Raw genomic sequence first — 56,228 nt, forward strand, 5'->3', positions numbered from 1 at the left:
CTGGCCCATGCTGGCCGCCATCTTCTCGCCGATCACACGTGCGAGCACATCGGTGGCACCACCCGCGGGGAAGGGCACCACCAGCCGGATCGGCTTGGAGGGATAGGTCTGGGCGTGCACGGCTGCAAGGCCGAAGAGGGCGGCAGCGGATGCCGCCACGCGCAGGCACGTCCTGCGGCTGGGCAGAAATGCGTTCATGGTTGTCTCCTGAATTCGTATGGATCTGTGACGGCTACTGGAGCACGACCTGCGTCTTGAACGGCAGGCGGTCCAATGACTGCGCGAGTTGCGTTTGCAGTTGCGAGGCCTTGGCGCCTGCCGCTGCTGAATCGACGATCACCTTCAGCGCGCTTTCGCCTTCCGGCTCGACGCGCGGTCGCGCCGAATCGCCGATGCCCAATGCCTTGCAGGCTTCATCGACGATGGTCTCCGCCACCTTGCGTGCGGCCATCGCGCGCAACTGGGGCTTGTAGATCTTGCCGACGTTGGTCATCGGCATGTGCTCGATCACGATCACCGACTTCGGCTTGGCGGGCGCTTCGTCGACACGCTCGCCGGTGAAGGCGAGCAGTTCCGCTTCGGTCACCGACGCGCCGGGCACCAGCGTCGCGAAGGCCACCGGCAGTTCGCCCGCATAGGCATCGGGCGCGCCTACCGCAGCACAGAGCTGCACCGCAGGGTGGGCGCCGAGCGCATCCTCGATGACCTTCGGATCGATGTTGTGGCCGCTGCGGATGATGAGGTCCTTGGAGCGGCCCGAGAGATTGAGCCGTCCTTCGCCGTCGATCCAGCCCAGGTCGCCGGTCGCGAGCCAGCCGTCGGCAGTGAACGCCTTCGCGGTGTCGGCCGGATCGACGAAGCCCGAGAACACGTTGGGCGACTTGAACAGCACCATGCCCTGTTGGCCGACCGGCAGTTCGCGATCGCTCGCGTTGCCGTTCTGGTCGAGCGCGACGATGCGCATCTGCGAATAGGGCAGGCGGAAGCCGACGCAGCCGGCCGGCCCGTTCACGCCGGGCGGTGTGATCGTGGAAATGCCGGCCATCTCGGTCATGCCGAGGCTCTCGTGCACATGCAGGCCGAAGAGCCGCTCGAAGCGCGCCGCCAGCTCGGGCGGCAACACAGCAGCGCCAGTGCGGCAGTAGCTGATCGACGAGATGTCTGCGCCGTCGAGCGGCACGTTGGCAAGCGCGGCGAGCACCGTGGGCACTGCCGAGAGCGACGTCGCCCGGTACTTCTCGACCAGCCGCCAGTAGTTCGCCATCACCTCCTTGTTGCGCAGAAGCGATGGCGTCGGAATGATCATCTCGACACCCGCCGACAGCAGCGCGAGCGATGCCGGCAGCACGCCCGCGACATGGAACAGCGGGTAGCCGTTGATCGAGGTGGCCTTCGAGTTCTGTCCGGTGAGCTTGATGCTGGCCCACGCGGTGAACACCTGCGCGCCGTGACTGTGCTTTGCGAGCTTGGGTGCGCCGGTGGTGCCGCCAGTGTGGAAGTACGCAGCGATGTCGCTCGCCTGGATGTCGCGCCCGCTCACCAGATGGTCGCCGGGTTCCTTCGACCGTTCCTCGAGAAAGTCGAGCACGCCGTCGGGCAGCGGCCCGGCAGTGCCCTGCGCTTCATCGTGCGGCGCAACGCGGAGCACCGTCGTGAGCGAGGGCACCTCGCCGCGCAGGCGCATGGCCTTCGACCACATGCCCGATTCGGCATCGTTGCCGTAGGCGATCAGCACCTTCGCGCGTGCGGCCTTCATCAGCGAGACGAGCTTCTCGTCGGTAAGCAGCGGATTGAGCGGTTGCGCGATGCCGGCGGCGGCCCCACCCCAGAGCGCGAGATGGTTCTCCAGGCAACCCGGCAGCAGGATCGCGATCGCATCGTCGGGGCCGACGCCGAGCCGGTGAAGCAGATTCGCCGTCTGGTGGATTCCGGCGAGCAGCTGTGCGTACGACCAGCGGATCGGCTCGTCGTCCGGATTGCCGGTGCGCAGGAAAGTCAGCGCGGTCTTGTCGCCGAAGGCGGCTGCCGAGTTGCGGAAGATCTCGTAGGTGCTGCGCACCGTGAGCGCTTCGGCGAGCGGCGTTTCTTCGAGCTTGCGGATGTCGTCGAGACCGCGGATCGGAAACGACGCGCTGAAAGGCGCGGCGATGGGCGGGGGCGTCGTGCTCATGAGCAAACCCTCAGGCGCGGCCGAGCGCGATGTAGCGCTGCAGGTGATGGTCCTCGTCGCCGAGCTGGTGGTCGATCATCACCAGCCGCTTGGCGAAGTGCGCGAGCGGCAGTTCCCAGGTCATGCCGATGCCACCGTGCATCTGGATGCTTTCCTGCGCGACCAGCGTGCCAATGCGGCCGATACTGAACTTCGCGGCCGACAGCGCGCGTTCGCGCGTGACGCGGTCCGCATCCATCGCTGCGGCTGCATTGATAACGGCGGAGCGTGCCTGCTCGATCTCCAGCAGCAGATCGGCCATGCGATGCTGCAACGCCTGGAAGCTGCCGATGAAAACGCCGAACTGCTTGCGCGTGCGCAGGTACTCCAGCGTGGCGTCCTTGGCCGACCCCATTGCGCCGAGTGCTTCTGCGCAGAGCGCAAGCACGCCGCGTCCGATGGCACGTTCGAGCGTGTCGAAGGCCTTGCCTTCTGCGCCGAGCAGTGCATCGCCGCCAACCTTGGCGTTGTCGAAGGTCAGTTCCGCCACGCGGCCGCCGTCGATCGCGGGGCAGCCGCGCACCTTGAGGCCCGGCGTGTTCGCGGGCACGAGAAAGAGCGAGATACCCGCTTCGTCGTCCATGCCGCCCGAGGTGCGTGCGGAGACCACGAAGAGGCTCGCCTGCTCGCCCTGCTGCACGACAGCCTTCACGCCATCGAGCACCCAGCCGTCGCCACTGCGCTCGGCGCGTGTCTGAACGCGCGACAACTCGTAGTGCGATTCCGGCTCGTCGTGAGCGAACGCGGCCACTGTGCCGCCGATGATCTCGGCCAGCTTCGCCTTCTGCGCGTCGTTGCCCGAAACGGAGATCGCCTCGCCGGCCATGACGGCACCCAGCAGCGGCTCGACCACGAGCCTGCGTCCCAGTTCCTCGAAGACCACGGCAACGTCGAAGCCCGCGCCGCCAAAGCCGCCATCGGCTTCGCTGAACAGCGCGCCGATCACGCCCAGATCCGCGAACTGCTTCCAGATCTCCTTGCTGAAGCCTTCCTTCGATTGCGCGATGCGATTGCGCGCCTCGAAGCCGTATTGCTCCGCGATGAAGCGGTTCAGGCTGTCGGCGAGCATGCGCCGATCTTCGGTGTGTTCGAAGTTCATGACCGTTCCTCTCTCAGAGCCCGAGGATCATCTTGGAGATGATGTTCTTCTGGATTTCGTTGGAGCCGCCGAAGATCGACAGCTTGCGATTGTTGAAGTAGCGCGCTGCGGCAGCCGGTGCGGGACTGAATGCCTCGCCGGTGAAGCCTTCCGCGAGCGCTTCCGCGACGAAGGGCCGCGCCTGCACACCCATCGCGCGCCGCGCGAGCGACGAGATCTCCTGCCGGATCTCGGTGCCGCGGATCTTGAGCATCGAGCTTTCCGCGCCCGGCACGCCGCCACCGGCCACCGCCGCGATCACGCGCAGGTTGGTGGTCTTCATGTTCTCGAGGTCGATCTCGACCTTCGCCATGCGCGCCGCGAAGGCCGGGTCTTCGGCAAGCGGGCGTCCGTTCTTTTTCTGCTTGGCGGCGATGACCTTGAGTTGCTCCATCGCAGCGACCGAGAAGCCCACGCCCGCGATGTTCGTGCGCTCGTAGGTCAGCAGGTACTTGGCGCAGGTCCAGCCTTTGTCTTCCTCGCCGACGAGGTTCTCGGCGGGCACGCGCACGTCGGAGAAGAACACTTCGTTGACTTCATGCTCGCCATCGAGCGTGATGATCGGACGCACTTCCACACCGGGCGACTTCATGTCGATCAGGAGGAAGCTGATGCCTTCCTGCTTCTTGGCGTCCTTGTTGGTGCGCACCAGGCAGAAGATCATGTCCGCATGCTGGCCCAGCGTGGTCCAGGTCTTCTGCCCGTTGACGATGTAGTGATCGCCCTTGGCATCACGACCACGCACCGCGGAAGTCTTGACCGATGCGAGGTCGGAGCCTGCGCCCGGCTCCGAATAGCCCTGGCACCACCAGTCGCTGCCGTCGAGGATGCGCGGCAGCCAGTGCTGCTTCTGCGCCTCGTTGCCGTACTTGATGAGCACCGGGCCGAGCATGTTCACGCCGAAGGGCACGATGCGCGGCGCATGGGCGAGGGCGCATTCGTTCTCGAAGATGAATTTCTCGACTGCCGTCCATCCCGGTCCGCCGTACTGCTTCGGCCAGTGATTGGCGAGCCAGCCGCGTTCGTTCAGGATGGCGTGCCACTCCTGCATGTCGGCCTTGGTCAGGTGCTTGCCGGTCGCGACCTTGTCGGACAGGCGCTGCGGCAGCTTCGCGGCCAGGAAGGCGCGCACCTCGTCGCGGAAGGCCTCTTCCGCGGGCGTGAAATTGAGGTCCATGTGATCCCCTCGGTTGGGTCTGCAAATATTGGTGAACACCGCGGAACCGGCTCTGCCGGGCCGCTGGTGTTGCCCCCTGCAAGGGGGTTGGCGGAGCGACACGAAGTGCGCGCAGCCTGGGGGTGTCAATAGATTTCGAAGAGACCGGCGGCGCCCATGCCGCCTGCGATGCACATCGTCACCACCGCGTACTTCGCGCCGCGGCGCTTGCCTTCGATCAGCACGTGGCCCGCGAGGCGCGCGCCGGTCATGCCGAACGGGTGGCCGATGGAGATCGCGCCGCCGTCGACGTTGAGTCGTTCCGACGGAATGCCCAGCTTTTCCTGGCAGTAGATCGACTGCGAAGCGAAGGCTTCGTTGAGTTCCCACAGATCGATGTCGTCGACCTTCAGGCCGTGGCGCGCGAGCAGCTTCGGCACCGCGAACACCGGGCCGATGCCCATTTCGTCAGGCTCGCAGCCGGCGACCGCGAGACCGCGGAACGCGCCCAGCGGCTTGAGGTTGGCGCGCTCGGCTTCTTTGGCCTCCATCAGCACGCAGGCCGATGCGCCGTCGGAAAGCTGCGAGGCATTGCCGGCGGTGATGAACTTGTCGTCGCCCATCACCGGCTTCAGCTTGGCGAGCGCTTCGTAGGTGGTGCCGCGGCGATTGCAGTTGTCCTCGGTCGCGGTGACTTCTCGGTAGCTGACTTCCTTGGTCTCCTTGTCGGTCACGGCCATCGTCGTCGCGCAGTGAACGATCTCGTCCTTGTAGCGGCCGGCGAGCTGCGCTTCCTCGGTCTTGCGCTGGCTCTCGGCGGAGAAGCGGTCCTGCGCTTCGCGGCTGATGTTGTAGCGCTGGGCGACGATGTCGGCGGTCTCGATCATCGCCATGTACAGCGCGGGCTTGTGTTCGAGGATCCACGGGTCCATGCCGCTGTCGCCGCTATCGGTGGCGCTGCGGGTGCGGATCTGCGAGATGCTTTCCACGCCGCCCGCGATCATGGCCGGCACGCCTTCGGCCACGATGCGGCCCGCCGCCATCGCGATCGCCTGCAGGCCCGAGGCGCAGAAGCGGTTCACCGTGGTGCCGGCGATCGAGATCGGCAGGCCGGCGCGGATGATCGACTGGCGCGCGATGTTGCGGCCGGTGGTGCCTTCGGGGTAGCCGCAGCCGAGGATCGCGTCCTCGATCAGTGCGGGGTCGATGCCCGAACGCTCCACCGCGGCCTTGACCGCGAAGGCGGCCAGCGTGGGGCCGGGCGTGATGTTGAATTCGCCGCGATGCGACTTGGTCAGCGGGGTGCGGGCGGTGGAAACGATGACGGCTTCACGCATGGGATGTCTCCTGGGGGTTCTGGGATGGCTCGGTGTTACTCGGATTGATTGAGGCTTGCGAAATCGGCGCCGCGTTCGACCAGCTCGACGAGCAGCGGCGAGGGCTTCCAGAACACGGAGTCCTGCTTCTCGAATTCGCGGATGTCGGCCAGCACCTTGGCGAGGCCCACGGTGTCGGCGTACTTCATCGGGCCGCCGCGATGGCGCGGGAAGCCGTAGCCATAGAGGAAGGTCACGTCCACGTCGAGCGGACGCAGAGCGATGCCCTGGTGCACGACGTTCGCGCCCTCGTTGATCATCGCGGCCATGTAGCGGCGCATGATTTCCTCGTCGGTGAAGCTGCGCGGCTTGATGCCTGCGCGCTCACGCTCGGCATCGATGATCGCGAGCACTTCGGGGTCGGGCTGGCCGACGCGTGCGCCTTCGGGGTAGAGGTAGTAGCCGCGCTGTGTCTTCTGGCCGAACCAGCCGCGCTCGCAGATGCGATCGGCCACCTGCACGTAGCGCGCCTTCGGATCGCGCGTCGCGGCCTTGCGCTTGCGCGTGGCCCAGCCGATGTCGCCGCCCGCGAGGTCGGAAACCTGGAACGGCCCCATCGGGTAGCCGAAGTCGCGCACCGCCTGGTCGATCTGGTAGGGCGAGGCGCCGTCTTCCATGATGTGATCGGCCGCCTGGCGATAGACCGCGAGGATGCGGTTGCCGATGAAGCCGTCGCAGACGCCCGCACGCACCGGCACCTTCTTGAGCTTCTTGGCGAGTTCGAAGCCCGTCGCGACCACATCGGCGCTGACCTTGGCGGGCACCACGATCTCCAGCAGCTTCATGATGTTGGCCGGCGAGAAGAAGTGCAGGCCGACCACGTCCTGCGGACGCGAGATGCTGGCCGCGATCTCGTCGATGTCGAGGTATGAGGTGTTGGTGGCAATCACGGCACCGGGCTTGCACACGCGGTCGAGTTCGGCGAAGACGGCCTTCTTGACGCCCATCTCCTCGAACACCGCTTCGACCACGATGTCGACCTTGGCCAACGCGTCGTACGACGTGGAGCCGTTGAAGCGCGCCATCACGGCGGCCTTGGCCTCGGGCGTCATGCGGCCCTTCTGGATCAGGCCGTCGTAGACCTTCTCGACATTGGCGCGGCCGCGCGCCAACTGCGTGTCGTCGCGCTCGATCATGGTGACCGGGATGCCCGCGTCGAGCATCGACACTGCGATGCCCGCGCCCATGGTGCCGCCGCCGACGATGCCGGCCGAATCGAGCGGACGCGGCTTGGCAGCCTTGGTTTCCGGTGCCTTCAGCACTTCGCGCTCGGCGAAGAAGGCGTGGATCAGCCCCGCGCGCTGCGGGCTCTCGATGCATTGCATGAAGAGCTTGCGTTCGAGCGCCATGCCTTCGTCGAAGGGCAGCGTCAGCGCGGCCTCGACCGCTTCGACGATCTTCATCGGCGAGAACAGGCCGCGGCTCTTCTTCGCGGTGTCGGCGCGGGCGGCTTCGAGCGCGGCGCGGCTGGCTTCCTTGTCCGCCAGCGCCTGTGCGTCACGCGTGCGGCGCACGGGTGCTTTGGCGGCGATGAGTTCCTTGGCATAGGCGACGCCTTCGGCGAGCGCATCGGCGCCTTCGCCGAGCCGGTCGATCAGGCCGAGCGACAGGGCTTCCTTGGCGCCTGCATGGCGGCCGCTCAGCATCAGTTCGATCGCGGGCTTGACGCCGATCAGGCGCGGCGTGCGCTGCGTGCCGCCCGAGCCGGGGATCAGGCCCAGCGCCACTTCGGGCAGCCCCAGCTTGGCCGAGGGCACCGCAAGGCGGTAGTGCGCCGAGAGAGCGATCTCCAGACCGCCGCCGAGCGCCGCACCGTGGATCGCGGCCACCACCGGCTTGTTGCAATCTTCGATGCGCTTGCAGACTTCGGGCAGCGACGGCGGCTGCGGCGTCTTGCCGAATTCGCGGATGTCGGCGCCGGCGATGAAGTTGCGGCCTGCGCCCACGATCACCACGGCGGCGGCGTTGCCATCGGCCTCGGCGGCTTCGATCGCGGCGACAAGGCCGCGGCGGACATCGACGCCGAGAGCGTTGACCGGCGGGTTGTCGATGGTGACGACGAACACATCGCCATCGCGGCGGAAGGTGACGGGGGATGGTGCAGAGGAAGCCATGCAGTGAGTCTCCGAAGGCGCGAACCGTGAGCGGTCCTTGAGGGTGAATCCCGGATTCTTGGCTCCACGACGGCCTTTGACAATTGCATTGGCGATTGACAGACTGTCAAAGCATTTTTGACAAAATCGGGCTTGCATGGATCTGCAATCGCTCACTCTCCTCGTCGAAATCCTGGACGCCGGCAACCTCAGCGAGGCCGCGCGGCGGCTCAAGATGACCCGCGCGAACGTGAGCTACCACCTCAACCAGCTCGAACGATCGGTCGGCGCGCAGCTCGTGCGCCGCACCACGCGGCGCGCGGAGCCGACCGAGATCGGGCTGCGGCTCTATCAGCACGGGCTCGCCATCCAGAGCGAACTTGCCGCGGCGCGCGAGTCGGTCACCACACTGGGGCAGAGCCTGCTCGGCCGGGTGCGCCTGAGCGTGCCGAGCGGTTACGGCCAGATCGTGATGTCTGAATGGCTGATCGACTTCAAGCGGCAGTACCCGGGCATCGTGCTCGACGTGCTGTTCGAGAACCGCATCGAGGATCTGCTGCGCGATGAAGTCGACATCGCGATCCGCGTGATTCCGGAACCGCCGCAGAACCTCGTCGCGCGCGACCTTGGCCCGGTGCGCTATGTGGCTTGTGCTTCGCGCGAATACGCGGCGCAGCACGGGCTGCCGATGCAGCTCGACCAGCTTCAGTCCGCGCCGGTGGTCACTGCGGCGGTGATCGGGCGGCAGCTGCGCGTCGCGGCCTACCAGGGAGAGGAACGGCGCGAAGTGGTGCTGGAGCCCACGCTGATCTCGGAGAACTTCCTCTTCCTGCGGCAGGCCATTCTCGCGGGGCTCGGCATCGGCCTCGTGCCCGACTACCTGATGAACGACGACGTGCGGCGCGGCGATGTGCTGACCACGCTCGACGACTGGCGGCTCAGCATCTTCGGCACGCAGATGTACATGCTCTACATGCCCAACCGGCAGCACACGCGCGCCACCCGAACCTTCATCGATTTCATACTGGCACGAGTCCGAGGTCTCTCTCCAGTAGCATCGGAGGCATGAGCTTCGAAAACCTGACGATGAGGAGCCCTGGGTCGGATGCGTACGTGCTCGGCACGCCGATCGAGGTGATGGACGGTGCCGCCAGCGTGGGAATCGTACGAACGGTCGTGCTTGCATCCACCGGCGACGAGATCCTGCTGGGTGATTTCGAGGCGGCCAACCAGGCGGATTTCCTGGCGAGGCGCATCGCGAAGCTCGTCATCGCCGAAGTGGTCAATTTCGTCGCAACGACCTACGAGGCGATCAGCGCCATCGAGATCATGCTGGGCCGCGACATCGACGGCTTCGAAGGGCGGCAGGCGTATCTGGCGCAGGCGCGCGCCGACCTGCTGCAAAGCATCGGTGTGCGGAACGTCCAGGTCGCGCCGAAGCCGCTCCGCGGGAGCGAGGCGCACTTCGCGGTCAGCGGCATGTGGGCATACGACCGGCCCAGCCTCGAAGCGCTCGAGACCGTGCTCCACGCGGAACGCGCGGCCTATGCGCAGTTCAAGGCGGCGCAGGTTGCGACCCCGCCCGCACCGCGTCGCCGCTCCGTCCTGAGCCGCGTCTTCGCGTCGAACGACTGAACATTTGTTTCCGGGCGCCAGGGCGGCGCGATGGGACAATCCGGCCCCATGAACAGCCCCGCCGACACCCTCACCATCACCCGCCCCGACGACTGGCATCTGCATGTGCGCGATGGCGCCGCGCTCGAAGCCGTGGTTCCGCATTCCGCCCGCCAGTTCGGCCGCGCGCTGATCATGCCGAACCTGCGTCCGCCGGTGACCACCGCCGAACAGGCCGTCGCGTATCGCGACCGCATCCGCGCCGCAGTGCCCGCCGGCACCGATTTCGAGCCGGTGATGTCGCTCTATCTCACCGACAACCTGCCGCCGGACGAAATCCAGCGCGCCGCCGATGCCGGCGTGCGTGCACTCAAGCTCTACCCCGCCGGCGCGACGACCAACAGCGATGCCGGCGTGACCGACATCCGCAAGACCTACCCGACGCTCGAAGCCATGCAGAAGCACGGCCTGCTGCTGCTGGTGCACGGCGAGGTGACTGATCCGGCGATCGACCTGTTCGACCGCGAGGCGGTGTTCGTCGACCGCGTGATGATCCCGTTGCGCCGCGACTTCCCCGAGCTCAAGGTGGTGTTCGAGCACCTCACCACGAAGGAGGGTGCGCACTACGTGCGTGATGCGAACCGCTTCACGGCTGCGACCATCACCGCGCACCATCTGCTCTACAACCGCAACGCGATCTTCACCGGCGGCATCCGGCCGCACTACTACTGCCTGCCGGTGCTCAAGCGCGAGACGCATCGTGTGGCGCTGGTCGAAGCGGCCACGAGCGGCAGCGATCGTTTCTTCCTTGGAACCGACAGCGCTCCGCATCCGGCCCATCTCAAGGAACACGCGCTCGGCTGCGCAGGCTGCTACACCGGCCTGACCGCGCTGGAGCTCTATGCGGAGGCTTTCGACAACGCCGGCGCGCTCGACAAGCTCGAAGGCTTCGCGAGCTTCCATGGCGCCGACTTCTACGGCCTGCCGCGCAACAAGGGCACCGTGACCCTTCGCCGCGAAACCTGGACCGTGCCCGAGACCGTGCCTTACGGCGACGCCACGCTGAAGCCGCTGCGCGGCGGCGAAGCCATCGGCTGGAGGATGGTGTGAACGCATCGCCGCGCGTGACGCTGCTGATCGATGCCGACAACGTCTCCGCCGATGTGATCGAGCAGGCCGTGCAGCGCACGATGACCGAGTACGGCAACATCCACGTGCGGCGGGCCTACTGCAACACGGAAACCGCGCTGAAGCAGCAGGCGCTGTTCAAGCGACTGCAGGTGCGGCCGATGGTCAACATCTCCGCTGGCAAGAACAGCACCGACATCGCGATGGCGGTGGATGCGATGGACCTGGTGATCGCCGAGCGGCCGGACGTCGTGGTGCTGGTGTCGTCGGATTCGGACTTCGCACCGCTGGTGATCCGCCTGCGCGAGAAGGGCTGCCGCGTGTGCGGCATCGGCCAGCATGGCAAGACGGGCGAAGATACCGTGGCGATCTACGACAGCTTCGTCGATCTGCTGCATCACCAGCCACCGAAGGCCGCGCCGGCCAAGAAGCGCACGACACGGCGTGCCAAGGCAGCAGCACCGCCACCTGCGCCGAGCGCGCCGGAGCTTCCCGACGATGTGATCCGCATCCTCGATGCGGTGGCTGAATTGACCACGGGGAACAAGGTCGAACTCAACCTGGCCGCCGAGCGCCTGCGTGCCGCCAAGCTCCTCAGCAAGAGCGCGAGCTCGCCCAAGCTGTTCAAGAAGCATCCCGAGCTGTTCCTGCTGACACCCGAGAAGACGCCCAACAAGGTGCAGTACGTCGGCCCCATGCGGTCGTGAGCGCATCCGGCGACATCTGGGGCTTTGATACGGACGCGCCGTGGATGGCGCCGTACGCCACGCGTGCGTCCAGGGTCGCGGCGAAGATTGCGCAGGGGGAGCGGGTCTGCGAGGCGCTGTCGGGTGAGTCGACATCCATCGCGCTGGCTTCGGGTCCGTTGCGCTTCGTGCCCGGCGACAGCGCGGCGCCGGGTGAAGCCTACGAGGCCTTCATCCATCGAACCGCATGCGTTCCGACGCGCGACAACCTGCATGACTTCTTCAACGGGTTGGTCTGGTTGCATTGCCCCCTGAGCAAACGCCGGCTGAACGAATTGCAGGCGGCCGAGATCGCCCGCGACGGCATTTGCGCCACGCGCGGGCCGCTGCGCGATGCGCTCACACTCTTCGACGAGAACGGCGCGGTGCTCGATGCGCCGGGGCCCTTGTGGCACGCCCTGCTCGCCCGCGACTGGCAAGCTCTCTTCGTGACGCATCGATCGCTCTGGCGAGAGGCGCGGCTACTTGTGTTCGGCCATGCGTTGCTCGAAAAGCTGACCGCCCCGCGCAAGGCCGCCACCGCCCATGTCCTCATCTCCGCGGGGGAAATGAATCCGTCCGCTTGGGACGATGCGACCATTGCGGCCTCGCTCCATCCCGCGCACCTGGCGACCAAGCCTTTCACCCCACTGCCAGTGCTCGGTGTCCCAGGATGGTGCGTTCAAAACGAGAACTTTTCCTTCTATGATGATTCGGAAGTCTTTCGCCCACGCAGGGACGCAGAACGAAGTCCAAACCCCTAGTCCCTGCCGCGTCGGCGCAGCTTGAAGCGGGCCGGTCCGGCCCCCATCTGTGCCACGTTTGCCTCACGGAGAAATCAACTTGAAACGCATCCTTCTGTTTGTGCTGACCAACGTCATGGTCGTGGCGGTGCTCGGCATCGTCGCGAGCCTGCTTGGCGTCAATCGCTTCCTCACCGCCAATGGGCTGAACCTGGGCGCGCTGCTCGGCTTCGCGCTGGTGATGGGCTTCGGCGGCGCGATCATCTCGCTCCTGATCAGCAAGCCGATGGCCAAGTGGTCGGCGGGTGTTCGCATCATCAACGAGCCGCAGTCGCCCGATGAAGCCTGGATCGTGCAGACGGTCAAGAAGTTTGCCGACAAGGCCGGCATCGGCATGCCCGAAGTCGGCATCTTCGAAGGCGAGCCCAATGCCTTCGCCACCGGGGCGTTCAAGAACTCGTCGCTGGTCGCAGTCTCGACCGGCCTGCTGCAGAACATGACGCGCGAAGAAGTCGAAGCCGTGATCGGCCACGAAATCGCGCACGTCGCCAACGGCGACATGGTCACGATGACGCTGATCCAGGGCGTGATGAACACCTTCGTCGTGTTCCTGTCGCGGGTAATCGGGTATGCGGTCGACAGCTTCCTGCGTCGTGGCGACGACCGCAATTCCGGCCCCGGCATCGGCTACTTCGTGACGACGATCGTCCTCGACATCGTGCTGGGTTTTGCCGCCGCCATCGTCGTGGCGTGGTTCTCGCGCCAGCGTGAGTTCCGTGCCGACGCAGGCTCGGCGCAGCTCATGGGCCGCAAGCAGCCGATGGTGAACGCGCTGGCCCGCCTGGGCGGGCTGCCTCCGGGCGAACTGCCGAAGTCTGTCGAAGCGATGGGCATCACCGGGAAGCTGGGCAGCCTGTTCGCCACCCACCCGCCGATCGAACAGCGCATTGCCGCGCTCCAGAATGCGCACGGCTGATTGCTGCTGATCCGCGCCAAAGAAAAAAGCCGCCTCCGGGCGGCTTTTTTTCGTTCAGGCGGCTTGCGTGGCGATGGTGCGCGCCATCGCTTCGGCCACTCTCAGGCCATCCACGCCAGCCGACAGAATCCCGCCGGCGTAGCCTGCGCCTTCGCCGGCTGGATAGAGCCCGCGCACGTTGAGGCTCTGGAAGTCCTCGCCGCGCCCGATCCGGATGGGTGACGAGGTGCGCGTCTCCACGCCGGTCAGCACGGCGTCGTGCAGGTCGAAGTCCTTGATCTTGCGGCCGAAGGCCGGGAAGGCTTCACGCATCGCTTCGATGGCGTATGCAGGCAGCGCGGCATGCAGGTCGCCGAGCGTCACCCCGGGCTTGTACGAAGGCTCGACGCTTCCGAGCTGTGTGGATGGCTTGCCCGCGACGAAGTCACCCACCAGTTGCCCCGGCGCACGGTAATTGCTGCCGCCAAGGACGTACGCGTTGGACTCGAGCGACCGCTGCAAATCGATGCCCGCCAGCGGCGAGCCGGTGCGGCCATCCTCCCAGCCCGGGTAGTCGCTCGGCTCGATGCCGACCACGATGCCCGCATTGGCATTGCGTTCGTTGCGCGAGTACTGGCTCATGCCGTTGGTCACGACACGGTTCGGCTCGCTCGTCGCCGCGACGACCGTACCGCCGGGGCACATGCAGAAGCTGTACACCGAGCGCCCGTTGCTCGCGTGATGGACCAGCTTGTAGTCCGCCGCGCCGAGCAGCGGATGCCCGGCGTGACGGCCCCAGCGGGCGCGGTCGATCAACCCTTGCGGATGCTCCACGCGGAAGCCGATCGAGAAAGGCTTGGCCTCGATCTGCACGCCGCGCTCGTGCAGCATCGTGAAGGTATCGCGTGAGCTGTGTCCGAGCGCCATCACCACGTGGTCGGCGCGCAGCTCGCTGCTCTGGCCGGTGCGCTGGTCGAGCACCGTCAGGCCGCGCAGGTGCTTTCCGTCCGGGCCATCCTCGATCAGCACGTCGGTCACGCGTTGCTCGAAGCGGATCTCGCCGCCGAGCTCGATGATCTGTTCGCGGATGCTTTCCACCACCTTCACCAGCTTGAAGGTGCCGATGTGTGGATGCGCGACGTAGAGGATTTCCTCCGGCGCGCCGGCCTTGACGAACTCCTCCATCACCTTGCGGCCGAGGAAGCGCGGGTCCTTGATCTGGCTATAGAGCTTGCCGTCGGAAAAGGTACCGGCGCCGCCTTCGCCGAACTGCACGTTCGATTCGGGGTTCAGCACGCTCTTGCGCCAGAGGCCCCAGGTGTCCTTGGTGCGTTCGCGCACGGTCTTGCCACGTTCCAGCACGATGGGCTTGAAGCCCATCTGCGCGAGGGCCAGCGCGGCGAAGATGCCGCAGGGGCCGAAGCCGACCACGACCGGCCGCAAGGCGAGCCCGGCGGGCGCCTGCGCAGGTGCGCGCCATTCCATGTCGGGCGTTCGCGTGACGCGAGGGTTCTCGGCGAACTTGACGAGCAGCTGGGCTTCAAGCGCCGGGTCCGCGAGGGTCACATCGACGATGTAGACCTGCAGCAGCTGCACCTTGCGTGCATCGAAGCTGCGCTTGTAGACCTTGATCGCGCTCACCGCGCCGGGCGGTGTGCCCAGCAGGGTGTTGACGGCGTGGGGGAGGGCCGCGTCGTCATGGTCGAGCGGCAGTTTGATTTCAGAGATTCGCAGCATGTGGGGGCTTGTGGTTATCAAGCAGGACGCGAATCATAAGGCTCGCCCAGCTGGCGCGGGCCCGGCTCCTACGCTGGCAGGAAGCCGTCGACAGACAGGTACCGCTCGCCCGTGTCGTAGTTGAAGCCCAGCACCACGGCATCCGAAGGCAGCGACGGCAGCTTCTGCGCAATGGCAGTCAGCGTGGCGCCGGACGAAATACCCACGAGGATCCCTTCCTCCCGCGCGCAGCGGCGCGCCATTTCGCGTGCCGGTTCCGCATCGACCTGGATCACGCCGTCGAGCAGCGAGGTGTCGAGGTTCTTCGGAATGAAGCCCGCGCCGATGCCCTGGATCGGATGCGGCGAAGGCTGGCCGCCGGAGATCACCGGCGACGCCACCGGCTCGACCGCGAACACCTTGAGCTTCGGCCACTTCTGCTTGAGGATCCGCGCGCAGCCGGTGATGTGGCCGCCGGTGCCGACCCCCGTGATCAGCACGTCGATTCCCTGGGGAAAGTCCGCCGCGATCTCCTCGGCCGTGGTGCGTTCGTGCACCGCGACGTTGGCAGGATTGTTGAACTGCTGCGGCATCCATGCGCCGGGTGTGCTCGCGACGATTTCCTCGGCACGGGCGATGGAGCCCTTCATGCCCTTTTCGCGTGGCGTGAGATCGAAAGTCGCGCCGTAGGCCAGCATGAGCCGGCGGCGCTCAATCGACATGCTGTCGGGCATCACGAGGACCAGCTTGTAGCCCTTGACCGCCGCGACCATCGCGAGGCCGATGCCGGTGTTGCCCGAAGTCGGCTCGACGATCGTGCCGCCGGGTTTGAGCGCGCCCGATCGTTCGGCATCCTCGACCATCGAGAGCGCAATCCGGTCCTTGATCGAGCCGCCGGGATTGGCGCGCTCGGACTTGATCCAGACCTGCTGGGTCGCATTGCCGAACAGGCGCTGGATGCGGATGTGCGGCGTGTTGCCGATGGTCTGCAGGATGTTTTCGGCCTTCATGAGTGGTGCGCCCTCAAAGTTGCGGTGAAAGAAAGGGAGCGCCATTGTGGCGATAATCCCCGCGTGAAGCACGCCGGACCGCCGCTGGTGCAAGTCTCGAAAGAGCGCACTGGAGGAACGTCCGGACTGCACAGGACAGCGCAGGAGCTAACGGCTCTCCACCGCGAGGTGAGGATCAGAGCAACAGAGACGAGTCGGCCGGGGGCAACTCCGGTCGGGTGAAACGGGCAATCTCTGCGCGCAGCAACACCAAGTAGGCCAGCGTCGATGTGGTTCCGCAGAGCTGGCGGGTAGGTGGCATCGAGCCGTTTGGCGACAAACGGCCCAGAGTAATGGCGGTCACGCTGGGGTTCGAGAGGACTTCAGTGCACAGAATCCGGCTTACAGGCGTGCTTCACACATTTATTGCTCGCCCCCAGGCTTGCTCACTTCGTGTAGCCGCCAACCCCCTACCGGGGGCAACACCGGCGGCCCGGCGAAGCCGGTTCCGCGGTGTTTCACGAAGAGGCCTTGCTTTGCGGCCTTTGGACTCTTTAGAACTTCTCGTGTGGCAGCAAATAGCGCCACTGATTCGCTAGCAATCCCGCGAGAGGAACTCTTCCGATGCGGATGCGCTTCATCGACTGAATGCGCAGCCCGGCCTGGGTGCACAGGTTGGCGATCTGGCCGGGGCGCGGCCCCTTGATCGCGAAGCGCAGGCCGGTGTGGCCTTCGCCACGCTGCCCGACGCTCACGCGCGCGGGTGACCGGTCGAAGTGCACGAGGGTCTCGGGGCCGACGGCGCCTTCCACATCCACCATGATTTCGTGCTCGAGGATCGCGGCGTCCTCTTGCAGCCGGCGCTCGATGCGCCATTCCTGCGTGAACACAATCAGCCCGCTCGCTCCGGTCTCCAAGGGGGTCATGCAGCGTTGTCCGGCGACATGGCGCGGCAGGAAGCGCAGGCCGGCGCGCTCGGGGTCGTGATGGTTCGCAGGCACCAACAGGCGATGCGCGTTGTCGGTCGGCATGCCGGCCGGCTTGTGCAGCAGCAGGGTGACTGGCACCACCGGCTGGGGGCGCGCGCCGGTTTCGATCTCGACGCGCTGGTTCGGCAGCACGCGCATCTGGGGCAGCAGCGCCGCTTCGCCGTCGACGCGGACGGCGCCGTTCTCGATCAGCAGCTCGGCCTCGCGGCGGGAGCAGCCGGCAAGTGCTGCCACTCGCTTGGCGAGGCGGATGCCTTCATCCGAATCTGTCACTGCACGAACCTCATGCCTGCGAGGTCTGGCGGATGCGTTCGACGTGCGCCGCCAGCGATCGCGCCGCGACCGGCCACATGCGCTCCGGAACGTCGTCGTAGGCGAGCGGCAGCCAGTCTTCCGGCGTGCCTTCCGGCAGCTTGCGCATCGCGGCGGCGATCTTGGCTTCGCGCTTGAGGCGATGTGCCTTCAGGTAGGCGAGCGCGGCACGTGCGCGGCCGAGCACGTAGCCGTGCGCCGGCAGGATGAAGTCGATGCCGCCCTGTTCGCAAACCGCATCGAGCTTGTCGAGGGAGTCGAGGTAGGCGTTCATGTTGCCGTCCGGCGGATCGATGACGGTGGTGCTGCCGTTGAGCACGTGGTCGCCGGAGAAGAGCAGGCCGTCTTCTTCCAGCACCAGGCAGAGGTGATTGGCCGCGTGGCCTGGCGTGTGGATTGCGCGCAGGGTGTGCGTGTGCGTTCCCGAGGCGAACACGACCCGTTCGCCGTCGGCGAGTTCCCGGTCAGGCGCAAATTTCGCGGACGAACGCGCGGTGGGCGCGGAAGCCAGTCCGAGGATCGGCGGCGGTGTCTTGCAAAGCTTTTGCAGCGGCGCGGCGCCTGGCGAATGATCGGCGTGCGAATGCGTGCAGACGATCACGCGGATGTCGCCACCCGTCGCGTGCCAGAGCCGGTCGATGTGCCCGGCGTCGTTCGGGCCCGGATCGATCACGACGTAGCCGGTGGATGCATCGCCCACGATGTAGGTGTTGGTGCCCGGCCCCGTCATGGCGCTCGGGTTGGGCGCGGTGAGGCGTTGAACGTTCTTCAGGAGCGGCACGGGTTTCTCGCTCTGCCAGTCGAGCGTGTGCACGAGCTGGCCGTCGGGGTTGACCAGCTCGAGTTCGCCAAAAGCCGACTCGTGCTCCATGAAGCGCGCTTCCTCCCCGCGAAGGAAGCCGGCGCGCGGGCAGCTCGTCCACAGCGGCCCCTCGCCACCGTCGCGATTCGCACAGGCGCCGAGGACCGCATCCACCGTCGGGTACGCGGCGAGCCGCTCGAGCGTTCGCAGCGTCGGGAAGATCATGAAGAAGGTTCCGGCCTTGTGGCGTGCGAGCGCATCGGCGGGGCGCACCCAGCACGGCTCGAACTGCTCGGCTTCGTCGGCAGTGGGTGTCTGGCCGTCGGGCATGCGTGCCACCAGGAAGGGCACGTCGAAGCGCTTCGGCAGGTCGCGATCGGTGATCCAGTGGGCAAGCGTGAAGACCTGATCAGTGGACAGCAGCAGGCCGCGTTGCGCGCACTGTTCCGCGAAGGCCACCGTTGTCGCGGCGGTGCTTCGGTCCATGCTGGCGAATTCCTCGGCAGTCACCGGCCGGCCGTCCGGGTGATGGGCCAGCAGCACGCCCAGTTCCTCGAAGCTCTCGCGGATCGCGGCGATGGCCTGCGTGAGTTGCGCGTCGCTCTGCGTGACGCGGCGCGCGGCAATGGCGCGTGCGGTCGTGTCGCCTTCATCGATGCGGCCGCCCGGGAAGACGTAGGCACCCGGTGCGAAGCTGGCGTTGGCCGATCGACGGGTCATCAGCACCTCGACGCCTTCGGGCGTGTCGCGCAGTAGGAGCACGGTCGCAGCGGGATAGGGGCGCGCCGGTTCGCGCTGCGGATGGAGCAATTGGGTGGGTCGTACCATGATCCCGGGATTATCGGGAGAAGCCCGCCGCCGCGCCCTGGGCGGCTTCCGGTGGGCATAAGCTCCGATCGGATCGGACATGAGCGACACGCCACAATGCGCGGCTGTTGCTCCGATCGAAAGACCGCCCATGACCGCACCCTCTTCCGGCCGCACCCGTCGCTTCCTCGCGATCGCCGCGCTTGCGCTTTCCTCGGCGGCGCCCGCCGCCTTTGCGCAGGCTGACTGGCCGCATCAGCCGATCATGCTGATCATGGGCTTCCCGGCCGGGTCGGGTGTCGACGTGGTGGCGCGCACGATCCAGGAGCCGCTGCAGCGCAAGCTCGGCCAGCCGGTGGTGATCGACTACCGCGCCGGCGCGGCCGGCAACATCGCGAGCGAATACGTCGCGCACGCCAAGCCGGACGGCTACACGCTCTCCTTCGGCACTGCGGCCACGCACGGCAGCAACGCGGCGCTCTACAAGAAGCTCCCCTTCGACGTGGAAGCCGACTTCGTGCCGGTCGCGCCGGTGCTCGATGTGTCGAACGTCCTCACGATCAACCCCGACGTGATCAACGTGAAGACGCTCAAGGAGTTCGTCGACGTGGTGAAGGCGAATCCCGGCAAGTACAACTACGCCTCCACTGGCAACGGCGCCGGCACGCACATGGCCTTTGCCGAATTCAATTCGCGGCTCGGGCTCGACATGGTGCACGTGCCGTACAAGGGCGGCCCGGAGGCGATCACCTCGGTCGTGCGTGGCGAGACCTGCTGCATCATGAATCAGGTCCAGACGGTGCTGCCGCAGTACAAGGCCGGCAAGGTGCGCCTCCTGGGCGTGACGACCGCGACGCCGGTGGCGGCGGTCAAGGAAGTGCCGACCATCGCGTCGAGCGGCATCCCGGGCACCAAGGGCTTCGACAGCTCGATCTGGTTCGGCGTGTTCGCGCCCAAGGGCACTGATCCGCGCATCGTCGAGAAGCTCAACGCCGCGATCCAGTCGGTGATGGAACAGCCGGACATCCGCGAGAAATTCGAGAGCCAGGGCAACACGATCCGCATAGAGTCGCCCGCGCAGTTCAAGCAGACGGTCCATGCCAACCGCGTCAAATGGGCTGAAGTCGCGAAGACCGCAAATATCAGCATTGATTGAGCTCGCCCCCAGGCTCGGGGTGGGGGTCAGCTCTTCTTTCGCTTGTAGTCCTCGATCTTTTCCTTCAACTCGGTGTACTGCTCACAGGGCAGCCAGCAGAGCTTGTCCAGCGCCTTGAGGTGCGCCTCCGCGTCCGCGAGCCGGCCGACCTGCAGGTAGGCCTCGCCCATGTATTCGTGGGCGTCTCGATGCTTCGGGTTGATCTGCAGGGCACGCTCGTAGTGCTTGAAGGAGTTGTCCATGTCGCCGGTGTGCCGGTAGGCGAAGCCGAGGAGGTTCCAGGCATCGGCGTTGTTCGGATCGGCCTGGATCACGAGGTTGAGGCGACTGATGGCATCCTTCCATTGCTCGGCCTTGATGGCGGCTTCGCCCGCGGTGTAGTTGGGATCGGCGGGCTTGGTTTCCACGCTGCCACCCCCGCCACCTCCACCCCCACCACCGCCGCCGGCGGGCCATGCGGGAAGGCACAGAGCGGCGACGCACACCGCGGCTGCCAAAGCTGTCTTGCGCATGTGGATGCTCCCAGGGGGATTCGTCCCGGCTGAATTCAAATCCCGCGCCCCGGGGGTGTCAACACAGGCGGCATAGATATCTCATCCGCAGGGTGTTTGACGTGCGCGCAGTGCTGCGGCGCGATGTGACAGCAGCCCTGCCGCTCCCTAGAATGAAACGATGAGGTCCGCCAGAGCATGGTTGACGGGACTGGTCCTCTTCGCCTTCGCGGCAGGAGCGGCCAATGCCCAAGCCGTGCCCGCTACGCCGGCGGCCCCGAAGCCCGGAATGGTGGTGCTGATGGAAGTCGAAGGCGCCATCGGCCCCGCGTCCGTCGACTACGTCCGGCGCGGACTCAAGCAGGCGGACAAAGAGAACGCGCGACTCGCGGTCATCCAGATCGACACGCCCGGCGGGCTCGACGCCTCGATGCGCAGCATCATCAAGGACATCCTCGCCTCGCCGGTGCCTGTGGCGACCTTCGTTGCCCCGAACGGCGCGCGCGCCGCGAGCGCCGGCACCTACATCCTCTACGCGAGCCACATCGCGGCCATGTCGCCCGCCTCCAATCTGGGTGCGGCGACACCGGTCGCAATCGGCATGCCGAATCCGGCCGGACCGGCCACCAAGCCGGAGCCCTCGGCCTCCGGCAAGGGCGAGCCGGAAGGCGACGCGATGACGGCCAAGCGCCTCGCCGACGCATCGGCCTACATCCGCAGCCTCGCGCAATTGCGCGAACGCAATGCAGAGTGGGGGGAAAAGGCGGTGCGCGAATCGGTGAGCCTGTCGGCGCAGGAAGCGAAGGAGAAGAACGTCATCGACTTCATTGCGCGTGACGTGGCCGACTTGCTCCAGCAGGCCAACGGACGCGAAGTGCGCACCATCAACGGCAAGGTGAAGCTCGCCACGCAGCGCGCCGAACTGCTGGTCGTCGACGCGGACTGGCGCACCCGGCTGCTGTCGGTGATCACGGAGCCCAGCCTCGCGCTGATCCTGTTGATGATCGGCGTGTACGGGCTGCTGTTCGAGTTCTCGAACCCCGGCTTCGTGCTGCCCGGCGTGGCGGGCGCGATCAGCCTCATGCTCGCGCTCTTCGGGCTGCAGATGCTGCCGGTCAACTATGCGGGGCTGGGGCTCATCTTCCTTGGCGTGGCTTTCCTCATTGCGGAGGCCTTCCTGCCGACCTTCGGCGTGCTCGGCGTCGGCGGGATCGTGGCCTTCTGCATCGGTGCGGTGCTGCTGATCGACAACGAGGCACCGGGCTTCGGCGTGCCGCTGTGGCTGATCGGGCTGCTGGCCGTGGGCTCCGCGGCTTTCATCCTCATCGTTGGTGGCATCGCGGCGAAGTCGCGACGACGGCCGCTGGCGGTCGGTGTCTCGACACTGGTTGGCGCGACCGGCGAGCTGGTCGAATTCGCCGATGGCGAAGGCTGGGCGCAGATCCAGGGCGACTACTGGAAGGTGCGCGGCTCCGAAGCCCTGCGGCCCGGACGCCGCATCCGCGTCACCCAGGTCCAGGGCCTGGCCCTGCACGTGACCGACGAGGAGGGCCAGCAAAGCCCTGCAGGGGCCTGAAGCGAGGCAGCCACCATGTTCATCAACTTCAGCCTCGTGCTCGTTGCTTTCTTCGTCGTGCTGCTGGCGATGCTGGCCGCTGCTTCGCTGCGCATCCTTCGCGAGTACGAGCGCGGGGTGGTCTTCCAGCTCGGCCGCTTCTGGAAGGTCAAGGGCCCGGGGCTCGTGATTCTTGTCCCCGGTATCCAGCAGATGGTGCGCGTGGGTCTGCGCGTGATGGTGCTCGACATCCCGAGCCAGGATCTCATCACGCGCGACAACGTCTCGGTGAAGGTCAACGCGGTGCTCTACTTCCGCGTGATCGATCCCGAGAAGGCGATCATCCAGGTCGAGAAATACTTCGAAGCCACCAGCCAGCTGGCGCAGACCACGCTGCGCGCGGTACTCGGCAAGCATGATCTCGACGGCCTGCTCGCGGAGCGCGAGCGGCTCAACCTCGACATCCAGAAGACGCTGGAGGCGCAGACCTTCCAGTGGGGCATCAAGGTCACCAATGTCGAGATCAAGCACGTGGACCTGAACGACAGCATGGTCCGCGCGATCGCCCGGCAGGCGGAGGCCGAGCGCGAGCGGCGCGCGAAGGTGATCCATGCCGAAGGCGAGCTGCAGGCTTCCGCCAAGCTCGCGGAGGCGGCCGAGGTCCTCGGTCGGCATCCGCAGGCGCTGCAGTTGCGCTATCTCGAGACGCTCACGGTGATCGCGGCTGACAAGAACTCGACCATCGTGTTCCCGCTGCCGGTGGATCTCATCGGACCGTGGATGCAGGCCATGCAGCGAAAACAGGACGCACCGAAGGCCTGACCGCGACTCAGCGCGCGAACTGGTCCAGTCCCTGCACCAGCCGCTTCGCGAGGCGGGGCTGCCTGAGCTGGTCGAGCCACCACTGGAGCGCGCGGCCTTCCTGGCCTTCCTGCTCGCCCCGCCACGCAACATAGAGCGTGTTGGGCTCGCGGGGATTGGAAGTCTTCTTTTCCACCAGCTCGCCGCGCGCGATCAGGGAGGCGGCGCGCTGCCGCGGCAGCCAGCCGACGCCGAGCCCTTCGCGCTGCGCCAGCATCTTCGCGTGCATCGTCGGGACCGCCAGCGTGGCCTGGCCGCCCTGGACGCCATACGCGCTGCCGGCGGTGCCGCGCGAGGTGTCGGCGACCACGACCGCACGATGGCTCGCGATCAAGTCGCGCCCGAGCGGTTCCTTGGCCTTGGCGAGCGGATGGCGCGGCGACACCGCGAAGACCCACTCCATGACGCCGAGTTCGAACCAGCGCACCCCCTGGTGCGAAAGCGGCTCATTGGTCGCGCCGACGACGAGGTCGGCCCGGCCGTCGCGCAGGGCTTCCCAGGTGCCGCGCAGCACTTCATGCGTCACGCGCAGCGGCACGCCGGAATCGAGCGCATCGAAGGCGGCGATGACCGGCAACAGCGTCTCGATCTCGATGACCTCGTCGGTCACGATCCAGAGCCGGTCTTCCCAGCCGCTGGCGACTTGCCGCACGCGCTGCGAAAGCCGCGAGACGTCGAGGGCGAGCCGCGCGGCTTCCTGCGCGAGGAGCTGCCCCGCCGGCGTGAGCTGAAGGCGGTAGCGCCGGCGGTCGAAGAGCAGGGCGTCGAATTTCTCCTCGAGCTGGCGGGCCGCATGCGACACCGTCGACGGCGCCTTGCCGAGCCGCGCGGCGGCGCGCGAAAGACTCCCGCTCTCGCGGATCGCTTCCAGCAGCGCGAGTTCATCGTTGGACAACATGTTCGGACCCCCTCCGGCGAGTTGGCGCAATGATGGCATGTCAGCCGAAAACGTTCGATCTTTTCGAACATGTCCGTCGCGAAGCCGGTACGTCAAAAGTGGCCCGAAAACCGACCATTCATCCACGGTGATTGCACCGCAACCCAATGGAATGAATGGAGAAACATCATGGAACGCTTTCAAGACAAGACAGTCCTCGTCACCGGCGGCACCAGCGGCATCGGCCTCGCTGCAGCCAAGGCCTTCATCGCGGAAGGCGCGCGCGTCGTCATTACTGGACGCGACGCGGCCTCGCTCGACAAGGCGCAAGCCGAACTCGGCCCGCGCGCCATCGCCGTGCGCAACGACGCCGCAGTACCTCGCGCCGCGAAGGAACTCGCGGCCGCGATCTCGGGCCGCGGGCTGAAGCTCGACGCGGCATTCCTCAATGCCGGCATCGCGAAGTTCGCGGGCCTGTCGGACGTGACCGAAGCGATCTGGGACGAAACCTTCGACATCAACGTCAAGGGCGTGTTCTTCCAGGTCCAGGCCCTGACGCCGCTGCTCGCGCAGGGTGCATCGATCGTGATCAACGGATCGATCAACGCCCACATCGGCATGCCCAACAGCGCGGTGTATGCGGCTAGCAAGGCAGCGGTCGTCTCGCTGGCAAAGACGCTGTCGGCCGAACTGCTGCCGCGCGGTGCGCGGGTCAATGTCGTGAGCCCCGGCCCGATCCGCACGCCGCTGCACGCCAAGCTCGGGTTCGACGCGAGCGTGCTGGAGTCGGTCGTCGCGCAGATCCAGGCGCAGGTTCCGCTCGGCCGTTTCGGCACCGCGGAAGAGCTTGCATCGACCGTGCTGCACCTCGCTGCTCCGGAGTCGGCCTTCATCGTCGGCACTGAAGTCATCGTCGACGGCGGCATGAGCCAGCTCTGATCGCTCGCAGGCAAGGCGGCCCATGGCAAGATGGGCCGTCTTTCTTGCGGGGGTGAATCGGATGCTCGTCAACTGCGTGGTCTACGAAAACGGCAACAAGCTCGCCGACATTCCGGTCTCGAGCATCAGCGAATACCTCACGCTGCCGGGCTGCTTCGTATGGGTGGCGCTGCATGACGCGACGCCTGAAGAGTTGGCCGAGGTGCAGCAGGAATTCGCACTGCATCCGCTCGCGGTCGAGGACGCGCAACACGGCCACCAGCGGCCGAAGGTGGAGGAGTACGGCGACTCGCTCTTCGTCGTGATGCACCTGCTGGAGTCCGGGGGCGACGGGCAAACGGCTCTCGGCGTCGGAGAGGTCGACGTCTTCGTCGGCGCCAACTACGTGGTGTCCGTGCGCAACCGCAGCGAGCACGGCTTCACCGAAGTCCGCGCCCGTTGCGAGCGCGAGCCGGAACTGCTGAAGAACGGCCCGGGCTTTGTTCTGTATGCGCTGATGGATGCGGTGGTCGACCGCTACTTCCCAGTCATCGATGCGTTCGAGGTCGAACTGGAGACGATCGAGGAGCGCATCTTCACCAAGGGCGAGGCGCGCGAGAACGTCCAGCGGCTCTACGAACTGAAGCAGCGGCTCACCCTGCTCAAGCATGCGGTGGCGCCGCTGCTGGAGGGCGCGGGCAAGCTCTACGGCGGCCGGGTTCCGCAGATCTGCATGGGTTCGCAGGCCTACTTCCGCGACGTGGTGGATCACCTCGGGCGCATCAACGCGTCCACCGACACGATCCGCGACACCATCGGCACCGCGATCAGCGTGAACCTCTCGATGGTGACCATCGAAGACAACGAGGTCACCAAGCGCCTCGCCGCCTGGGCTGCGATCTTCGCGGTGTGCACTTCGTTCGCCGGCATCTGGGGCATGAACTTCAAGAACATGCCGGAGCTGGAATGGCGCTACGGCTACGTCGTCGCGCTGCTGCTCATCGTGTCGATCTGCGGCTATCTCTTCTACCGGTTCAGGCGCGCCGGCTGGGTCTGAGCCGGCACGCTCAGCGCGGCGGGGCGCCCGACGGCGGGGGCGGCGGCATGAAGACCAACCGTCCGTCCGGAGCACGTTGGCAGGTGCCCTTGAGCGGTTCGCCGTTCCGGCCGGTGAGCTGGACGGCCGCGCCCTCCTGCTGACCTTCGCAGGCGCGCATGAATTCAGGCGGCGGCGGACGATGGCCGTGGAAATGCGGCGGTGGGGGCGGCGGAGGCGGTGGTGGTGGCGGCATCACGCAGCCCTGCAGTGCCGCGGCGAGGGCGAGCAGGCCCCATCCATAGGTACGAGTCACGAGTGTTTTCCTTCCTTCCTTTTGCGGCTTTGGATGCTCGCCCGCAACTTCGGAGGAATCTTGGAGCTGACGGAGGCGCTGCTCAGGCGTCAGGAGGTTCGAACGCGAAGCCGACGCCGTACACCGAGCGGATCCAGTCGTGCTCCGAGCCGGTCGCGGCCAGCTTGCGCCGCAGGTTCTTGATGTGACTGTCGACCGCGCGCTCGGTCACCTCGGCGGCATCGTCATAGGCGAGGTCCAGCAGTTGGGAGCGCGAGAAGATCCGCCCGGGTTGCCGCGAGAGCGCCTGCAGCAGCCGGAACTCGAGTCGCGTGAGCGTGAGCGGCACGCCATCCAGCGTTGCGCGCCAGAGCGTGTCGTCCAGCTCCAGGCGGCGTTCGGAGGGTGGTGGCGGCGCCTCCTGCTCGGCGGTGCGGCGGAGCACGGCGCGCACGCGCGCGACGACTTCGCGCGGCGAGAAAGGCTTGCACACGTAGTCGTCCGCGCCGAGTTCGAGTCCGACCAGCCGGTCGACCTCCTCGATGCGCGCGGTGAGCATGATGACTGGACGCGCGTTGTGCTTGCGCACCTCGCGCAGCACCGCCATGCCGTCCAGGCGCGGGAGCATCACGTCGAGCAGCGTGAGCGCGGGCGGGTCGGTCAGCATGCGCTGGAGCGCCGTCTCGCCATCGGCGACGCGCTCCGGCTCGTAGCCGGCGTGCCGCAGATAGTCCACCAGCACCGAGGCGATGTCGTCTTCGTCTTCGACCACGAGGATGCGCGTCGTCATGCCGCATTCTCCAGCGGCAGCGTGACCGTGAGGCGCAATCCGCCGAGTGGCGAAGGCGCGGCATCGATGGATCCGCCGTGCGCTTCGAAGGTGGCGCGGCAGATCGCGAGCCCGAGGCCGGAGCCGCCGAGCGCACGGCTGCGCGACGCCTCGCCCCGGAAGAGCCGCTCGAAGAGGCGCGGCATTTCCTCCGGCGGAACGCCGGGCGGGCTGTCGTCGAAACGCAGGACGAGCCGGTCCCTGCCTTCATCGCTCTCGACATGCGCATCGATGCGCATCCGGCCCCCGGTGTCGGTGTAGGAGAGTGTGTTCTCCAGGAGATTCATGAAGGCCTGGTGCAGCCGGCGTGCATCGCCGCGTGCCGCTGGCGGGTGCCTGCCACTGATGGCGTCGAGCGCGGTGGCATCGAGCGAAATCATGCGCTGGGTGAAGCGCTCGCGCGCGAGCGCGAGGGCCTCCTTGAGGATGGCCAGCGGATACACCGTGACGAAGAGCGGCGAAGCCTCACTTCGCTCGCGCATGCTGCTGCGCAGATCGTCCACGAGTTGGCCCAGCCGCATGACCTGCCGGTGCAGGCGCAGGGCCGTCTTCTGGTCGAAGGTACGAACGCCGTCCTGCAATGCCTCGATCTCGGCGCGCATCGCGGCCAGCGGTGTGCGCAGTTCGTGGGCAACGTCGGCGAGCCATTCGCGGCGAGATGCCTCGATGCTGTCGAGCCGCTCGGCCATGTCGTTGAAGGTGCGGCCGAGCAGCGCGAGCTCGTCGCTTCCGCGTATGGGCACACGCGTATCGAGACGGCCCTGCGCGATGCGCTGCGCGCCCTGGGTCAGGGCGTCGATCGGAGCGAACCAGCGGCGCGCGAGCAGCCACGCGAGCAGCAGTGCCAGCGCGAGGCCGGCGACACCAGTCCAGATGACGAAGCCGGACTGGCGCGCGACGAAGGCGCGGTCCGCGTCGGTTTCGAGCCCTTCCAGCGGTGCCAGCACCAGGGTGCCGATCAGGCGGTCGCCGTCGCGCAGGGGCAGGCGCGCGGCGGTCGACGGGTCGACCTTCGCGCCGACCACCCAGGTGCCGTTGGCGTCGAGCAGGCCCAGTCGGCGGTAGACCGAATCGGGGTTGCGCAGCAGGGCGCCCAGCATGCCTGGCGGCGGGGGCCAGGACGGGTGGGGCGGCGGAAGCAACTCGGGTGGCCCTTCCCGATGGCGTGGGGGTGGCTCGCCGCCCGACGGGCCGATCTCCCACGACGGCGGGCGGAAGTCCTGCGGTGGCCAAGGCGGAATGCGGCGCGGTGGTTCGCCGGGCGCCCCGGCGATCGCGGAATCGCGCTCCACCGCGCCGAAGGCGCGCATCGGCAGACGCAGCCACGCAGCCTCGTTGCTGCGAAGGTCATCCCAGTTGCCCTGCGTGGCGTGGTGTTTGCGGAGCAGTTCCGCAAACCAGTCCATGCGGCGGATCTCGATCTCGGCCACATAGGCGCCCAGGCCGCGCTGCAGCCCGAGCCACGAGAAGGCGGTGAAGATTGCGAGCAATGCCGCGAGCAGCAACACCAGCGTGAGAAAGATCTTCCGGAAAAGGGTGAGGCGAGGCATGGCGGCGGATGCGGGGGCGCGCCGCATTGTGCGGCAAGCGTTGCGGGCGGATGGGGCTCAGGCCGCGAAGAGGCAGCGCTTCATTTCGCGGGACACTTCTTTTCGGTCGCGGCAGTGGTGAGCGGAACACGCGCTGCACCGGTGGCCATGATGGGCGCCAGGGTCGAGGGGCTGGACGGCGCCGAACCGTTGCCGCAGGTGAAGCCGGTGGCAACGAACAGGCCCAGCGCGCCGATCGCGCCCGCGGCGTGGCCCAGGCCGGGACGGCGGAACGGCGACAGGACCACGTTCGCGGCTCTGGCGAACGCAGGGCGGGAAGCGTAGACCGCGGCGTTCAATGAACGCTCCCGATCGCGTCCTGCAGCGGAAGGCGCAAGGTGATGCCCAGGCTGCCAAGCGGCGATGGCGCCGCGTAGATGCGACCCCGGTGCTCGGACACGATCTGCGTGCACAGCGCGACGCTTGCGGCCGTGTCGCCGTCGCCGCGCTTTGCAGCAGTTGCCGTACCCGCCGCATCGAAGCAACGCGCGAGGCGCGGTTCGCCGGCACCGGGCGCCGCATCCATGAAATTGACCACGGCATGCGTGCCCTCGACGCGGCCAAGCACGTGCAAGGTGCTGCCGGCCTGCATGGCGCGGCACGCGAGATCGACGATGTGTGCGAAGACCTCCTGCATGCCCGAGCGGTCGAGCAACACCGGCAGCGGGTCGGACGGCAGCATCATCTCGAGCGCCATGCCAGCGGAGTGGAGACGGGCGCGCAGCGAATCCGTCATCTGGCCGAGCAGCTGACGGATGTCGGCGTAGTGAGACGGCCGGCTCGCGATGCGGTTCCGCAGTGCGAGTGATGGCGCCGGGCCGAGTTCGTTGTCTCGTCGGGGAAGGATCCGCCAGAATGCGTAGAGCAGGATGGCGACGAAGACGACGAGGGTGATCTGGGCTGCTTTCATGCAGTGCGACTGTTGTTGCGTTGCGTCGGATTAACGCTTGCCGACGGCTTTTTCGCAACAACGCCCCGACCGGATCACCGGCCTTCAAGATGTCTCCTCAATCCAGGTTCATGGAAAGGCAAAGACGATGTTCGAAGAGAAATTCATGCAGCGCGCGATCGCGCTGTCGGCACAGGCGTTGGACACGCCGGGCACGGAGCCCTTTGGTGCAGTGATCGTCCGCGACGGTGTCGTGGTGGGCGAGGGCTTCAACCATTCCGTCGCGCACTTCGATCCGACGTCGCACGGCGAGGTCGAGGCGATCCGCGATGCGTGCCGCAATCTGAAGACCGTGGATCTCGGCGGAAGCGAACTCTACACCTCATGCGAGCCTTGTGCATTGTGTGTGGCCGCGATGCGGATCGCAGGCATCCGCAAGCTCTACTACGCGGCGTCGCTTGCGCAGTCGGGCGAGGCTTTCGAGGGCGTGCCGGTGGAAGCGCGGCACCCCATCGATGTCGATGAGCTGCGCGCGGAAGCCGGCGCAACCCTCGAAGCGCGGACCATGCCTTCCGAGCAGAAGATGGACCGCGAAGCGGTGGCCGTGCTCGAAGCCTGGGCCGCCAGAAAGAAGGCCGGTTAAGCCTGTCGCGCCATGACTTGCGGCTCGCGCTCTGCCAGCAGCACACGGTAGATGAGCGCACCGATAACGGCGCCTGCGAGCGGCGCGACCCAGAACAGCCAGAGCTGTTCCATCGCCCACTGCGGCGCGAACAGGGCGGGGCCCGTGCTACGGGCGGGGTTGACCGAGGTGTTCGTCACGGGAATCGAGATGAGGTGGATCAGCGTGAGGCACAGGCCGATCGCGAGGCCCGCCATGCCGCTGGTCGCGCGGCTTGCCGTCGCACCCAGGATCACGAGCAGGAACACTGCCGTCATCACGACTTCAGTGATCAGTGCAGCGGTCATGCTGTATTGGCCCGGGGAGTTCTCGCCGAACCCGTTGGCCGCGAAGCCGCCGAGATCGGCGCCCGGCTTGCCGGTGGCGACGAGATAGAGGATCGCGGCGGCCACGCAGGCGCCTGCCACTTGCGAGATCACGTAGCCGGGAAGTCGGCCGATCGGCATGCGACCTGCCGCAACCAGACCGAGCGAAACGGCCGGGTTGAAGTGCCCGCCCGAGATCGGCCCGAACGCATACGCGCCGGTGACGACCGTCAGACCGAAAGCGAGCGAAACGCCGAGGAGGCCGATGCCAAGCTCGGGGAAAGCCGCTGCGAGCACTGCACTGCCGCAGCCGCCCAAGGTGAGCCAGAAGGTGCCGAGAAATTCGGCGGACCAGACTTTGAGATTGCTGTTCATTTGGTTTGTGTTCCCTGAAAAAAGTCGGGCACTATAAGGAGCGCACGCGCCGCTTCGACGCAACGGCACCGGGATTTGATGCAAACCTCACGTGTCGCTCTCACGGTGAGAAGATTCACCGCTCGATGAAGGAAATCCCAATGAAGATTGCAGTGATGGGCGCCGGTGCGGTCGGTTGCTACTACGGCGGAATGCTGGCGCGGGCCGGGCACGAGGTGACGCTGATCGGCAGGCCGCAGCATGTCGAGGCGATCCGTCGCGACGGCCTTCTGCTCGATACGCTCGGCTTCAAGGAGCATGTGCGGCTCGATGCCAGTACCGAACCGAGCGCTGTGAGGGATGCGGACCTGGTCCTCTTCTGCGTGAAGTCCACCGACACCGAAAGCACGGCGGACGCGATGAAGCCGCATCTGAAGGCCGATGCGCTGGTGCTCACCCTGCAGAACGGCGTCGACAACGCAGAGCGCCTGCAGGTGCGGCTGTCGCAGGTGGTCGCGCCTACCGTGGTGTACGTGGCCACCGAGATGGCTGGCCCGGGCCATCTCAAACATCACGGCCGCGGCGAGCTGGTCATTGCGCCGACCGCGGCGAGCGATGACATCGCGAAGACCTTCGCGCAGGCCGGCATTCCGACGCAGGTGTCCGACAACGTGATCGGTGCGCTGTGGATCAAGCTCATCCTGAACTGTGCCTACAACGCGCTCTCGGCCATTGCGCAGTTGCCCTACGGCCGAGTCGTGCCGGGCGAGGGCGTGGAGGGCGTGATGCGTGACGTGGTGCAGGAATGCGTTGCGGTCGCGCAGGCCGGCGGCGTCAGGCTGCCGGGCGATGCGTGGCAGGTGGTTGCCGGCCTGGTCAAGACGATGCCGACGCAGTACTCGTCCACTGCGCAGGATGTCGCGCGCGGCAAGCGCAGCGAGATCGACCATCTCAACGGCTACGTGATGCGCAAGGGCGAGGCGCTCGGTGTGCCGACCCCGGTCAACCGCACGCTGTTCGCGCTCGTGAAGCTGATCGAGGCGCGGCAGGCCGCGGCCGCCTGAGTCGCGCGAATCAGTCGCCGGAAGACGGCGGCACGTACCAGCGGGTGGCGATGAGTTCCGGCTCGTCGTGCGCCTGCAAGCGGTCCCAGTGGCGATCCGCGTCTTCGACGAAGAGATCGCGCGCGATGCCCTGCGCCAACCGCGTGGCACCGATCGCGAGGCCCGGAATGTCACCCGCCAGCGCGCCGTGGCTCATCGTCGCGCCCCAGTTGAAAAGTCGCATGCGCGCCAGTGCCGCGGCCTGCGGGTGCGCCGGATCGGCGCCGCGCAGCTCGAAGCCCGCGCCGAGATACGGAAAGCGCGCGGGCTCGGGGTGGTGTTCGGCTTCGGTTGCGGAAACGTGATTGGCCCAGGTGTCGATCTGCGACGTATAGGCCGCGATCTCGGGCCGGTCGAGCAGATCGACGTCGAAGCCGGTTCCGAAGATCACCGCGTCGAAGCGCTCCATGCCGCCGTTGGGCAGCGTGACGGTCACGCCGTCCTCGTCGGGCGCGACATCGACCCAGGGCGTTCCGATCCGCAACTCGAAGGCATCGTGTGCGTCGCAGCGGCGCACGGTCTCCCACGGTGGAGGAACCTGCTCGTCGAAGATGTAGGTGTAGACGCGCCACTTGCGCGGATCGTCGAGGCCTTCGAAGCCGCGTAGGAAACCGTGGTTCGACGCAGCCTTGCTCTTGTTGACCTGCGGCAGGTGCGCGCGGCGCGCAAACAACGTGACGTTGGCGGCGCCTGCTTCGAGTGCGCAGGCCGCGTTGTCGAAGGCCGAGGCGCCTGCGCCGAGCACGCCGATGCGGCACCCTTCCCAGCTCGGGAAGTCGATCGCGTCGGCGGAATGGAAGACCCGCCCGGCCGCCAGCGGATCGCCGCGCCGCAGCGACGGAAAGTCGGGCCATCGTGGCGCGCCGCTGCCGTCTCGGCCCAGTGCGAGCACGAGCTGGCGTGCGCGCACGGTTTCGCGCGTGCCGTCGGCGTGCTCGAGCTCGACGTGGAGCAGCAGCCCGTCGTCCGACTGCGAGACCGAACTCAGCGATACGCCGTTCTCGACCGCCAGCCCGACCGTGTCGCGCACCCATAGCAGGTAGTCGCGCCATGTCAGCGAGGGCACGCCGAGCTCGGTGCCGCCGATGTGCTTGGGGCTGCGCAGCGTCAGCATGCGTGCATAGGTGCCCCAGGGGCCTTCCTCGCCGCGTGCGGCGCGGTCGACCACGCGGATGTTCGTGACGCCTTCGCGGCGCAGCGCGTAGGCGGCGGTCTGGCCGCACATGCCCGCGCCGGCGACCAGCACGTCGAGCACTGGCGATTCGGCGGTCGACGATTCGGCCGGTAGCACCCACGCGGGCGGCGGCACGTTGATGCGTTCGAGATCGGCGCGCGCCTGCGCGGTCAGGCGATCGAGCGCCTCGGTATGGCGCGGGCTGGCGATGAATTGCAGCGGCACCGCGGGAAGCGCCTGCCCTGCAGGCGGCGTTGGAACGGGGTCTTGAGAAGCCATCGCGTGAAGATAATCCAGATCATGATCGCGCTCGACTGCTACTACAGCCTGTCTTCTCCCTGGGCCTACCTCGGCGGCCCGCAACTCCAGGACATCGTCCGGCGTCACCACGTGACGCTCACGCTCAAGCCCTACGACTTCCAGGTCGTGGTGCCGCAGACCGGCGGCATTCCGCTCAAGACCCGCCCCGAGGCACGTCGGACGTACCACGCGCTGGAACTCGAGCGCTGGCGCGAGTACCTGGGCATGCCGCTCACGCTCGAGCCTGCGCACTATCCCAAGGGTGCGCCGAGCGATCCCAACTGGAACAAGTACGCGGGGTGGATGGTGATCGCCGCCCAGTTGCAGGGGCTCGATGCGCAGCCGCTGTCCCATGCGCTGCTTCGCGCCTTGTGGGCGGAAGAGCGCGACACCTCGGACGCTGCCGTGCGTATCGCGGTCGCCGACGAGAACGGCTATGACGGCGCGGCGCTGCAGGCGCTGGAGCAAAAGGCCGAAACGCAGGCCGCCTATCGTGCCTACACCGCCGAGGCCGTGGACAGGGGCGTGTTCGGTTCGCCGATCTTCATCCTCGATGGCGAGCGCTTCTGGGGACAGGACCGGCTCGTGTTCCTCGATCGGGCGCTGGACCGGCTCCGGGCTTCGCGCGGCATAGTCGCGGGCGGCAGCAGATAATTCCGCGATGCGAATCCGCTTCACCAAGATGCAGGGCGCCGGCAACGACTTCGTCGTGCTGGACGAAACCCACGGCCCGCTCGGCCTCGGGGCGGCCCAGTACCGCTTCCTGGCCGACCGCCATTTCGGCGTCGGCGCCGACCAGATCCTGTCGGTGCGACCCTCGCCCGCCGAGGGCGTCGACTTCCAGTATGTGATCCACAACGCCGACGGCGGCGAGGTCGAGCAGTGCGGCAACGGCGCGCGCTGCTTCATGCGCTTCGTGCACGAGCACGGCCTCACGCCCAAGCGCACGGTGCGCGTTCAGACGCTTTCCGGCGTCATCGAGCCGCGCATGGGCGCCGATGGCCGCGTGACCGTCGACATGGGCGCCCCGATCTTCGAGGCCGCGCGCGTTCCCTTCGACACTGCGGGGCTCACGCCGCTGCATGAGAACGGCTGGCACAAGTGGCATCTGGCACTCGGCACGCACGCCGACAGCGCCATCGTCTCGGTGGCCGTGCTGTCGATGGGCAATCCCCATGCGGTGCAGCTGGTCGACGACGTCGACACCGCGCCGGTGGCGAAGCAGGGCCCGCTGATCGAACACCATCCACGCTTTCCGCAGCGGGTCAACGCTGGCTTCATGCAGGTGGTCGATCGTTCGCACGTGAGGCTGCGCGTCTTCGAGCGCGGCGCAGGCGAAACGCTGGCCTGCGGCACCGGCGCCTGCGCGGCCGTGGTCGCCGGCATCCGGCTCGGCCTGCTGGAGTCGCGCGTCGATGTGGAAACGCGCGGCGGCCTGCTCACTATCGAATGGGCCGGCGAGGGCGAGCCGGTCCTCATGACCGGACCGGCCGTGACCGTGTTCGAAGGCGACATCGAAGTCCCGGACCTGCCATGAAGAACTTCAACCAAGACGACATGAACCCGATCACCGAAGACGACATCGCCAACTACCTGTCGAACACCCCCGATTTCTTCGAGCGCCACGCGCAATTGCTCGGACAAGTGCAGCTCACCAGCCCGCACGGCAACCGTGCGGTGAGCCTGCAGGAGCGCCAGGCCGAGATGCTGCGCGAGAAGATCAAGGCGCTGGAACACCGCATCATGGACATGGTCCGTCACGGCACTGAGAACGGCGTGACAGCCGACCGGCTCCAGCGCTGGACCCGCACGCTGCTTACCACGCGCGACCCGCGCCGGCTGCCGACCGAGATCGCGGCGCAATTGCAGGATCTCTTCCTGGTGCCGCAGGCCGCCATCAAGGTCTGGGATTGCGACAGCGCCTACGCCAACGAGGCTTACACCCAATCGGTCAGCGACGACGTGAAGACGCTCGTGACCTCGTTGACCGCGCCGTACTGCGGTCTGAATTCCGGTTTCGAAGCCGCCAACTGGCTGGCCGAACCGCAAGCCGCGGTCTCGATCGCGCTGATCCCGCTGCGCGAATCGTCCGAGACGCCAGCGTTCGGCCTCCTGGTGCTCGCGTCGCCCGACGCGCAGCGCTACAACGCCGAGATGGGCACCGACTTCCTGGAGCGCATTGCCGAGCTTGCCTCGAGCGCGCTCTCGCGGCTGCGGTCTTGAGTCCTGCACTCCGGCGCGGCCTGTGGGGCGCGCTACTGGTCTTCCTGCTCGGGTATCTCGCGATTTCCTTCACGGTGTGGCGCCATGCGAGCGCCGCACTCGCACATCCGCCGCAACGCGCAGCGGATGCGGCCCTGGTGCTCGGCAACCGGGCCTATCGCGACGGCAAACCGAATCCCTGCCTGACCGGCCGCGTCGACGCCGGCATTGCCCTTTCGAAGGTGGGGCTCGTGCAGAAGCTGGTCTTCAGTGGCGGCAAGGACTGGGAAGACGGACGCATCGAAGCTGAAGTGATGGAGCGGCATGCGCGCTCGGCCGGTTACGCCGGCCCGCTGCTGCTGGAGCCGCGCTCGCAGACCACGCTCGAAAACCTCTCCATGTCAGGGCCCCTGATGCAGGCGGCGGGCGTGCGCAGCGTGATCGTCGTGACCGAGCCTTACCACCTTTGGCGTGCGGAGCGGCTGGTCCGTGGTTCCGGCTTCGACCGGATGTTCGACGTGCAATACGCCGCTGCGCCGACTTCCTGCTGGGAGCGCTGGGGCATGGTGTTCAAGGGTGCATTGCGCGAGCCCTTTGCGATCGTCAAGAATTCGGTGCACTACTAGCGCGGAGATGTCCGTGTTGATTGAAAAGTACCTCGAATACGTGCGTGTCGAGCGCCGGCTCGCCGCGCGCACGGTGGAGCTCTACGGTCTCCATCTGAAGACGCTCGCCGAGAAGGCGGAGGCGGCCGGGGTCGCGCTCGACAAAGTCCAGGTCGCGCACGTGCGGCGCTGGATGGCCCAACTCCACAGCGCCGGGCGCGAATCGCGCGGTATCGCGCTGGTGCTGTCGTGCTGGCGCAGCTTCTATCGGTGGCTCGGCAACGAAGGGCTGGTGAGCGCGAATCCGGTGCAGGACATCCATGCACCGAAGGCGGATCGGCCACTGCCCAAGGCGCTCGCAGTCGATGACGCGGTACAGCTCGCGGACCTCCATGACACCGAAGCCGACCCGTGGACGGAAGCGCGCGATCGCGCCATCGTCGAGCTGCTCTACGGTTGCGGCCTGCGCGTCAGCGAGTTGACGGGGCTGGATGTCCGGCCCAGCCCCACGGCGCGCGGCTGGGTCGACCTCGAATCAGCCGAAGCCAATGTGCTCGGCAAGGGCAGCAAGCGCCGCATCGTGCCTGTCGGCAGCAAGGCGGCCGAGGCTTTGCGAACCTGGCTTGCCATGCGGGACGACTGCCCGGCCGTCGAGGCGGCGCGACTGCGGGACCCCGAAAACGCTGCGGCGCTCTTCATCGGCCGCAACGGGCTGCGTTTCTCGGCGCAATCGGTGTGGAAGCAGCTGCGACAGCGCAGCCTGAAAGCCGGCCTCGCGGTGCCGGTGCATCCACACATGCTCCGGCATTCGTTCGCGAGCCACGTGCTGCAGTCGAGCAGCGATCTGCGGGCGGTGCAGGAGCTGCTCGGGCACGCGAACATTTCGACCACACAGGTCTACACGCGGCTGGATTTCCAGCATCTCGCGCGGGCCTATGACGCAGCCCACCCGCGGGCGCACGCCCGCGATGAGCACAAGCCATCGGCGGGCGAAAGAAAGATCAAGAGCAACAAATCATGAAAGTCCTCCGTCTCCGGCCCGGCAAGGAGCGCTCGCTGCAGCGGCGCCACCCGTGGGTCTTCGAATCAGCCATCGCCAAGGGCGGCGGCGATGCGGGCGAGACCGTGCGCATCGAATCGGCCGACGGCAAGTTCCTCGCCTGGGCGGCGTTCAGCCCGAATTCCAAGATCCGCGCGAGGGCCTGGAGCTTCGACGAGAAGCAGCGCATCGATGCTGCTTTCTTCGCGAGCCGGGTGGCCAGTGCGGTCGAGGCGCGGGGCTTGTTCGACCTGCAAAGCGATGGCGTGAGGCTGATTCACGGCGAAGCCGACGGCCTGCCTGGTCTGATCGTCGACCGCTATGGCGACACGCTGGTCGCGCAGTTTCTCTCGGCCGGCGTCGAGCGCTGGAAGGCCGTCCTGGCGGACGCGCTGCTGGCGGCCACCGGTCTGCAGAAGCTCTATGAGCGTTCCGACGCCAGCGGGCGCGAGCGGGAGGGGCTGCCGCCGGTCACGGGCTGGCTGCGCGGCAGCGGCGAGACCGAGCTGACGATCCGCGAGCACGAATGGCGCCTGAGCCTCGATGTCGCCACCGGCCACAAGACCGGCTTCTACCTGGACCAGCGCGACAGCCGCAAGCGCTTCGCCGAACTGGCGGCGCAGCGCCGGTTCCGGCGCGTGCTCAACTGCTTCTGCTACACGGGCGGGTTCACGGTCGCCGCGCTGGCGGGGCTGAAGTCAGCAGGAGCGACCACTGGGGCGGAACTCATTTCCATCGATTCGTCGTTGCCCGCGCTGGAGCGTGCACGCGCGCATCTGGCGCTCAACGGTTTCGACGATGCACAGGCCGAGTTTCTCGACGCCGACGTCAATGCCTCGCTGCGCCGTTTCGTCGACGAAGGCCGGACCTTTGACGCCATCGTGCTCGACCCCCCGAAGTTCGCGCCGACCGTCGCGCATGCCGAACGGGCCGCGCGTGCGTACAAGGACCTCAACCGGCAGGCCTTCAAGCTGCTGGCGCCGGGTGGCCATCTGCTGACCTTCTCGTGCTCCGGCGGCATCGGGGCCGACCTGTTCCACAAGATCGTGGCCTCGGCCGGCATCGATGCCGGCGTGGATGGCTACATCACCGAGCGCCTGGGCGCCGCCCCCGACCACCCCATGACCATCGAGTTCCCCGAAGGGGAGTACTTGAAAGGCCTGGTCGTGGTGCGCAAATAGCGTTTGACCCTGGCGGAGCGCGGCCCGGCGGCCGTCGCTAAACTTTCCGCCTTTTCTCGATTCGCCCGATTCCTGACCTCCGGAGCATCTCTCATGGCCCTCATCCCCGCCACCATCCTTACTGGCTTTCTTGGCTCCGGCAAAACCACGCTGCTCAAGCGCATCCTGACCGAGGCGCACGGCGAGAAGATCGCCGTCATCGAGAACGAGTTCGGCGAAGAGAACATCGACAACGACATCCTGGTGACCGAATCCAAGGAGCAGATCGTCCAGATGAGCAACGGTTGCATCTGTTGCACCATCCGCGAGGACCTGCGGGAAGCTCTGCAGTTGCTCGCCGCCAAGAAGCGCAAGGGGTTGCTGGACTTCGATCGCGTCGTGATCGAAACCACTGGCCTGGCCGACCCGGGCCCGGTCGCGCAGACCTTCTTCATGGACGACGAGATCGCCGAGAGCTACCTGCTCGACTCGATCCTGACCCTGGTGGACGCCAAGCACGCGCCCCAGCAACTCAACGACCGCCAGGAAGCGCGCCGGCAGGTGGGTTTCGCCGACCAGATCTTCATCAGCAAGACCGACCTGGTCGCCGCTGACGAGACCGACGCACTGATCCACCGCCTCAAGCATATGAATCCGCGCGCGCCGCAGCAGAAGGTGCACTTCGGCGACGTGCCGCTCAAGGATGTGTTCGACCTGCGGGGCTTCAACCTCAACGCCAAGCTGGATATCGATCCGGACTTCCTCAAGGAAGAAGACGAGCACGACCATGACCACGAGCATGGCGAGCACTGCGACCATCCCTCGCACAAGCATGAGGGGCATGGCCATCACCATCACCACGACGACGATGTGAAGAGCTTCGTCTATCGCGCGGACCGGCCTTTCGATCCGGCGCGGCTCGAGGATTTCCTCGGCGCGGTCGTCAACATCTACGGTCCGCGGATGCTGCGCTACAAGGGCGTGCTGCACATGCAGGGCACCGAGCGCAAGGTGATCTTCCAGGGCGTGCACCAGCTCATGGGCAGCGATCTCGGTCCCGCCTGGGGTCCCGACGAAAAGCGCAACAGCCGGATGGTCTTCATCGGAATCGACCTGCCGCGCGAGATCCTGGAGCAGGGCCTGGACCAGTGTCTGGTCTGAGGCCGACGCCGGGCCGCCCGGAGCGTTGAGGCCGATCCCACCGGCCGGCTCCACTTCTCTATACAATCGCGCGCCTGTTACGGGAGCCACCCCGCGCTTCTTTTAGTGCGGTGTGTGACTTCCGGCACAAGACTGCGTGCGTTTTTGGGTCGTTTTCAGGGGTATAACCCTTGGGTTCGCCGTAGGCGAGCACCCGTGAAATCCACGGGGGAGACATCCATTGAATGTGCGTTTCGAGTTCGTCGAAGGAGCCAGTCACTGTGAAGAAACCTGTCGCCAACGCCAAGCCAGCTTCGAAGCCGGCCGTCAAGAAGACGGCGGTTGCCCAGCAGGCTGTGCCCGCGGCGAAGAAGGTTTCAGTTGCAAAGCACGCCCAGCCCGCCGCCGCACCCACGGCCTCCGCCACAAGCAAGGTCAAGGCGGCGACTGCCGGCGCCTCGTCCTCCAAACCGGCCGGTCTTCACCCCGCGCCATCTGCACCACCGACTCCCATGAAAAAAACGGCTGCTGCCTCCGAATCCTCTACCGCCACGGTGACTCCTGCCGGAACCGCCGCCTCCGTGCCTGCCCGCAGCACGCGCCCGTCCTCCCGGCTGTCGCAGGTGACCGTGCCCTCCATGCCGCAGGCGGTCGCCTCGACCGCCGCCAAATCCAGCTTCGTGCAGACCACGTCCAACCCGCTGGTCCCGCCGCCGCCGGTCGCGATCAAGAAGGACCCCAAGCTCGCGAACAACTGGAAGGCCAAGTCCGCCGAGGAACTGACCGATGCCGAAGTCATCGCGATGCCGGACTCCGAATACATGAACGACAAGCAGATGGCGTTCTTCCGCCTGAAGCTTCAGGAACTCAAGCGGGGCATCCTCGAAAACGCCGGCGAGACGACCGAGCACCTGCGTGAAGACACCGTGGTCGTGCCCGATCCGGCGGACCGCGCGACGATCGAGGAAGAGCACGCGCTCGAACTGCGCACCCGCGACCGCGAGCGCAAGCTCCTCAAGAAGATCGAGCAGTCGATCCAACGCATCGACGCCGGCGACTACGGCTACTGCGACGAAACCGGCGAACCCATCGGCGTCGGCCGCCTTCTCGCCCGTCCGACCGCGACGCTGTCGCTCGAGGCGCAGCAGCGCCGCGAGCTGAAGCAGAAGATGTTCGGGGACTGATCCCGCGGGAGCCGGACGGAGACAAAGCGCATGGGCAAGGAAGAAACCGGCCGTCTGCTATCGAAGGTCGCGAAGTTTGTTCGCAATCCGCTGAAGGACTGGTCGGAGCTCGATGCCGATGATTCGGCATCGCTCGAGAACGGCTACAGCCGTGAAATGCTCAAGGAGATGATCGAGCGGCGGCAGCGCAACGATTTCGTGCGCCGCCGCGAGTTCGACATGCTCCGCAAGCTGCGGCAACGCGAGGCCGCGGGCGGCCGCGATGCGGCAGCCACGCCGTCTTCCTTCAACGTCAGCAGCACTTCGGGCAAGTCCGACGGCAGGGCGCTCACGCTCAAGAAGATCGACGAGATCGAAGAGCAGATGTCGCAGCAATGGTGGAAGGCGCGCAACGCCCAGTCGGAGGAAAAGGCCGAAGGGGCGACCGGCGAGCCGATCGCCGTGCAGCATTCGCGCGCCTACGCCGACACCGTGCCCGGCGTGCCTCAACCCGGCGCTGGCGCACAGCAGGCCCAGGCTCCGGCCGACGTGCCCACGCAGGACGGCAGCATCGAAGAGGCATCCATCCGCTTTGCCCACGGCGACGACGACGGCGCCGAGGCGATCCTTCTCCAGGCGCTGGCCCCCGACAGTCCCACAGGCGATCACGACGATACGTGGCGCGCGCTGCTCGACTTCTATCGCGCCACCGGCGACGCCGAAAAGTTCGTCGCCACGAGTACCCGATACGCGCAGCGCATGAAGCGTACCCCTCCCGACTGGATCTCGTTCCGTGCGCTCGCGAATTCGGTTCGTGCGGCCGCGCCAGTCCAGTCGCCGTCCAATGCGCCCCAACCGGGCGGCGCGGATTGGTCCAGCCCGCCGCGCCTCACGCGCGAAGCGCTGATCGGCCTGACGCGCGCGCTCGGTGCCGCCGGCCCGTCATGGAAGCTCGACTGGAGCGCGCTCGACACCATCGAGGCTGATGCTGCCGGGCCGTTGCGTGCCCTGTTCAATCATTGGGCGGACTCGACGGTCCAACTGCGCTTTGCCGGAGCGGACCAGCTTCTCCTGGTTCTGGCCGAGGCAACGCCCGCCAATGAGCGCAGCGTTGATGCGGTCTGGTGGCAACTGCACATGGCCGCCTTGCGGGTGATGCATCGCGCCGACGAGTTCGAACTGCTCGCGCTCAACTACTGCATTACCTACGAGGTGTCTCCGCCGCCCTGGGAGGATCCCAAGGGCGACTACGCCTGGCTCGATCTCCCGAAGGCCGCAAAGCCGGCGCATAGCGGCTTCACGCTCGCGTCGGATCGCGCATCCGGCCCGGCACCGTTGGCCGCAGGCGTGACGCTGAGCGGCGAACTCGCCGGCGAGTCCGTTTCCACCTGGCAGCGGCTCGATGGCGAACTCGGCGAAACGGCTACGCCGAGCATTTCCTGCGCGGCCCTGGTTCGCATGGACTTCACTGCAGCCGGCACATTGCTCAATTGGGTGACGGCGCGCCATGCACGCGGCCAGAGCATCCAGTTCACCGACGCGCACCGCCTCATTGCGGCGTTTTTTAGCGTCGTCGGCATTGCGGATCACGCGAGCGTCAAGACGCGAGGCTGAGTCCGTAGGTGGGTGCCCACCCGCAGCGCGGCAGGGCCGGGGGCGACCAAAGATAATGTCGCATGGAACAATTTCACGGAACCACGATCGTCAGCGTCCGTCGCAAGACCGCTGGCGGCGACCAGGTGGCCATCGGCGGTGACGGTCAGGTCACCCTCGGCAACATCGTCATCAAGGGCAGCGCGCGCAAGGTTCGCCGGCTCTATCACGGCAAGGTGCTCGCCGGATTCGCCGGTGCAACCGCCGACGCATTCACCCTCTTCGAGCGCTTCGAGGCCAAGCTGGAGAAGCACCAGGGGCATCTGGCCCGCGCCGCCATCGAGCTCACCAAGGATTGGCGTACCGATCGCGTGCTGCGGCGGCTCGAAGCGATGCTGGCGGTGGCCGATGCGACCACCTCGCTGATCATCACCGGCAACGGCGACGTGCTGGAGCCCGAGAACGGAATCATCGCGATCGGCTCTGGCGGCGCATACGCGCAGGCGGCCGCCAAGGCGTTGCTCGACAGCACGGAGCTGACGGCGGAGCAGATCGTCCGCAAGTCGCTCGAGATTGCCGGCGAGCTCTGCATCTACACCAACATGCACCACACCATCGAGAGCCTGTGAGACCTCACATGTCCATGACGCCCCAGGAAATCGTCTCCGAACTCGACAACCACATCGTCGGCCAGCCCGAGGCGAAGCGCGCCGTGGCGATCGCCCTGCGCAACCGCTGGCGCCGCCAGCAGGTCGAGGAAAAGCTCCGCGCCGAGATCACACCCAAGAACATCCTCATGATCGGCCCGACGGGCGTCGGCAAGACCGAGATCGCGCGCCGCCTCGCCCGCCTGGCCGATGCGCCATTCATCAAGGTAGAGGCGACCAAGTTCACCGAAGTCGGCTATGTCGGCAAGGACGTCGATTCGATCGTCCGGGACCTCGCCGAAATCGCGGTCAAGCAGACGCGCGAGACGGAAAGCGCCAAGGTCCGCATGCGGGCCGAGGACGGCGCGGAAGAGCGCATCCTCGACGTGCTCCTGCCACCCGCTCGCCTGGCGGACGGCAGCAGCACCTCTGACACCGGCAACGCCACCCGGCAAGCCTTCCGCAAGAAGCTCCGCCAGCACGAACTGGACGACAAGGAAATCGAGATCGAGCTTGCCGACACCAAGATGCCGCTCGAGATCATGGGTCCGGCCGGAATGGAGGAAATGACCGAGCAGCTTCGCGGCATGTTCGGCCAACTCGGCGGTGGCAAGCGCAAGACACGCAAGCTCAAGATCTCCGAGGCGATGCGCCTCCTGATCGAGGAGGAAGCGACCAAGCTGGTCAATGAGGACGAGATCCGCAGTCAGGCCATCCACAACGCGGAGCAGAACGGCATCGTCTTCATCGACGAGATCGACAAGGTCGCTGCGCGGTCCGAAGGGCAGGGCGCCGACGTGTCGCGCCAGGGCGTGCAGCGCGACCTGCTGCCGCTGGTCGAAGGCACGACCGTGAGCACCAAGTACGGCGTGGTGCGCACCGATCACATCCTCTTCATCGCGAGCGGCGCTTTCCATCTCAGCAAGCCGAGCGACCTGATCCCCGAGCTGCAGGGCCGTTTTCCCATCCGGGTCGAACTGCAATCGCTCTCGGTGTCGGATTTCGAAAGCATCCTCACGCAGACGCAGGCATCGCTCGTCAAGCAGTACCAGGCGCTGCTGGCGACCGAGGGCGTCACGCTCGAGTTCACGCCCGACGGCATCACGCGTCTCGCGAGCATTGCGTACGACGTGAACGAGCGCACCGAGAACATTGGCGCCCGTCGCCTCTCGACCGTCATGGAGCGCCTGCTCGACGAGGTGAGTTTCGATGCCACCCGTCTGGACGGCCAATCGGTGCGTATCGACGCCGCTTATGTGGACGCGCGGCTTTCGGCACTAAGTCACGACGAAGATCTGTCTCGATTCATTCTCTGATTCCGGGCTGTGTAACCAAGGCTTCACGCAACACATTCATTGCGTGAGCTAAGTACTTCATTTGCAACGGAATTCGGTTTTTGGCGGTTGCAAAAACATCGCTAAGTCGTTGATTCCATTACAAAAAATTCCAGCGACCTCCCGTTGCGCTGTAGACGTTTCCTGCTACAGTGCAAAAAAGTGCAGTTAAGTGGGAAAAAGTGTCGAGAACTGCCGCAGATTAGGCTGTGGCAGCTCTCCCCAACGGGGTTTTCAGGTCGTGTTTCAAGGCGCTTCATCGCTCAGTCTCGATGCCAAGGGGCGGCTCTCAGTGCCGACCCGGCACCGTGACGTCCTGAGCGCGACCGCCGGCGGCCAACTCACGATCACCAAGCACCCCCACGGCTGCCTCATGGTGTTTCCCCGCCCCGAGTGGGAGAAATTTCGCGAACGCATCGCCGCGCTGCCCATGTCGGCCCAATGGTGGAAGCGCGTCTTCCTCGGCAATGCAATGGACGTCGAGATGGACGGCACCGGTCGCGTGCTCGTGTCGCCCGAATTGCGCGAAGCCGCCGGCATCAGCCGCGATGCCCTGCTCCTCGGCATGGGCAACCACTTCGAGCTCTGGGACAAGGCGACCTACGATGCCAAGGAGGCCGAGGCCACCCAAGGCCAGATGCCGGACGTATTCCAGGACTTTTCGTTCTGAGGCGCGAAGTGGACGAGGCATGGACTCACACAACCGTCATGTTGAAGGAAGCGGTGGATGCCCTCTTCCTCGACGGTCCGGACGCGCCTGCGCCTGCGGGCACCTATGTGGATGCCACCTTCGGCCGCGGCGGCCACAGCCGCGCGATCCTTTCGAGGTTGCGGCCGGAGGGCCGCCTCATCGCGTTCGACAAGGACGCGGAAGCGGTGGCCGAAGCAGCGCGCATCCAGGATGCGCGTTTTTCCATCCGTCACCAGGGATTCAAGGACCTGGGAGAGCTGCCGCCGGCCAGTGTGTCAGGCGTGCTGCTGGATCTCGGAATCAGCTCTCCCCAGATCGACAACCCCGCCCGGGGTTTTTCTTTTCGTTTCGACGGCCCGCTCGACATGCGCATGGACACCACGCGCGGCGAGAGCGTGGCCGAGTGGCTGGCAACAGCCGACCAGCAGCAGATTGCGGAGGTGATTCGTGACTATGGCGAAGAACGGTTTGCTGTTCAGATTGCAAAGGCGATTGTTGCTCGCCGACAAGAACGGGGCCCAATTTCAACCACCACCGAGCTGGCCCAGCTCGTGGCTGGCACGGTCAAAACCCGCGAGCCGGGCCAGAACCCTGCAACGCGCACATTTCAGGCTCTTCGGATTTTCATCAACGCCGAGCTTGAAGAGCTGCAACAGGCGCTAGAGGCGAGCCTCGTCGTGCTCAAGCCCCAGGGTCGGCTCGCGGTGATCAGCTTCCATTCGCTGGAAGACCGCATCGTGAAGCAGTTCATCGCCAAGCACTCGCGCGAGGTCTACGACCGTCGCGCGCCGTTTGCTGCGCCGAAGGCGATGAAACTGAAGTCCCTGGGCCGGGTGAAGCCGTCGCAAGCCGAAGTGGATGGCAATCCGCGCGCACGCAGCGCGATTCTCCGCGTGGCCGAGCGCACCGCAGACGGGAGCTGAGCATGGCCCGCCTGAACCTGCTCCTCCTGATCGCCGTACTGTGCTCGGCGATGTACCTCGTGCACACCCAGTACATGTCGCGCCAGCTCTTCACCGAGCTGCACCGGGTGGAGCTCGAAGCGCGCCGCCTCGAACTCGATCAGGACCGCCTGCAGGTCGAAAAGCGTGCTCAGGCCACGCCCTTGCGCATCGAGAAGCTCGCGAAGGAGCAGCTCAAGATGCGGACGACCACGCCCGCGATCACGCAGTACGTGCGCCAGGACGGCACCGTGATCCCGGCCGTCGCCGCGCCCGCGCCGTCTACCACGACGCCTGCCCCGCGCCCCGGCGCCTCGCGAGGAGCCCACTGAGATGGCCCGCCAAAGCGTCCAGTACACGACGAGCCCCTTGCTCGCGAGCAAGACCCCGGTCTGGCGCAGCAAGTTCATCGTCGCGGGCATCGCGCTTGGCTTCATCGTGCTCGCCGCCCGCGCCGCCTACGTGCAGGTGATCGACAACGCCTTCTTCCAGCGCCAGGGCGAGGTGCGCTTCACCCGTACGCTCGAGCTGCCGGCGAATCGGGGCCGCATCCTCGATCGCAACGGTTTGCTCCTCGCCCAGAGCGTGGTCGCGCCGAGCATCTGGGCCATCCCCGAGGACATCGAGCGCGACGACCCCGAGGTCAAGGCCAAGCTGCGCCAAGTTGCCAAGCTGCTCGGCATGCCGCAGAAGGACTTCGACAAGAAGCTCGAGGACGAGGACAAGACCTTCGTCTGGGTCAAGCGTCAGGTCGACGAGCCAATCGCGAAGGAAATCGCGGCACTCAACATCAAGGGCATCTACCAGCGCAAGGAATACAAGCGCCAGTACCCCGAAGGCGAATCGGCGGCGCACGTGGTGGGCTTCACCAACGTCGAGGACAACGGCCAGGAAGGCATCGAGCTCGCCTTCAACAAGGAGCTGGCGGGCAAGCCCGGCTCGCGCCGCGTCATCAAGGACCGCCTCGGCCGCGTGGTCGAGGGCGTGGGCGAGCAGGTGCCGCCGATGGAAGGCAAGGACATCCAGCTCAGCATCGACAGCAAGGTCCAGTTCTTCGCCTACCAGAAGCTGCGCGACGCAGTGACCTTCCACAAGGCCAAGGCCGGCAGCGTGGTGGTGCTCGACTCGATCACCGGCGAAGTGCTCGCGCTGGCCAACTACCCGAGCTACGTGCCCGACAAGCGGCAGAACCTCACCGGCGAGCAGCTGCGCAACCGCGCGCTGACCGACGTCTTCGAGCCCGGCTCGACGATGAAGCCGATCACGGTGGCCACCGCGCTCGAGGCGGGGCGCATCAAGCCGCAGACCATCATCGAAACCTCGCCGGGGCGCTACAGCCTCGGCGGTTTCACGATCAGCGATACCCACAACTACGGCTCGCTCACGGTCGAAGGCGTGATCCAGAAGTCGAGCAACATCGGCGCACTGAAGATCTCGCAGAAGATGACGCCCCACGAGATGTGGGACAGCTACACCGCACTCGGCTATGGCCAGAAGCCGCAGATCCAGTTCCCCGGTGCGGTCACTGGCCGCCTGCGCCCGTGGAAGTCGTGGAAGCCGGTCGAGCAGGCCACGATGGCCTACGGCTACGGCCTATCGGCGTCGCTGTTCCAGATGGCGCATTCGTACACGGCCTTCGCGCACGACGGCGACGTGATCCCGGCGACCATCCTCAAGAGCCCGGACTCGGCCGTCGGCGTGAAGGTGTTCTCGCCGCAGACCGCCGCGTCGGTTCGCAAGATGCTGCAGATGGCGGCTGGCCCCGGCGGCACCGGTCCGCTCGCGCAGACCATCGGCTATTCGGTGGGCGGCAAGTCCGGCACGGCGCACAAGCAGGTTGGCAAGGGCTACGCGAGCAAGCAGTACCGCTCGTGGTTCACCGGCCTGGCCCCGATCGAGAAGCCGCGGATCATCGTGGCGGTCATGATCGACGAGCCGAGCAACGGCCAGTATTTCGGCGGCATCGTGGCTGCCCCGGTCTTCAGCGAAGTCGTTCAACAAACGCTGCGCATGATGAACGTGGCGCCCGACCTCGCGGTCAAACCCCTGGTGATCACCAAGGGTGTGGAAGAGAGCTTCTGATGGCGACGACGATGCTTCGCACTCCAGAAGAGGCCGCGCGCTGGCTGCGGACGCGCGTGCACGGGACGTTGCACGCGGACAGCCGATCGATCGGTGCCGGCGACGGCTTCATCGCGTGGCCCGGCGCGGCCACCGATGGCCGGCGCTTCGTGAAGGCCGCGCTGGCACAGGGCGCGGTCGCCTGCCTGATCGAGGCCGAAGGCAGCGAGGCTTTCGGATTCGAAGGCGATGCGATTGCGGTCTATCCGGGGCTCAAGGCCGCAACGGGGCCGATTGCTGCCGCCTACTACGAGAACCCGTCCGAACAGCTCGGCGTGGTCGCGGTCACCGGCACCAACGGCAAGACCTCTACTGCCTGGTGGCTTGCGCAGGCACTGTCGCGCGCCGGGCGTCCACCCTGCGCCGTCGTCGGCACGCTGGGTGTTGGCGTTCCGCCCGAGCTGACCTATACGGGGCTGACGACGCCCGATCCGGTGCTGCTTCAGCGTGAACTGCGCGGATTTGCCGATCGTGGCTTCGGCGCGTGTGCGATCGAGGCATCGAGCATCGGCATCGTCGAGCGCCGCCTCGACGGCACGCGGATCGCGGTCGCGGTGTTCACCAATTTCACGCAGGACCATCTGGACTACCACGGCAGCATGGACGCCTACTGGCAGGCCAAGGCTGAGCTGTTCCGGTGGCCCGGCTTGCGTGCGGCGGTGGTCAACATCGATGACGTGCATGGCGCCGCATTGGTCGGCAACCTGATCGAAACCGGTGTCGGCGCGCTCGACGTCTGGACCGTGTCGGCCGGCGGTGCGCCCGCACGCCTCGTGGCCGAGGACATTGGCTATGACACCGAAGGCCTCGGCTTCACCGTCGTGGAACAGGGCGTGCCGCCGGTGCGGTTGTCGACGCAGCTGATCGGCCAGTACAACGTCTCGAACCTGCTTGGCGTGATCGGCGCACTGCGTGCGGTCGGCCTCTCGCTCGACGAAGCGGTGGCCGCGTGCACCGCGCTCGACAGTGTCCCCGGGCGCATGGAACGGTTGAGCGTGCCGGGCCACCCGCTCGCAGTGGTCGACTATGCGCACACGCCCGATGCACTCGACAAGGCCCTCGCGGGGCTGCATCCGCTCGTCCACCAGCGCGGCGGCAAGTTGTGGTGCGTGTTCGGCTGCGGCGGGGACCGCGATTCCGCCAAGCGTCCGATGATGGCCGCCGTCGCCGAAAAGCAGGCCGACCGTGTCGTCGTCACCAGCGACAACCCGCGCAGCGAGAAGCCTGCCGCGATCATCAGCCAGATCCTGCTGGGGCTGGCGAGTCCCGAGGCCGCGCAGGTCGAGCCCGATCGCGCCAAGGCCATTGCCGAGACGCTGGCGCAGGCCCGGCCGGAAGACGTGGTGCTGATCGCAGGCAAGGGCCATGAGGCGTGGCAGGAAATCGCCGGAGAGCGCATCGCGTTCTCCGACCGCGCACACGCCATCGATGCACTCACCCTCAGGAGCGGCGCATGACCGACGCCAACGCCCTGACGCCCATGATGACGCTCGCACAGGCGCACGCCTGGGTTGCGGGCTCGCGTCTTGTGGGTGACCCCGCGACGCCGATCCTGCGCGTCCACACCGATACGCGCACGCTCGCCGCCGGCGATCTGTTCGTTGCGCTGAAGGGTGAACGCTTCGATGCGAACCAGTTCCTCGCCGATGCGAAGGCGAGCGGCGCTGTCGCGGCCATCGCGCACGGCGGGCTCGAGGCCGCGGGCCTTTCCGGGCTCGAAGTGCCGGACACGCTCGTCGCGCTCGGCGCGCTGGCGGCCGGCTGGCGCGGCCAGTTCGACCTGCCGCTGATCGCCGTTACCGGCAGCAACGGCAAGACGACGGTGACGCAGATGATCGCTTCGGTCCTGCGTGTTGCCAGTGGCGAGGGTGCGCTCGCGACCGCCGGCAACTTCAACAACGAGATCGGCGTGCCGCTGACCTTGCTGCGACTTCAGGCGCGGCATCAGCGCGCGGTGGTCGAGCTCGGCATGAACCATCCGGGCGAGATCGCACGGCTCGGTGCGATCTCGAAGCCGACCATCGCGCTGGTCAACAACGCGCAGCGCGAGCACCAGGAATTCATGGCCACGGTGGAGGCGGTCGCGCGCGAAAACGCTTCCGTCTTCGCTTCGCTGCCCGATGGTGGCACGGCGGTGTTCCCCTATGGCGACGAGTTCACGCCGCTGTGGCAGGCGATTGCGCGCGAAGGCGCGGTGCGGCGCACGTTGACCTTCGGCGCGCATCCCGACGCCGACATCGCCCTCGTGTCGGCCGAGTGGCAGCGCGGCGCGTGGCAGTTCGAAGCGCGCACGCCGGTGGGCGAAGTGCGCTGCACGCTGCGCATCGCGGGCCGGCACAACGTGATCAATGCGCTTGCCGCCATCGCATGCTCACTGGCCAGCGGCGTTTCGCCTGAAAAGATCGGCGAAGGCCTGGCGGCTTTCGAACCGGTCAAGGGCCGCTCCAAGGCTGCCGAAGTCCAGCTGGCCGATGGCCGCACGATCACACTCATCGACGACACCTACAACGCCAACCCCGATTCGATGCGCGCCGCAATCGACGTGCTCGCGAGCCTGCCGGGCCCGCGCGTGCTGGTCATCGGCGACATGGGCGAGGTCGGCGACCAGGGTCCTCAATTTCATTCCGAAGTCGGCGCCTGGGCGCGCGAGCGCGGTATCGAGACCGTGTTCGCACTCGGCAACGAGAGCGTGCACAGCGTCTCGGCCTATGGCGCTCACGCCAATGGCGAAGCCCGGCATTTCGGAGACATCGATTCGCTCAACGCTGCCGTGCTCGCGCAATTGCCGGGTGCCGCCAGCGTGCTGGTGAAGGGTTCGCGCTTCATGAAGATGGAGCGCGTGGTGCAGGCCGTCATCGCCTCGGTGCCACAACAACAAGACAGGGAGGCCGGTCATGCTGCATGAACCGCGCGCGTTCACATCATGCTGATGACACTTGCCCAATGGCTGCAGGCGACGTCGCCGGAATTCGGTTTCCTGCGCGTGTTTCAGTACCTCACCTTCCGCGCCATGATGGCCGCGCTGACCGCGCTGCTGCTTGGCCTCGCCGCGGGTCCGTACGTCATCCGGCGCCTCACCGCGCTGAAGATCGGCCAGCCGGTGCGCGGCTATGCGATGGAGACGCACCTCACCAAGAGCGGCACGCCCACCATGGGCGGCGTGCTCGTGCTGTTCTCGATCGCGCTTGCAACGCTGCTCTGGTTCGATCTCTCGAATCGCTTCGTGTGGATCGTGCTCTGGGTCACGCTCGGCTTCGGCGCGATCGGCTGGGTCGATGACTGGCGCAAGGTCGTCAACAAGGACCCGGAAGGCATGCGCTCGCGCGAGAAGTACTTCTGGCAGTCGGTGGTGGGGCTTGTTGCGGGCTTCTATCTGCTCTTCAGCATTTCGGAGAGCTCCAACTGGCGCGTGCTCGAACTGTTCTTCTCGTGGGTTCGCTCGGGTTTCGACCTCGACTTCCCGCCGAAGATCAACCTGCTGGTCCCCTTCTTCAAGGAAGTGAGCTATCCGCTCGGCGGCATCGGCTTCGTGATCCTGACCTACCTGGTGATCGTCGGTGCGAGCAACGCGGTGAACCTCACCGACGGCCTCGACGGGCTCGCGATCATGCCGGTGGTGATGGTCGGGTCTTCGCTCGGTGTGTTCGCCTACGTCACCGGCAGCGCGGTGTATTCGCGCTACCTGCTGTTCCCGCACATTCCCGGCTCGGGCGAACTGCTGGTGTTCTGCTCGGCCATGGCGGGTGCGGGGCTCGCGTTCCTGTGGTTCAACACGCATCCGGCGCAAGTCTTCATGGGCGACGTGGGCGCGCTCGCGCTTGGCGGCGCACTCGGCACCATCGCCGTGATCGTGCGGCAGGAGATCGTGTTCTTCGTGATGGGCGGCATCTTCGTGGTCGAGGCGATCTCGGTGATGGCGCAGGTCACCTACTTCAAATACACCAAGAAGCGCTTCGGCGAAGGGCGGCGCGTGCTCAAGATGGCGCCGCTGCATCACCACTTCGAGAAGAGCGGCTGGCGCGAGACGCAGGTCGTCGTGCGCTTCTGGATCATCACGATGCTTTTGTGCCTCGTGGGTCTTTCCACCTTGAAGCTGCGGTAAGACGACGATGCTGCATCTCAAGGACCTCCACGTTCTGATCCTCGGCCTCGGTGCGTCCGGGCTGGCAATGGCGCGCTGGTGCGTGCGCCAGGGTGCGATCGTCACCGTGGCCGACACGCGCGAAGCGCCGCCGCAACTGGCGACGCTGCGTGAGGAGCTTCCCGGTGCGAGTTTCGTGGGCGGCTCGTTCACTGCATCGCTGATCGAAGGCTCGCCGGTGCGCGCGGTGTACCGCTCCCCCGGGCTTTCGCCCGCCACCGTCGCGGTGGTGGTCGATGCGGCACGCGCAGTTGGGTTACCGGTCGGCGGCGAGCTGGATCTGTTTGCGCAGGCGCTGGCCGATCTGCGGACGATGGAAGTGAACGAGGAAGTCGAAGCGCCTGAAGCTGCTGACGCGGCCGAGGTGGAGCCGGCGCCGCCATCGCAGACATCCGAAGACGCGGCAGGTTCGGAAGCGAACGAGCCCGAGGCCGCCGCCGAATCCGCGCCCCAGCTTCCGGACGATGACGATGACTCGTTCACGCCGGTGCCTGAAGTCATCGCGCCGCCGCCCAAGCCCAAGGGCTACACGCCAGCCGTGCTCGCGATCACCGGCACCAACGGCAAGACGACCGTGACTTCGCTCACGGGGCAACTCGTCGAGCGCGCCGGCAAGACGGTCGCCGTGGCGGGCAACATCGGTCCGACGCTGCTCGATACGCTCTCGGCGCGCATGGACGCCGGCACGCTGCCCGATGTCTGGGTGCTGGAGCTGTCCAGCTTCCAGCTCGACGGCGTGCAGGGCTTCGAGCCGACCGCCGCCACGGTGCTCAACATCACGCAGGACCACCTCGACTGGCATGGCGACATGGCCGCCTATGCCGCCGCCAAGGCACGCATCTTCGGCAAGCAAGGCGCGATGGTGCTCAATCGCGACGACGAGGCCGTGATGGCCATGCGTCCGGCACCGGTCAAGCTGGCCAAGGGGCAGGCGCCGCGTACGGTGGTCACCTTCGGCTCGGGCATGCCGAAGCGCCCGGGCGACTACGGCATCGAGCGCCTGCACGGCATGGCATGGCTGGTCCGCGCGCTCGAAGCCGACGAGACGCAGAAGCGCAAGCGCGGCGCGCCGGTTGAAGAGGAAGAGATCCACATCCAGCGCCTGATGCCCGCCGATGCGCTGCGCATCCGTGGACGGCACAACGCGCTCAATGCGCTCGCCGCGTTGGCGCTTGCGACGGCGGCGGGCTGCCAGCTCGCGCCGATGCTCTACGGCTTGCGCGAGTACCAGGGTGAGCCGCACCGCGTCGAGCCGGTTGCGATCATCAACAGCGTCGAGTATTTCGACGACAGCAAGGGCACCAATGTCGGCGCGACCGTCGCCGCGTTGATCGGCCTTGGCGAAGACCGCCGCGTGGTCGTGATCCTCGGTGGCGATGGCAAGGGACAGGATTTCGCGCCGCTCGCTGCTCCAGTGCACCAGTACGCGCGCGCCGTGGTGCTGATCGGCCGCGATGCGCCGCAGATCGAAGCGGCGCTCGAAGCCACCGGCGTCTCGATGCAGAAGGCTGGGTCGCTGCCTGAAGCAGTCAAGCTCGCGTCGGAGCGTGCGCAACCGGGCGATGCAGTGCTCCTGTCGCCGGCCTGCGCGAGCTTCGACATGTTCAAGGACTACGCGCACCGCGCGGCCGTGTTCTGCGAGACGGTCCAGGATCTCGCGGCCGAAGGAGGGCTGGCATGAGCGCCGCCCGGCCGCCCGAAGGCGCTCGCACCGCAGTGCGAAGCACGGAGGTTTCCGAATGAGCGCAGTCCCCGCGTCGTCCGGAAAGACCAGCCGCTTCGCCGGCTGGTTCAGCCGCGCCAAGAGCAGCATCGACGCGTTGCCTATCCATCTGCCGGTACGTCTCGGCAGCGCTGGCATGACGCAGACCAAAGCCGCGCCGGTGCGGGTACTGGGCTTCGACCAGGCGCTGGTCTGGGTCACGGTTGCACTGCTGGCCTGGGGGCTGGTCATGGTCTATTCGGCCTCGATCGCGATGCCGGACAACCCGCGCTTCGCACGCGCCGGCTACAGCGCGACCTTCTTCCTCACGCGGCATGCCGCTTCGCTCGCCATCGCGTTCGTCGGCGGCATGCTGGCCTTCCAGGTGCCGATGCGGACCTGGGAGCGCGCCGCGCCGTGGCTCTTCGTCTTGTCGTTGCTGCTGCTGGTCGTGGTGCTGATCCCGCACATCGGCATCAACGTCAATGGTGCACGTCGGTGGTTGCCGATGGGCTTCATGCGCTTCCAGCCGTCGGAGCTGGCCAAGTTCGCGATGATCCTCTACGCGGCCAGCTACATGGTCCGCAAGATGGAGATCAAGGAGCGCTTCTTCCGCGCAGTGCTGCCGATGGGCGTCGCTGTGGTCGTGGTCGGCATGCTTGTGATGGCCGAGCCTGACATGGGCGCCTTCATGGTGATCGCCGTGATCGCGATGGGCATCCTCTTCCTCGGCGGCGTGAATGCACGGATGTTCTTCGTGATCGCTGCGCTGGTGGTGGTGGCCTTCGGCACCATCGTCGCGACCAGCCCGTGGCGGCGCGAGCGGATCTTCGCGTACCTCGATCCGTGGAGCGAAGAGCACGCGCTCGGCAAGGGCTATCAGCTTTCGCACTCGCTGATCGCGATCGGCCGCGGCGAGGTCTTCGGCGTCGGCCTTGGCGGCAGTGTCGAGAAGCTGCACTGGCTGCCCGAGGCACACACCGACTTCCTGATGGCGGTGATCGGTGAAGAGTTCGGCCTCGTGGGCGTGCTGATGGCGATCGGCCTCTTCCTCTGGCTCACGCGACGGATCATGCACATCGGCCGACAGGCGATCGCGCTCGACCGCGTGTTCTCCGGCCTCGTGGCGCAGGGCGTGGGCATCTGGATCGGCTTCCAGGCCTTCATCAACATGGGCGTGAACCTTGGCGCGCTGCCGACCAAGGGGCTCACGCTGCCGCTGATGAGCTTCGGCGGCTCGGCCATCTTGATGAACGTGATCGCGCTCGCGGTGGTGCTGCGGATCGACTATGAGAACCGCGTCCTCATGAGAGGGGGACGTGTATGAGCGCAGCGCTGGGCCGCCCCGAGCAAGCTCGCACCCCCTCGGGGGGCAGCGAGGACATGCAATGCCGAGCGTGGGGGCTTGTATGACCAGGACGGCACTTGTCATGGCGGGCGGCACGGGCGGTCATATCTTCCCGGGCCTCGCCGTGGCCGAGGCATTGCGCGATCGCGGCTGGCGCGTGCACTGGCTGGGCGCGCCCGGCAGCATGGAGCAACAGCTCGTCCCGCCGCGCGGCTTCGCCTTCGAGCCGGTGCAGTTCGGTGGCGTGCGTGGCAAGGGGCCGCTCACGTTGGCCCTGCTGCCGATGCGGCTGCTGCGCGCCTTCTGGCAGAGCCTTGGCGTGGTGCGGCGCGTCAAGCCCGATGTGGTGGTCGGCCTTGGGGGCTACATCACCTTTCCTGGCGGGATGATGAGCGTGCTGGTCGGCAAGCCGCTGGTGCTGCACGAGCAGAACTCGGTCGCCGGCATGGCCAACAAGATCCTCGCCGGCGTGGCGGACCGTGTGTTCACCGCGTTCCCGAACGTGCTCAAGAAGGCGCAATGGGTCGGCAATCCGTTGCGTGCGGCATTCACGTCGCAAGGCGAGCCGTCCACGCGCTTCGCCGGCCGTACCGGTCCGCTCAAGCTGCTGGTCGTCGGCGGTAGCCTGGGCGCGAAGGCGCTCAACGCGGTGGTGCCGAAGGCGCTCGCGATGATCGCGCCCGCCCAACGTCCGAGCGTCACGCACCAGAGCGGCGCCAAACAGATCGACGAGCTTCGCGCCAACTACGCCCAGGCGGGCGTCGAGGGCGAACTCACCCCATTCATCGACGACACCGCTCGTGCCTACGCCGACGCCGACCTCATCGTCGCGCGCGCTGGCGCGAGCACCGTCACCGAAATCGCGGCCGTCGGCGCAGCAGCGCTGTTCGTGCCTTTCCCTTCCGCTGTGGACGACCACCAGACCACCAATGCGCGCTTCCTCGTCGACGCGGGTGGTGGCTGGCTCGTCCAGCAAACTGAACTGACACCTGAATTGCTGGCTGACCTGCTACAGAAAACAGGGCGCGATGCGCTCCTGGACCGGGCCCTGAAGGCCCGGACGATGCGAAAAACCGAGGCGGTGGACGCCGTGGTCCGCGCCTGCGAGGAACTCGCCGAACCCCGTGGAGGGCGCTCATGAAACACGCGATCCATCACATTCACTTCGTGGGCGTCGGCGGCTCAGGCATGAGCGGCATCGCCGAGGTCCTGCTCAATCTGGGCTACAAGATTTC

The 56,228-nt window shown here is 66.7% G+C and carries 54 protein-coding genes and 1 other RNA gene (2 of these 55 running past the window's edge); 36 read left to right on the forward strand and 19 right to left on the reverse strand.

Translation table 11 applies throughout. The features are described 5' to 3' along the window. The 6 genes from FHW64_RS07060 to FHW64_RS07085 all read right to left on the reverse strand — a co-directional run. A protein-coding gene (locus tag FHW64_RS07060) for a tripartite tricarboxylate transporter substrate binding protein (protein ID WP_184524521.1) crosses the window boundary here: on the reverse strand, positions 1–198 show its 5' portion. Its footprint begins 798 nt before the window's first position; the window shows 198 of its 996 coding nt (coding positions 1–198); it begins with the start codon at positions 196–198; the stop codon falls past the left edge of the window. Between the two features lie 34 nt (positions 199–232). Further along, complete coding sequence (locus tag FHW64_RS07065) at positions 233–2,170, reverse strand: acyl-CoA synthetase (protein ID WP_184524523.1); 1,938 nt, start codon at positions 2,168–2,170, stop codon at positions 233–235. 10 nt (positions 2,171–2,180) lie between these two features. Next, positions 2,181–3,308, reverse strand: coding sequence for an acyl-CoA dehydrogenase family protein (locus FHW64_RS07070; RefSeq protein WP_184524525.1), 1,128 nt, complete (start codon positions 3,306–3,308; stop codon positions 2,181–2,183). 13 nt (positions 3,309–3,321) lie between these two features. Beyond that, positions 3,322–4,524, reverse strand: coding sequence for an acyl-CoA dehydrogenase family protein (locus FHW64_RS07075; protein WP_184524527.1), 1,203 nt, complete (start codon positions 4,522–4,524; stop codon positions 3,322–3,324). Between the two features lie 125 nt (positions 4,525–4,649). After that, positions 4,650–5,840: an acetyl-CoA C-acyltransferase gene (locus tag FHW64_RS07080; protein ID WP_184524529.1), complete on the reverse strand. Its 1,191-nt coding sequence runs from the start codon at positions 5,838–5,840 to the stop codon at positions 4,650–4,652. Between the two features lie 35 nt (positions 5,841–5,875). Beyond that, positions 5,876–7,993 carry a 3-hydroxyacyl-CoA dehydrogenase NAD-binding domain-containing protein gene (locus FHW64_RS07085; RefSeq protein WP_184524531.1) on the reverse strand — a complete coding sequence of 706 codons (2,118 nt, stop codon included), beginning with the start codon at positions 7,991–7,993 and terminating at the stop codon, positions 5,876–5,878. 136 nt (positions 7,994–8,129) lie between these two features. Between FHW64_RS07085 and FHW64_RS07090 the strand changes: the two genes are divergently transcribed. From FHW64_RS07090 to htpX, 6 genes are all read left to right on the forward strand, one after another. Next, complete coding sequence (locus FHW64_RS07090) at positions 8,130–9,041, forward strand: LysR family transcriptional regulator (protein ID WP_184524533.1); 912 nt, start codon at positions 8,130–8,132, stop codon at positions 9,039–9,041. Further along, the gene (locus tag FHW64_RS07095; RefSeq protein WP_184524535.1) at positions 9,038–9,607 is read left to right on the forward strand and encodes a hypothetical protein; all 570 of its coding nucleotides are present in this window, start codon (positions 9,038–9,040) and stop codon (positions 9,605–9,607) included. The genes FHW64_RS07090 and FHW64_RS07095 overlap by 4 nt, the downstream gene beginning before the upstream one ends. A 48-nt stretch (positions 9,608–9,655) precedes the next feature. Next, complete coding sequence (pyrC, locus tag FHW64_RS07100) at positions 9,656–10,696, forward strand: dihydroorotase (RefSeq protein WP_184524537.1); 1,041 nt, start codon at positions 9,656–9,658, stop codon at positions 10,694–10,696. Continuing rightward, the gene (locus FHW64_RS07105) at positions 10,693–11,421 is read left to right on the forward strand and encodes an NYN domain-containing protein (protein WP_184524539.1); all 729 of its coding nucleotides are present in this window, start codon (positions 10,693–10,695) and stop codon (positions 11,419–11,421) included. The genes pyrC and FHW64_RS07105 overlap by 4 nt, the downstream gene beginning before the upstream one ends. 167 nt (positions 11,422–11,588) lie before the next feature. Next, positions 11,589–12,203 carry a DUF3025 domain-containing protein gene (locus FHW64_RS07110; protein WP_409350613.1) on the forward strand — a complete coding sequence of 205 codons (615 nt, stop codon included), beginning with the start codon at positions 11,589–11,591 and terminating at the stop codon, positions 12,201–12,203. Positions 12,204–12,282: 79 nt separating this feature from the next. Continuing rightward, the gene (gene htpX, locus FHW64_RS07115; RefSeq protein WP_184524541.1) at positions 12,283–13,158 is read left to right on the forward strand and encodes a protease HtpX; all 876 of its coding nucleotides are present in this window, start codon (positions 12,283–12,285) and stop codon (positions 13,156–13,158) included. Between the two features lie 54 nt (positions 13,159–13,212). Here the strand turns inward: htpX and FHW64_RS07120 are convergent, their stop codons facing one another. Next, the gene (locus FHW64_RS07120; protein WP_184524543.1) at positions 13,213–14,874 is read right to left on the reverse strand and encodes an NAD(P)/FAD-dependent oxidoreductase; all 1,662 of its coding nucleotides are present in this window, start codon (positions 14,872–14,874) and stop codon (positions 13,213–13,215) included. Positions 14,875–14,942: 68 nt separating this feature from the next. After that, entirely contained in the window at positions 14,943–15,863 is a 921-nt protein-coding gene (gene cysK / locus FHW64_RS07125; protein WP_184524545.1) for a cysteine synthase A, read from the reverse strand. A 65-nt stretch (positions 15,864–15,928) separates the two neighbouring features. Here cysK and rnpB point away from each other — a divergent pair. Further along, positions 15,929–16,263: RNase P RNA component class A (gene rnpB / locus FHW64_RS07130), an RNA gene on the forward strand. 133 nt (positions 16,264–16,396) lie between these two features. On the opposite strand, the gene FHW64_RS07135 is transcribed toward rnpB, so the two are convergent. Next, positions 16,397–17,104 (reverse strand): RNA pseudouridine synthase, encoded by a 708-nt coding sequence (locus FHW64_RS07135; RefSeq protein WP_184524547.1) that lies wholly within the window; start codon positions 17,102–17,104, stop codon positions 16,397–16,399. A 10-nt stretch (positions 17,105–17,114) separates the two neighbouring features. Continuing rightward, positions 17,115–18,773: an MBL fold metallo-hydrolase gene (locus FHW64_RS07140; RefSeq protein WP_184524549.1), complete on the reverse strand. Its 1,659-nt coding sequence runs from the start codon at positions 18,771–18,773 to the stop codon at positions 17,115–17,117. 130 nt (positions 18,774–18,903) lie between these two features. On the opposite strand from FHW64_RS07140, the gene FHW64_RS07145 reads away from it, so the two are divergent. Then, entirely contained in the window at positions 18,904–19,908 is a 1,005-nt protein-coding gene (locus FHW64_RS07145; RefSeq protein WP_184524551.1) for a tripartite tricarboxylate transporter substrate binding protein, read from the forward strand. A gap of 26 nt (positions 19,909–19,934) precedes the next feature. On the opposite strand, the gene FHW64_RS07150 is transcribed toward FHW64_RS07145, so the two are convergent. After that, complete coding sequence (locus tag FHW64_RS07150; RefSeq protein WP_184524553.1) at positions 19,935–20,420, reverse strand: M48 family metallopeptidase; 486 nt, start codon at positions 20,418–20,420, stop codon at positions 19,935–19,937. A 160-nt stretch (positions 20,421–20,580) separates the two neighbouring features. Between FHW64_RS07150 and FHW64_RS07155 the strand changes: the two genes are divergently transcribed. Both FHW64_RS07155 and FHW64_RS07160 read left to right on the forward strand, forming a co-directional pair. Beyond that, entirely contained in the window at positions 20,581–21,975 is a 1,395-nt protein-coding gene (locus tag FHW64_RS07155; RefSeq protein WP_184524555.1) for a nodulation protein NfeD, read from the forward strand. Positions 21,976–21,990: 15 nt separating this feature from the next. Further along, positions 21,991–22,776: a slipin family protein gene (locus FHW64_RS07160; RefSeq protein WP_184524557.1), complete on the forward strand. Its 786-nt coding sequence runs from the start codon at positions 21,991–21,993 to the stop codon at positions 22,774–22,776. A gap of 7 nt (positions 22,777–22,783) precedes the next feature. On the opposite strand, the gene FHW64_RS07165 is transcribed toward FHW64_RS07160, so the two are convergent. Then, entirely contained in the window at positions 22,784–23,713 is a 930-nt protein-coding gene (locus tag FHW64_RS07165; protein WP_184524559.1) for a LysR family transcriptional regulator, read from the reverse strand. 168 nt (positions 23,714–23,881) lie between these two features. Here FHW64_RS07165 and FHW64_RS07170 point away from each other — a divergent pair, with 168 nt between their 5' ends. Together FHW64_RS07170 and corA are read left to right on the forward strand one after the other, a co-directional pair. After that, positions 23,882–24,631 (forward strand): SDR family oxidoreductase, encoded by a 750-nt coding sequence (locus FHW64_RS07170; RefSeq protein WP_184524560.1) that lies wholly within the window; start codon positions 23,882–23,884, stop codon positions 24,629–24,631. Between the two features lie 61 nt (positions 24,632–24,692). Beyond that, entirely contained in the window at positions 24,693–25,667 is a 975-nt protein-coding gene (gene corA / locus FHW64_RS07175; RefSeq protein ID WP_184526232.1) for a magnesium/cobalt transporter CorA, read from the forward strand. A gap of 10 nt (positions 25,668–25,677) precedes the next feature. Here corA and FHW64_RS07180 read toward each other — a convergent pair whose 3' ends face one another. From FHW64_RS07180 to FHW64_RS07200, 5 genes are all read right to left on the reverse strand, one after another. Next, positions 25,678–25,962, reverse strand: coding sequence for a hypothetical protein (locus FHW64_RS07180; protein WP_184524562.1), 285 nt, complete (start codon positions 25,960–25,962; stop codon positions 25,678–25,680). 82 nt (positions 25,963–26,044) lie between these two features. Next, complete coding sequence (locus tag FHW64_RS07185; protein ID WP_184524564.1) at positions 26,045–26,731, reverse strand: response regulator; 687 nt, start codon at positions 26,729–26,731, stop codon at positions 26,045–26,047. Continuing rightward, positions 26,728–28,320, reverse strand: coding sequence for an ATP-binding protein (locus tag FHW64_RS07190; protein ID WP_184524565.1), 1,593 nt, complete (start codon positions 28,318–28,320; stop codon positions 26,728–26,730). The genes FHW64_RS07185 and FHW64_RS07190 overlap by 4 nt, the downstream gene beginning before the upstream one ends. An 80-nt stretch (positions 28,321–28,400) precedes the next feature. Continuing rightward, on the reverse strand, positions 28,401–28,658 hold the full coding sequence (locus FHW64_RS07195; protein WP_184524567.1) for a hypothetical protein: 258 nt from the start codon (positions 28,656–28,658) through the stop codon (positions 28,401–28,403). Beyond that, entirely contained in the window at positions 28,655–29,269 is a 615-nt protein-coding gene (locus FHW64_RS07200; protein WP_184524569.1) for an ATP-binding protein, read from the reverse strand. Before FHW64_RS07200 ends, FHW64_RS07195 begins: the two co-directional genes overlap by 4 nt. Before the next feature lie 127 nt (positions 29,270–29,396). On the opposite strand from FHW64_RS07200, the gene FHW64_RS07205 reads away from it, so the two are divergent. Continuing rightward, a complete protein-coding gene (locus tag FHW64_RS07205) occupies positions 29,397–29,891 on the forward strand; it encodes a nucleoside deaminase (RefSeq protein ID WP_184524570.1) in 495 nt (164 codons plus the stop codon). Here the strand turns inward: FHW64_RS07205 and aqpZ are convergent. Next, the gene (aqpZ, locus tag FHW64_RS07210) at positions 29,888–30,610 is read right to left on the reverse strand and encodes an aquaporin Z (protein ID WP_184524571.1); all 723 of its coding nucleotides are present in this window, start codon (positions 30,608–30,610) and stop codon (positions 29,888–29,890) included. The two genes, FHW64_RS07205 and aqpZ, sit on opposite strands and share 4 nt — an antisense overlap. 140 nt (positions 30,611–30,750) lie before the next feature. On the opposite strand from aqpZ, the gene FHW64_RS07215 reads away from it, so the two are divergent. Then, the gene (locus FHW64_RS07215; RefSeq protein ID WP_184524573.1) at positions 30,751–31,653 is read left to right on the forward strand and encodes a ketopantoate reductase family protein; all 903 of its coding nucleotides are present in this window, start codon (positions 30,751–30,753) and stop codon (positions 31,651–31,653) included. Positions 31,654–31,663: 10 nt separating this feature from the next. Here FHW64_RS07215 and FHW64_RS07220 read toward each other — a convergent pair whose 3' ends face one another. Then, positions 31,664–33,145, reverse strand: a complete 1,482-nt coding sequence (locus FHW64_RS07220; RefSeq protein ID WP_184524575.1) for an FAD-dependent oxidoreductase — start codon at positions 33,143–33,145, stop codon at positions 31,664–31,666. A gap of 3 nt (positions 33,146–33,148) precedes the next feature. Between FHW64_RS07220 and FHW64_RS07225 the strand changes: the two genes are divergently transcribed. The 22 genes from FHW64_RS07225 to murC all read left to right on the forward strand — a co-directional run. Beyond that, the gene (locus tag FHW64_RS07225; protein WP_311733267.1) at positions 33,149–33,820 is read left to right on the forward strand and encodes a 2-hydroxychromene-2-carboxylate isomerase; all 672 of its coding nucleotides are present in this window, start codon (positions 33,149–33,151) and stop codon (positions 33,818–33,820) included. 7 nt (positions 33,821–33,827) lie between these two features. After that, the gene (gene dapF / locus FHW64_RS07230; RefSeq protein WP_184524577.1) at positions 33,828–34,703 is read left to right on the forward strand and encodes a diaminopimelate epimerase; all 876 of its coding nucleotides are present in this window, start codon (positions 33,828–33,830) and stop codon (positions 34,701–34,703) included. Then, positions 34,700–35,389 (forward strand): DUF484 family protein, encoded by a 690-nt coding sequence (locus FHW64_RS07235; RefSeq protein WP_184524579.1) that lies wholly within the window; start codon positions 34,700–34,702, stop codon positions 35,387–35,389. Before dapF ends, FHW64_RS07235 begins: the two co-directional genes overlap by 4 nt. Further along, positions 35,386–35,994 (forward strand): YdcF family protein, encoded by a 609-nt coding sequence (locus tag FHW64_RS07240; protein ID WP_184524581.1) that lies wholly within the window; start codon positions 35,386–35,388, stop codon positions 35,992–35,994. The genes FHW64_RS07235 and FHW64_RS07240 overlap by 4 nt, the downstream gene beginning before the upstream one ends. A gap of 7 nt (positions 35,995–36,001) precedes the next feature. Further along, positions 36,002–36,994 (forward strand): tyrosine recombinase XerC, encoded by a 993-nt coding sequence (locus FHW64_RS07245; protein WP_184524582.1) that lies wholly within the window; start codon positions 36,002–36,004, stop codon positions 36,992–36,994. Then, positions 36,991–38,193 (forward strand): class I SAM-dependent rRNA methyltransferase, encoded by a 1,203-nt coding sequence (locus FHW64_RS07250; RefSeq protein ID WP_184524584.1) that lies wholly within the window; start codon positions 36,991–36,993, stop codon positions 38,191–38,193. Before FHW64_RS07245 ends, FHW64_RS07250 begins: the two co-directional genes overlap by 4 nt. 93 nt (positions 38,194–38,286) lie before the next feature. Next, the gene (locus tag FHW64_RS07255) at positions 38,287–39,333 is read left to right on the forward strand and encodes a GTP-binding protein (protein ID WP_184524585.1); all 1,047 of its coding nucleotides are present in this window, start codon (positions 38,287–38,289) and stop codon (positions 39,331–39,333) included. Between the two features lie 260 nt (positions 39,334–39,593). After that, positions 39,594–40,496 carry an RNA polymerase-binding protein DksA gene (gene dksA, locus FHW64_RS34340; protein WP_409350603.1) on the forward strand — a complete coding sequence of 301 codons (903 nt, stop codon included), beginning with the start codon at positions 39,594–39,596 and terminating at the stop codon, positions 40,494–40,496. 30 nt (positions 40,497–40,526) lie between these two features. Continuing rightward, a complete protein-coding gene (locus FHW64_RS07265) occupies positions 40,527–42,089 on the forward strand; it encodes an STAS domain-containing protein (protein WP_184524587.1) in 1,563 nt (520 codons plus the stop codon). A gap of 62 nt (positions 42,090–42,151) precedes the next feature. After that, positions 42,152–42,697 carry an ATP-dependent protease subunit HslV gene (hslV, locus tag FHW64_RS07270; RefSeq protein WP_184524589.1) on the forward strand — a complete coding sequence of 182 codons (546 nt, stop codon included), beginning with the start codon at positions 42,152–42,154 and terminating at the stop codon, positions 42,695–42,697. A gap of 8 nt (positions 42,698–42,705) precedes the next feature. Further along, on the forward strand, positions 42,706–44,031 hold the full coding sequence (hslU, locus tag FHW64_RS07275) for an ATP-dependent protease ATPase subunit HslU (RefSeq protein WP_184524591.1): 1,326 nt from the start codon (positions 42,706–42,708) through the stop codon (positions 44,029–44,031). A gap of 259 nt (positions 44,032–44,290) precedes the next feature. Continuing rightward, positions 44,291–44,719 (forward strand): division/cell wall cluster transcriptional repressor MraZ, encoded by a 429-nt coding sequence (gene mraZ / locus FHW64_RS07280; RefSeq protein ID WP_184524594.1) that lies wholly within the window; start codon positions 44,291–44,293, stop codon positions 44,717–44,719. An 8-nt stretch (positions 44,720–44,727) separates the two neighbouring features. Further along, entirely contained in the window at positions 44,728–45,663 is a 936-nt protein-coding gene (gene rsmH, locus FHW64_RS07285; protein ID WP_184524596.1) for a 16S rRNA (cytosine(1402)-N(4))-methyltransferase RsmH, read from the forward strand. A 2-nt stretch (positions 45,664–45,665) separates the two neighbouring features. Beyond that, positions 45,666–46,013 carry a cell division protein FtsL gene (gene ftsL, locus FHW64_RS07290; RefSeq protein WP_184524598.1) on the forward strand — a complete coding sequence of 116 codons (348 nt, stop codon included), beginning with the start codon at positions 45,666–45,668 and terminating at the stop codon, positions 46,011–46,013. Position 46,014: 1 nt separating this feature from the next. Next, positions 46,015–47,763 (forward strand): penicillin-binding protein 2, encoded by a 1,749-nt coding sequence (locus FHW64_RS07295; protein WP_184524600.1) that lies wholly within the window; start codon positions 46,015–46,017, stop codon positions 47,761–47,763. An 11-nt stretch (positions 47,764–47,774) separates the two neighbouring features. After that, positions 47,775–49,259: a UDP-N-acetylmuramoyl-L-alanyl-D-glutamate--2,6-diaminopimelate ligase gene (locus FHW64_RS07300; RefSeq protein WP_260303710.1), complete on the forward strand. Its 1,485-nt coding sequence runs from the start codon at positions 47,775–47,777 to the stop codon at positions 49,257–49,259. Beyond that, complete coding sequence (gene murF, locus FHW64_RS07305; RefSeq protein ID WP_184524604.1) at positions 49,256–50,707, forward strand: UDP-N-acetylmuramoyl-tripeptide--D-alanyl-D-alanine ligase; 1,452 nt, start codon at positions 49,256–49,258, stop codon at positions 50,705–50,707. The genes FHW64_RS07300 and murF overlap by 4 nt, the downstream gene beginning before the upstream one ends. An 18-nt stretch (positions 50,708–50,725) precedes the next feature. Then, the gene (gene mraY, locus FHW64_RS07310; RefSeq protein ID WP_184524606.1) at positions 50,726–51,904 is read left to right on the forward strand and encodes a phospho-N-acetylmuramoyl-pentapeptide-transferase; all 1,179 of its coding nucleotides are present in this window, start codon (positions 50,726–50,728) and stop codon (positions 51,902–51,904) included. A gap of 7 nt (positions 51,905–51,911) precedes the next feature. Next, positions 51,912–53,624: a UDP-N-acetylmuramoyl-L-alanine--D-glutamate ligase gene (murD, locus tag FHW64_RS07315; protein WP_184524608.1), complete on the forward strand. Its 1,713-nt coding sequence runs from the start codon at positions 51,912–51,914 to the stop codon at positions 53,622–53,624. Between the two features lie 58 nt (positions 53,625–53,682). Continuing rightward, positions 53,683–54,972: a putative lipid II flippase FtsW gene (gene ftsW, locus FHW64_RS07320; protein WP_184524610.1), complete on the forward strand. Its 1,290-nt coding sequence runs from the start codon at positions 53,683–53,685 to the stop codon at positions 54,970–54,972. 61 nt (positions 54,973–55,033) lie between these two features. Next, on the forward strand, positions 55,034–56,134 hold the full coding sequence (gene murG / locus FHW64_RS07325) for an undecaprenyldiphospho-muramoylpentapeptide beta-N-acetylglucosaminyltransferase (RefSeq protein WP_409350604.1): 1,101 nt from the start codon (positions 55,034–55,036) through the stop codon (positions 56,132–56,134). After that, on the forward strand, positions 56,131–56,228 hold the 5' end (the start) of the coding sequence (gene murC, locus FHW64_RS07330; protein WP_184524612.1) for a UDP-N-acetylmuramate--L-alanine ligase. It continues 1,324 nt past the right edge of the window; the window shows 98 of its 1,422 coding nt (coding positions 1–98); the start codon lies at positions 56,131–56,133; its stop codon lies off the right edge, out of view. Before murG ends, murC begins: the two co-directional genes overlap by 4 nt.

Origin of the sequence: Variovorax sp. Sphag1AA (assembly GCF_014192575.1) — a bacterium.
Lineage (GTDB): Bacteria > Pseudomonadota > Gammaproteobacteria > Burkholderiales > Burkholderiaceae_C > Variovorax.

Excerpts from the sequence above, each read along its gene's own strand:
- FHW64_RS07235 (WP_184524579.1), top strand. The coding sequence starts at position 34,700 with ATGAAGAACTTCAACCAAGACGACATGAACCCGATCACCGAAGACGAC.
- FHW64_RS07160 (WP_184524557.1), top strand. The coding sequence starts at position 21,991 with ATGTTCATCAACTTCAGCCTCGTGCTCGTTGCTTTCTTCGTCGTGCTG.
- FHW64_RS07155 (WP_184524555.1), top strand. The coding sequence starts at position 20,581 with ATGAGGTCCGCCAGAGCATGGTTGACGGGACTGGTCCTCTTCGCCTTC.
- FHW64_RS07170 (WP_184524560.1), top strand. The coding sequence starts at position 23,882 with ATGGAACGCTTTCAAGACAAGACAGTCCTCGTCACCGGCGGCACCAGC.
- FHW64_RS07185 (WP_184524564.1), bottom strand. The coding sequence starts at position 26,731 with ATGACGACGCGCATCCTCGTGGTCGAAGACGAAGACGACATCGCCTCG.
- dapF (WP_184524577.1), top strand. The coding sequence starts at position 33,828 with ATGCGAATCCGCTTCACCAAGATGCAGGGCGCCGGCAACGACTTCGTC.
- cysK (WP_184524545.1), bottom strand. The coding sequence starts at position 15,863 with ATGAAGGCCGAAAACATCCTGCAGACCATCGGCAACACGCCGCACATC.
- murF (WP_184524604.1), top strand. The coding sequence starts at position 49,256 with ATGACCGACGCCAACGCCCTGACGCCCATGATGACGCTCGCACAGGCG.
- aqpZ (WP_184524571.1), bottom strand. The coding sequence starts at position 30,610 with ATGAACAGCAATCTCAAAGTCTGGTCCGCCGAATTTCTCGGCACCTTC.
- ftsW (WP_184524610.1), top strand. The coding sequence starts at position 53,683 with ATGAGCGCAGTCCCCGCGTCGTCCGGAAAGACCAGCCGCTTCGCCGGC.
- ftsL (WP_184524598.1), top strand. The coding sequence starts at position 45,666 with ATGGCCCGCCTGAACCTGCTCCTCCTGATCGCCGTACTGTGCTCGGCG.
- FHW64_RS07295 (WP_184524600.1), top strand. The coding sequence starts at position 46,015 with ATGGCCCGCCAAAGCGTCCAGTACACGACGAGCCCCTTGCTCGCGAGC.
- FHW64_RS07265 (WP_184524587.1), top strand. The coding sequence starts at position 40,527 with ATGGGCAAGGAAGAAACCGGCCGTCTGCTATCGAAGGTCGCGAAGTTT.
- FHW64_RS07215 (WP_184524573.1), top strand. The coding sequence starts at position 30,751 with ATGAAGATTGCAGTGATGGGCGCCGGTGCGGTCGGTTGCTACTACGGC.
- murG (WP_409350604.1), top strand. The coding sequence starts at position 55,034 with ATGCCGAGCGTGGGGGCTTGTATGACCAGGACGGCACTTGTCATGGCG.
- FHW64_RS07120 (WP_184524543.1), bottom strand. The coding sequence starts at position 14,874 with ATGCTGCGAATCTCTGAAATCAAACTGCCGCTCGACCATGACGACGCG.
- FHW64_RS07220 (WP_184524575.1), bottom strand. The coding sequence starts at position 33,145 with ATGGCTTCTCAAGACCCCGTTCCAACGCCGCCTGCAGGGCAGGCGCTT.
- FHW64_RS07150 (WP_184524553.1), bottom strand. The coding sequence starts at position 20,420 with ATGCGCAAGACAGCTTTGGCAGCCGCGGTGTGCGTCGCCGCTCTGTGC.
- FHW64_RS07200 (WP_184524569.1), bottom strand. The coding sequence starts at position 29,269 with ATGAAAGCAGCCCAGATCACCCTCGTCGTCTTCGTCGCCATCCTGCTC.
- FHW64_RS07255 (WP_184524585.1), top strand. The coding sequence starts at position 38,287 with ATGGCCCTCATCCCCGCCACCATCCTTACTGGCTTTCTTGGCTCCGGC.
- FHW64_RS07080 (WP_184524529.1), bottom strand. The coding sequence starts at position 5,840 with ATGCGTGAAGCCGTCATCGTTTCCACCGCCCGCACCCCGCTGACCAAG.
- FHW64_RS07140 (WP_184524549.1), bottom strand. The coding sequence starts at position 18,773 with ATGGTACGACCCACCCAATTGCTCCATCCGCAGCGCGAACCGGCGCGC.
- FHW64_RS07250 (WP_184524584.1), top strand. The coding sequence starts at position 36,991 with ATGAAAGTCCTCCGTCTCCGGCCCGGCAAGGAGCGCTCGCTGCAGCGG.
- FHW64_RS07145 (WP_184524551.1), top strand. The coding sequence starts at position 18,904 with ATGACCGCACCCTCTTCCGGCCGCACCCGTCGCTTCCTCGCGATCGCC.
- FHW64_RS07190 (WP_184524565.1), bottom strand. The coding sequence starts at position 28,320 with ATGCCTCGCCTCACCCTTTTCCGGAAGATCTTTCTCACGCTGGTGTTG.
- murD (WP_184524608.1), top strand. The coding sequence starts at position 51,912 with ATGCTGCATCTCAAGGACCTCCACGTTCTGATCCTCGGCCTCGGTGCG.
- FHW64_RS07300 (WP_260303710.1), top strand. The coding sequence starts at position 47,775 with ATGCTTCGCACTCCAGAAGAGGCCGCGCGCTGGCTGCGGACGCGCGTG.
- FHW64_RS07245 (WP_184524582.1), top strand. The coding sequence starts at position 36,002 with ATGTCCGTGTTGATTGAAAAGTACCTCGAATACGTGCGTGTCGAGCGC.
- corA (WP_184526232.1), top strand. The coding sequence starts at position 24,693 with ATGCTCGTCAACTGCGTGGTCTACGAAAACGGCAACAAGCTCGCCGAC.
- FHW64_RS07070 (WP_184524525.1), bottom strand. The coding sequence starts at position 3,308 with ATGAACTTCGAACACACCGAAGATCGGCGCATGCTCGCCGACAGCCTG.
- pyrC (WP_184524537.1), top strand. The coding sequence starts at position 9,656 with ATGAACAGCCCCGCCGACACCCTCACCATCACCCGCCCCGACGACTGG.
- hslU (WP_184524591.1), top strand. The coding sequence starts at position 42,706 with ATGTCCATGACGCCCCAGGAAATCGTCTCCGAACTCGACAACCACATC.
- FHW64_RS07075 (WP_184524527.1), bottom strand. The coding sequence starts at position 4,524 with ATGGACCTCAATTTCACGCCCGCGGAAGAGGCCTTCCGCGACGAGGTG.
- hslV (WP_184524589.1), top strand. The coding sequence starts at position 42,152 with ATGGAACAATTTCACGGAACCACGATCGTCAGCGTCCGTCGCAAGACC.
- FHW64_RS07205 (WP_184524570.1), top strand. The coding sequence starts at position 29,397 with ATGTTCGAAGAGAAATTCATGCAGCGCGCGATCGCGCTGTCGGCACAG.
- FHW64_RS07165 (WP_184524559.1), bottom strand. The coding sequence starts at position 23,713 with ATGTTGTCCAACGATGAACTCGCGCTGCTGGAAGCGATCCGCGAGAGC.
- FHW64_RS07085 (WP_184524531.1), bottom strand. The coding sequence starts at position 7,993 with ATGGCTTCCTCTGCACCATCCCCCGTCACCTTCCGCCGCGATGGCGAT.
- FHW64_RS07065 (WP_184524523.1), bottom strand. The coding sequence starts at position 2,170 with ATGAGCACGACGCCCCCGCCCATCGCCGCGCCTTTCAGCGCGTCGTTT.
- FHW64_RS07090 (WP_184524533.1), top strand. The coding sequence starts at position 8,130 with ATGGATCTGCAATCGCTCACTCTCCTCGTCGAAATCCTGGACGCCGGC.
- FHW64_RS07095 (WP_184524535.1), top strand. The coding sequence starts at position 9,038 with ATGAGCTTCGAAAACCTGACGATGAGGAGCCCTGGGTCGGATGCGTAC.
- mraY (WP_184524606.1), top strand. The coding sequence starts at position 50,726 with ATGCTGATGACACTTGCCCAATGGCTGCAGGCGACGTCGCCGGAATTC.